Here is a 43,625-nt window from a genome sequence, read left to right as displayed (position 1 = left end):
CCGGCCGCGGCCCTGCCCGCTAGCGACCGCCCCCCCGACGCTTTCCCGCCCTCGGCCGCCCCCCCCCCCCGCCCCCAACGGCGCGGGCGGTCGTCGTTCCGAGCCGGTTCTCTCGTACCGCCCGGACGGTGCGGGCCCTAAGCCGTCCCGGCTCCGGGGTCGAAGGAGCCGAACTCGAAGTAGACCGCCGCCTGGTCGTCGCCGCTCGTCATCTCCGCGAGCGCCGCGTCCAGGCCGTACAGCGTCCCGCGCAGGTACTGCAGGTTCCGCCACATCGCCGCGTGGAACTCCAGGTACCGCCCCATCGCGTTCTCGGCCGCGCCGGGCGCGGTCCCGAACGCCGGGGCCCGGCTCAGCGTCCCGGTCGCCATCACCGGCAGCAGCTCGCTCTCCAGTTCCTCGATCAGCTCCACCAGGAACTGCCGGTACTCGCCGATCGCCTCAGGGTCGAACACCCGATCCGCCATGGTCGTGCCTCCCAATCGCCTAGTTGTAGGGGTCCTCGTTCGGCTTGATGTAGCCCCACACGTTCCCGGTCTCGCGCCGCGCCAGGTGCTGCGGCCCCTCGTCTTCCTTCTCGCCGTCCTGCTTCTTGTCCGAATCCGAACGCCCCGAAGGCTTCCCGCCCCGGCCCCCCGAAGCCTGGCCCTGGCTCTGCTGGAACAGCCCGCCGCCCCTCGGACCGCTCGCCGAAGCCGTGGTCGACGCGGTCGTCGGCACGGTCACCGCCGGGCCGAACAGCCCCTGCGGCACCGCATTGGCCGGACCGGGCAGCACCGTCCCGCGCCCGCCGCCGCCGAAAGGACCGCCGCCGGTCCCGCCCCCGAGGCCGCCGCCTCCGCCGCTCGCGAGACCGCCCGCGACCTCCTCGTCGTCCGCTTCCTCGGCCTCCCAAGGGGTCTTCTCGGCCAGAACCGTGCCGTCCCCGCCCGGCGGGACCGGGCTCGGGTCCTGCGTCGTCCGCGGCGCGACCGGCGCCGCGGGCTGCTCCGCCTCCGGCACCGCCAAATCCATACGGGAACCATCAGCGCTGCTCGGGTACGGCCGCTCCTCGCCCGTGGTCCGCAGCGCCTCCAGCTCTGCGCTCTGCCCTTCCCGCTTCTGCGCGATCGCCTCGTCGATCGCCGCCTGCCGCTCCACATACGCCGCCATCTCGGCCGCCACCCGCTCGGCGAAGACCTCCTTCGCCTCCTCGCCAACCACCGCCCGCACGTCCGCCACCAGCGCCCCGAGGCCCGAAAGCTGCTGCCCCACGCGCTCTTCGACGAACTCCCGCACCTCCGTCGCCAACCCCGCGTCGGCCCCCGCCAGCTCCAGTGCCTTCTCGGCCTCCTCGCAGGTCATCGTGATGCAGTCGCCGTGCCACCAGGCCGGCCGCACATGCAGCGCCACCAGGCTCGACCACTCGCCCTCGGTGCCGCACAGCGGTGCGGGATAAGGGATCTCGCCCGAGTCGCCGCCCTGCAGCGTGTAGATCGCCGTCTCGCGGCTCGCCAGCTCCGCCACGGTGGCCTCGATGTCGTCGAGCGCGCCCTCCACCAGGGCCCGCGCCTCGCCCGCCTGCGCCGCGAACGCGTCGAAGTCCTCCCCGGCCCAGCCCTCGGCGAGCTGGGCCAGCTTCGACTTGAACCGGCCCGGCCACGTCCCCAACCGCGTCCCGATCTCCTCGGTCCAGCCCGTCCGCAAGCGCTGCAGCGAGAACGCGTCCGCGTCCTCCGGCCGCACGGCCGTCACCGCCGCCCGGAAGTCCTCCTCGGTCGGATACGCCATGCCCTCGCACCGCGGCTTGAACCGGTCCCGCTGCCCCTCCACCGGCACGGCCGAAGCGAGCTGCACCCAGGCCTCCTCCGCCGGGTGCGCCACCGGGTGCGGACACTGCGCTGCCGAGCAACCGGCGCGGTCCCCCGAGGACAGCGCCGACGTGTCGCCGAAAGCGATCGTGAACTCGAACGACGGCAGCTCGACCGAACCGCCCGCCCAGTCCTCACTGCCGGTGAAAAGCTCATCGGTCACGGCGCGCCTCCTCACGTGGCGGCCCGGAGCCCGGGCCTCGATTGCGTGTGCCGCCCATGGAAAGCGGCGTCGTCACGGATCCGTCATGGGTTGATCAAGCGCGAGCCGGGACCGACCCGTGACGAGCCGCGCGACAGTACTTCCGACGCCGCCGGGCGTCCGCCCGAGAGGGCGTCGACACCTCGCAGAAGGAGGAGCCCATGACCGTGCACATGGACGTTGACGATGTGCGAACGGGCGGCACCGGCCTGCGCGGCCTGGCCCCGAACAGCCAGGCCGCGTCCCGGCGGGTGGAGCGCCCGGCGGCGACCGCGGCCGAGAAGAACACCGGCTTCGCCACCGGCGAGGCGGGCCGCCGCTGGCAGACCGCGCTCGCCGCCGTCGCCACCGGTGTCGAGCGCCGTCTCACTTGGCAAGGCGACCAGGTCATCGGCAGCGCCGACGACCTCGCCGCCGCCGACCAGGAGACGAGCTCCCGCTTCGGCGGCATCCAGAGCCAGCTCCCCACCACGCCGAAGCCTTAGGAGGACCCATGCCCAGCTACCAGGACGCGCTCTCGGCGCAGCCCTCGGAATTTCTCACCTACGCCTCCGAGATGACCGCCGCCGCAACCGATCTCGCCACCCAGCAGACCGACTACGGCTCCAAGGTCGCCGAGATCAACAGCCACTGGCGCGACAGCGCGAACGACGCCTTCAACGGCGAGGTCGGCAACGTCAACGCCCACCTCACCCAAGTCATCGGCGAGGTCGCCGCCACCGCGGGCGGCCTCGCGGCGACGGCCGCGCAGATGCTGCTCGAATGCACCGGCCTCAAGGCCGCGGACGCCGCGCTCAAGGCGATCGGCTTCAACATCCAGCCCGCGCCGATGGTGACGTTGGGTCCGGCCCAGCGCACCGCGATCGCCATGGCGGGACCGTTCGGCGGCATCCTCGAAGCGGCCCTCCAGGCCCAGGCGATGGCGGGGACGCTCGGCCTCCAGACCCTCACCTCCCTCATCAACGCCGCCGACGCGAGCGCCGGAGCGGCCCTCACGCAGGCGGCGGAGCTCCTGAAGCCCTTGGACGACAAGTCGAACGCGGCCAAGGACATGAACTCCCACAAGGCCGCCGACGACCACTCCGCCACCGGCACCGAGGGCGCGAACGAGGCGTCCGCCGAGGAGGAGGAAGCGAAGAAGGAGGATGAGCAGCGAGAAGAAGAGCAGCAGCAAGAGGACCAGGCCCAGGACCACCAGCAGGACCCGAGCCAGTCGCAGAACCAGCAGCCGACGATGCCCCAGAACCCCTCCGGCATGGAGGACATGGCGCAGCCCGAGATGCCCGAGCTCGAGAACCCCTGGGACGCTTCCGAACTCGAAGACCCCGAGATCCCCTCCGGCGGTCTCGCCTCAGGCGGCGGCCTGGGTGGCGGCGTCGGCGGCGGTGCGGGCGGCCTGGGAGGAGGCCTCCCCGGCGGCGGAGCGCCTTCCAGCGGCGGCATGGGCACGGCGACGATGCTCGGCACTCCCGCCGGAGCCTCGCCGACCGGCGCGGCCCCCAAAGCCGGCGCGGGCGGCATGATGGGCGCCGGCGGCGGACGCGGCGCCGGAGGCAAGCAGGACGACGAGATCGAGCGCGAGTCCTTCCTTGTCGAGGACCCGGACGAGGACGTCTGGGGCATCGGCGAAGACGACGACAACCCGTACTCGTAGCGAAGGCCGCGGCCGCATATCGCGCGGCCGCGGCCTCTCATCGCTCACTCATTCCACGCCAGGGCAGCTGAGGCCGTCCTCCGGGACCTTGCGATCGATGAAGTACCCCGTCATTGCAGCAGGCCCCACCAGACTCCTTGGTGCCCAAGGCAAGACGCCAGTAAGAGGCGAAATTCTACGGCCCGCCGATGGCGTGTTGCCGTCCGTAGACTTCGGTTGGTGGACATCGAATTCCGGACCACCCGCGCCGACGAGGCGCCGTTCATCTCCGACCTGGCGATGCGGTCGAAAGCGCATTGGGGCTACAGCGCCGAGTTCCTCGAAGCGATCCGCGACGAGTTGACCTACTCGCCGCAGGTGTGCGCTTCCGGGACGCTCGTCGTGGCCGAGCGGTCGAATCGGATCCTGGGTTTCTACCGTTTGATCGAAAGCGTCCCGGAGAGTCGCCTCGAATCCCTCTTCATCGACCCGCCCGCCATCGGAACCGGCGTCGGCCGGGCACTCCTCCAGCGTGCGCTGCTCGCGGCCGAGGCGCTCGGCGCGCGGACGGTCGCGCTCGAAGCCGACCCGAACGCCGAGTCGTTCTACGCCAGGTTCGGCGCGGTCCGCGTTGGCGAGATCCCGAGCGCATCCATCCCGGGAAGGATGCTGCCGCACATGCGGTTCGACCTGCCCGCCGCGTGACAGTGGTCCGCGAGCTTCAGCCCGGGTGCACGAACAGCGTCGTATGCGCGGGCCGGACGGCCGCCCACGCCCGCAGTTCGGCCGTCAGGTCCTCGCCGTCTCGGAGTAGGAAGATGCCTTGGCGCACTGCGGTGTCGGGGATCCGCTCGACGGCCTGCGCGAAGGCGGTCCTATCGGCGCTGCCCTTGAGCCGCTCGAATGCGGAGCGCATCGCGGCGAACTTCGCGGCGGCGTCCTGCTCGATGCGCGCGACCGCGTCCTGATACTGCCGGTAGTACTGGCGGGGGACCTGGTCGCGCACCGCCCGGCTCGGCGCCTCGAAGTCGTCGGCGAGGGCGGTGATGTCCTCCCAAGGGCACCCGAGGGTCCGCGCCAGGAATTTGACCGGGAAATGGGGGCCGAAGCGGGCGAGTGCGGTCCAGCGCCACGCTTCGGTGATGCCGACCTCGCTGACGATCGAGGCGCGCGGGCCGTACGTGACCCCGACGCGGACTGGAGGCAGACGGACCATCTCATCCATGCTGACTCATTGCGCACCGACCGAATCCGAGGTTCCCGTCGCGAGTAGGGGACCCGCGACCCGCAGGGTCTCGGTGCGCGACAGGTGGATCCGGGCCTCGGGTGCGATGGGCCCGCCCGCTGCGATCGCCGTTCCGGCGGCGGTCAGGTCCGCGAAGGTCGCGCCTGCCGCGATCAGCGCTCCGGCTTCGAGCGGCATCCAGACCAGGGCCGCGATGTCGGGGTCGTCGGGGGTGAAGACGGTCGGTTCCTCGGCGAACTCGGCGAGGAACATGCAGAAGTAGGTGAACGGCCCGGCCGGAAGGTCCGGCCGGAACGGCGTGATCGGGTCCTCGTTCCGGAAGCGCTGCACGATGAACGGCGCCGGGGCGTCGTCCGTGCGCGCTTCCCGCAGTTCGTCGGTGTCGATGTCGTGCAGGTAGGTCCGCTCGGACGGCACGAGCCGCACCGGTACGCCGAGTTCCTCGCGGGCCTCGCGCAGCGCGCAGTCCCAGATGTCCTCGCCGGGTTCCATGCCGCCGCCGACACCGCCGACGTGCCAGTCGGTGCCGCTCGCGTCGACGGCGTCGACCCCGTCGGCGTTCAAGGTGGCGAGCACCTTGCCGTCCCGCACGAGCAGCACTCCGGAGCAGAACGGCCGCCCGCCGGTGAGCCGGCGGGTCTCCGCGGTTCCCGAATCGGCCTCGCGCCAGAGCCGTTCATCGATCGAGTCGGTGTGTTCCCGCGTCATCGCATCGCCTCCCTTGCCGGACCTCGACCGTACGCGAAATCCGCCCTCAAGGCTGCCCGCACCGGCCGACGGGCGGAGCGAGTCCCTCCACGCGAGGATTCGTTTCGCCACGCCGCTCGGATCGGTGTCGTCGGTGCGGACGACCGTGTCGAACAGCGGCCGGTACGCGCGGGCGTCCCGCAGCGCCGAGTCGACCTGCGCCGCGTCCCAGCCCCTGGCGCGCAGGCGATCCGCGCGCACCGCGTCGTCGCAGTCGAGCAGCAGGTAGCCGGTGGCGCCTCGCAGCTCGCTCGGGACGTTCGGGCTCAGGAACAGCACCGGGTGCCCCGACCGGCGCGTCATGTCGATGATCCGGCGCCACATCCGCCCGTACGCGGGCCAGATCGGCACGGCCTCGGGGACCGCGATCGGCACCCCGATGAGGGCGCTGTCCTCAAGCAGCTCATCGATGTCCATCACGACCAGGCCGTCCGCGGCCGCGAGCAGCTCCGACTGAACGCTCGTCTTCCCGGCGCCGGGAGCGCCGCTGACGGCGTAGAGCGGTGCGTATTCCGTTCCCGTCGGCACAGTCTCGCGGGAATGCCGCCGTACCGCACCTGGATTGCGGCGCTTCAAGCTTCGAGTCGCTCCGACCACGGGTGCTCGCCGTACGCCACGCCGATGGCTTCGCGCAGCCATGCGCGCTGCTCCGGGCTCAGCTTCGGCAGCATCGCCGCGAAGTCCTGCTCGTCCTTCGGCCGCAGGCCTTTGGCCTTGTACAGCAGTTGGATCTCGGCGGCCAGGTACGGGACGCCGTCGGCGCTCACGGATCCGATCCCGTCGATCGGGCGGCGGATCCGCGGGTCGCGGCGCGACACCCAGTCGTCGCCCTCGGCCTCGTCGAGCATGAACTGGAACCGCCACGGTCCTCCCGGTACCTCGCGGCACCAGATGTCGTGGATCTCGGGCGACAGGACCTCCCCGGCCTCCCAGGGCCGCAGCTCGCCCGGCGGGTCGGCTGCCCACAGCTCCCATCCCGGGAGCGCGTCCTGCGCCGCGAGCTGGTCGCGCCGCAGCAGCTGGACATCCACGTCCCCGTGCTCGCGGAACGGCTCGCCGACCGCGAATTCGATCGCGTACCCGCCCGCGATCCACCACGGCGAGTCGACCGCCGCGAGCAGATCCCGGACCTCGTTCGGCGTCAATGGCTCCCAGCGGCCCAGATGATGTGCGCTCATCCCCGCATCCTCCCGCCCCGCCGCCCGCACCGCCACCGAATTGCGGTGCCGCGCCGATGGACCGCGCCCGGGTCCCCGAGGCGCAGGCACCCCGGCATCATGGTCTCCATGACCGACACCCCTATTGAACTCTGCTGCCTCCTCCGGGCCGTCCCCGGCGCCGAGCAGGCCATGACCGCATACGAGGACAAGGTGACCGCGCTCGTCCCCGAGCACGGCGGCGAGCTGCGCTCCCGCGCGATCGGCGACGGCGCGGACGGCAACCCCCACGAAGTCCACGTCTACCGCTTCCCGAACCAGGCCGCCATCGACGCGTACATGGCCGACCCGCGCCGCCTCGCCCTCGCCGACGAGCGCGACCGCACCGTCGCGAGCACGATCCTCTTCCCCGTCCGAATCGCCTGAACCGCGGCGCTACGCCAGGATCTCGGCCAGGCGCTCGACCGCTTTCGCCTGGGCGGCCTGGATGGTCGCAGTCGCCTGCATGGACAGGTCCTCGCACTCGGTGTCGAGGGTGGCGTTGGGGACGAGGAACTTGAACTCGGTGAGGCGTCCCTCGACGTCCACCTCGGCCGAGCAGAGGTCGTCCTCGGTGGTGTGGGCGAAGCGCTCGTTCGAGCAGCGGGCGATGCGGTCGCGGAGCTCGTCGCCGCCCCTGTCGGGGACGCGGGCGGCGAGGAGGTCGGCGTGGGCGCGTTCGAGACGGAGGACGTACTCCGAGCGGGCCGCCTCGGCGGCGATCCAGGCCGCCTGGATCGCGTCGGCCACCGCCGGGTTGCTCAGCCGGTCGATGGTCGGGCTCAACGCCAGGGACTGCAAGCGCCCCAGGTAGTCGAGGCGCAGCCACGCCACCCGATCGGCGTCGGTGCCGTCGAAGCCCCGCTGCGCCAGCTCCCCGGTGAGGGCCTCGGCCCGATCGGCGAGGTCCGCCGCCTGCTCGTACCGCTCCCGGCTCGGCGCCGCCTCCAGAGCGCGGTCGACGTCCTCGCGCACCGCCCCAGCGGGGAGCCGCGCGGCGGCGTGGCGCCCGGCGGCCAAGCGGTCCTCGTAGTCCTCGGGGATCTCGATCCGGTTCATCGGCTTTGCCTCCTCAAACGCTGTTCAACCGCATCGTTCCCGGTGCGCTCACGGATCGGTCACCGATCGGTCATGCCCGCCGCCGCGGTTTCGAGGAACGTGTCGCTTATGGGGTTGTGGGACACTGGATGTCCCTTGTCCCGGTCCGGAACGAAGGCGGAACCCATGCCCCACCTCGACGTGCGCCTGCTCGGGCCCCTGGAACTCCGCGTCGACGGAACACCGGTCGCGATCCCGCGCGGGAACACCGCGACCGTGCTCGCGATCCTCCTCGACGAGGCGAACAGCGTGGTCCCGCTCGAGAACATCGTGCGCGCCGTCTACGGCCTCGACATCCCGCAGGACCCCGAAACGCAAGTGCAGAACACCATCGGCGTCCTGCGCCGCAAACTCGACGCCGCCCGCGACCGGGTCGAGACCGTCGGCCGCGCCTACCGGTTCCGCATCGACGCCGCCGAACTCGACACCCTGCGCTGCAAGGCGAACGAGGACCGCGCCAGGTCCCTGCGCGCCGAAGGCCGCTTCGACGAGGCCGTCGCCGCCCTCCGCGAAGCCCTCGGCGAATGGCGCGGACCCGCGCTCGCCAACCTCTCCGGCACCACGATCGACGCGATCCGCCGCCGCTACGACGAGCACCGCCTCGCCCTCCTCGAACGCCGCATCGACCTCGACCTCGAACTCGGCCGCGCCGCCGAGGTCGTCGACGAACTGCGCCAGATCGTCGCCGTCCACGGCACCCGCCAGCGCTTCACCGCCCTCCTCATGCGCGCCCTCCACACCGGCGGCCGCACCGCCGAAGCCCTCGAAGCCTATGCGGCCCTGAGCGAACGCCTCGCCGACGAACTCGGTGCCGACCCCGACCAGGCCCTGCGAGACCTCCACACCGCGATCCTCCGCGACGGCCCGCCGTCCACCGCGCTGGACGCGCCTTCCGCATCCGACCCGCTGTCCCGCCGCCGCGTCCCCGCGATGCTCCCCCGCGCCAACACCCGCTTCACCGGCCGCACCGGCCCGACGCGCCTCCTCGACGGCTTCCTCGAAGCGGGCGCGGGCACCGCAGGGCTCGCCGTCGTCACCGGCATGGGCGGCGTCGGCAAGACCGCCCTCGCCGTCTCCTGGGCCCACCGCGTCGCCCACCGCTTCCCCGACGGCCAGCTCTACTTCAACCTCCGCGGCTTCGACCCGCTCGCACCCGGCACCGACGCCGCCACCGTCCTCGGCGAGGCCCTCGTCGCTCTCGGCGTCGAGGCCCACCAGGTCCCGGCCGGGCTCGACGAGCGGATCGGCCTGTACCGCACCGCCCTCGCCGGCCGCAGCGTCCTCCTCGTCCTCGACAACGCCAGGGACGCCGCCCAAGTGCGCCCCCTCCTGCCCGTCGCCCCCGGCTCCTTCACCCTCGTCACCAGCCGCGACCGCCTCGCCGGCCTCGACGTCACCGAAGGCGCCGACATCGTGCCGCTCGACCTGCTCTCCGACGCCGACGCCTGGGCGCTCCTGGTGCGCCGCATCGGCATGGACCGGGCCCTCGCCGAAGAGCGGCCGGTCCTGCGAATCATCGCCGCCTGCGGCCACCTGCCGCTCGCGCTGACGCTCATCGGCGCCTGGGCCGCCGCCAACCCGCACTTCTCCCTCGCGTCGCTCGCCGACCGACTGGAGAGCACCACGAACGTCTTCCGGGTGCTCAGCTCGACCGACCTCGCCTCCGACCCGCGCTCGGTCTTCGCCTGCTCCTACCAGGCCCTCGGCAGCCGCGCCGCCCGCGCGTTCCGCCTCTTCGGACTCCACCCCGGACCCGACCTCACCGTGCCCGCCATGGCCAGCCTCATGGGCCTGCCGCCCGCCGACGCCGAAGCGGCCCTGCACGAGCTCGCCGAGGTCCACCTGGTCGACCAGCACCGCGAAGGCCGCTACACGATGCACGACCTGCTCCGCGCGTACGCGCAGGACCGCGTCGGCGAAGAGGTCGACGACGAGCAGCGCGCGGCGGCGACCCGCCGGCTGATCGAGCACTACCTCTTCACCGCCCGCGTCGCGGAGGAGTTCGTCTCCGAGCGCCGCGAACGCCGCGAACTGTTCGACCTCGGCGAGCCCGCCCCCGGCGTGCTCCTCGAACCGATCAAGGACGCCGACGCGGCCACCGCCTGGCTCGACGCCGAGGACGCGGTGCTCCGCGGCGTCATCGAGCTCGAACCCGAACGCGGCGACGTGTACGCGCGGGTCTGGCAGCTCCGCTGGGCGCTGACGGAGTCCATGGTGTACCGATTCTCCTCGCGAGGCCGGCCCGGAGCCGGTTCGGCGGGGCTGGCCGCCACCGACCGCGCCGGAGACGCCCTGGGACGGCTGGTCTCCGGCGGCCCGTCGGGCCCGATGCTCCTCGTCAGCACCGAGTCCTCACTGCACGAGCAGCTCGCAGGCGTCTTCGAAGAGGCGGCCCGCGGCCACAGCCCCGGGGCGAAGGCGCTGGTGAGTTACACGTTGACCGTGGGCGCCGGCGTGGAGGAATGCGACGCCGAGGCCCTCGGCTACGCGAGACAGGGCTACCAGTACTTCGTCGAGCACGGCAACCCGTTCTGGGCGAACCGGCTGCAGTACGCGATCGGCTGGCACAGCGCCCGGCTCGGCCGGTTCGACGAGGCGCGACGGTGCTTCGAACACGTCGTCCGCGACGCCGTGCCGGAACGCCGGGAGCTCGCCAAGGCCAACACCGGCATCGGCTTCGGCTATGTCGCGCACGCAGAAGGGCGCTACAGCGAGGCGATCGGCCACTTTACGGAGGCGCTGGCCTGGTACGAGGCGAACGAGCTCGAGGTGAGCGCCGCCTTCACCCGCGAGAACCTGGGCGACTCGCTCGCGGCGCTGGGCGAGTCGATGACGGCGCGGAGCGAATGGGCCGCGGTGGCGGCCGTCTACGAGGCGTTCGGCCTCGACACGGAGGCCGCGCGCATCCGGGCCAAGGCGGCGGCGCTCCCGGTGTGACCAGGCTGGCCCTCGGCGTCACGCCCGGCCCGAAAACGGAAACGGGGCCGCGCCCGAAGGCGCGGCCCCGTGCAAGTCCTTGCGGCTCAGGCGGACTCGGCGCCGAAATCCGTCGCCAGCAGCGCTTCGATCGCCGGGTCGCGCAGTGCCGCGCCCGACTCCGACACGCTCGCCACGCCGATGAACCCGTTCACGCCGTCCACGTCGACGACCAGCAGCGCCGTGTCCTCGTAGAGGTCCGTCGTGTCCGGCGAGGCCGTCCACGAGTTGCGCCACTCCGCGAGCACGCCGGGCCGACCGTCGACTTCGACAGCGGTGTACGTGATCGCGCTCTGCTGGTAGCCCTCGACGGTCGTGAACCCGTCGCCCAGCCAGACCTTCGAGGCGCTGAGCGCGCTGGCTTCGAGGTCGGCGGGGTCGAATACGGCCTCGGCTCCGGAGAAGAGGCCGACGGCGAGGACGGAGACCCACGTCTCGGTGTGGTTGACCTGGTAGATCTCGGCATCCGCGAGCGGTTCGCTGGGAGCGCCGGGCCCGGCCGCGTACTGCCATTCGGGGCCGGGGAGGGGCGTGACCGAGTCGAGCGAGGACACCGCGAGGTGCGTCCCGGAGGGCGCGACCGGAGCATCGGTCTCCTCGCCGCCCTCGTCCTCGCCTTCGCCGCCGCCGGGCGTGTTCTCGACGGTCGCGTCGTCGTCTCCCGCGGTCAGGCTGCCTTCGTCGTCGTTGCCGAGCAGGAAGTACCCGCCGACCGCGCCGAGGACCATGAGCACGACGACGCCGATGACGAGGAGCGCGGTGCTCCCGCCGCCCTTGGTGTTGGGCTGCACCGGCGGCGGGTACTGGCCGTAGGGGACCTGGTAGCCGGCGGCCGGGTCGTACTGCACGGGCTGGCCCGGGTACTGCGACTGGCCGGGAAGCTGCATGGTCGGATAAGGCTCGGGCGGGTAGGCCTCGCCGCCGACCTGCCCGGGGGCGTAGCCTCCCGCGGGCGGCTGCGCGCCGGGCTGGGACGGCCCGTACTGGCCGCCGGGCTGCCCGGCGGGGTCTTGCGGGGGGTACGTCATGGACCGATCGTATCCGGCACCCGCAGCGCCTGTCGCCCTCAGGTTTGCTCAGAAAACGTTAAACCGGGACGGGTGCCGCGCCCGCCCCGGTTTCAGGGATCTTGAACTAATCCCCAGTATTCCCGCCCTGTCAAGAGCGGTTTCGTTAGCGAACCATTACCTTTCTCAGCTCGTGAAGACCGCCACGGTGCGGCCGGGGACGTGGAACGTCCCGGTCGCATCGTCGAAGGAGGCACCGGCCATCGCCGGGTCGGCGGAGTCCTGGAGCACCGGGTGGAGCGCCGAGCCCGAACCGGCGGCCTCGGCCACGGTCTGCGTGACCGCGTCCGGGCTCGCGTTGAACACCACGGTCACCGACGCGAACGCGTCGTCGAGGCCGTCGAGGTCGATCCGCATGGTGATGACCCCGGGCGTCTCGGAACCGGTGCCGGAGAGCGGGAAAGCGACCCGCTCGGCCACGGCTTCGGCATCCCCGAGGTTGAACGCGCAGGTCGAGGACGAGATCTCGAGCAGTTCCAGGTACCGCTGGTTCGCCAGTTCGATGTCCTCGCAGCTGGGTTGGTCCACCGCGGCGATCGCGTCCTCGGCATAGGGCCACTTGGCCTCCGAGGTCCACTGCGGGGGCAGACCGGCGCCGAAGCCGTTGCTGGAGGTGCCGAAGCCTTCCGTGCCTTCGCAGTTCCAGCGGATGGCGTTGAACCAGTCGCCGGAGTCGTACGAGTCGCGGTCGAGGGACTTCGACCTGAGCATTTCCGAACCGGCCGTGGAGAACCCGGTGCCCTGGCTGAGCACCGCGGTCGCCATCGAGAGCACCTGCATCTGCGCGCGCTCGGTGCCGCTCACGTCGGCGAGCTTGTAAGCGAGGGCGTCGAACAGGATCTCGTTGTCGTGGGCGTCCACATAGTTCACGGCCTCGCCGGGGTCGGCGGTGTATCCGGCCCCGGTCCCGTTGTAGTCGAGTTCGGCGCCGGTGGCGGCGGTGCCGTCCGTAGCGGTGAACTCGTAGTCGGCGAGGTTGCCGACCAGCCCGAGTTTGGTGAGGTCCTGGGCGTGCAGCAGCGCGGCCAGCTCCTCGTCAGTGGCTTCGCCGTCGTTGTCGTCGGTCCATGCGCCGGAGCCGAAGCCCTGCGTGGTCGGGTCCCCGTCGAACGGGCCGCCGCCGCGCACGGCGTCTCGCATCCGGTCGTTGAACGTCCCGATCCCGGTGCCCGCCATGTTGACCTGCGTGGCCTGCTCGAACAGGGCGTCGTTCGCGACCTCGCCGAAGTTCCAGCCCTCGCCGTACAGCATGATGTCGTCCTCCAGTGCGGCTTGCACCGCGAGGAGGTTCGACTTCGGGTGGTGGCCCATGAGGTCGAAGCGGAAGCCGTCCACGTGGTAGGCGTCCTGCCACAGCACTGCGGACTCGACGATGAACTTGTCGAACATCGGCCGCTCAGTGGCGGTGTTCGCGCAGCACGTCGAGGTCTGGACCTCGCCGTCCGCGTCGAGCCGGTGGTAGTAGCCGGGCACGATACGGTCGAGCACGGACTTGTCGGCGGTGCCCGAGGCGGCAGTGTGGTTGTAGACCACGTCGTTGACGACGCGCAGGCCCAGTTCGTGCATGGCCTGGACCATCTGCCGGTACTCCAGGATGCGCTGCGTCCCATCGGCTTCGGTCGCGTACGAGCCTTCGGGCGTGTTGAAGTGCAGCGGGTCGTAGCCCCAGTTGAAGGCGTCGTCGGCGCGCACGGCGCCGACGCAGGCCTGCTGCTCGCTCGAGTTCGCCGCCATCAGGTCGAGGTCGCAGTCCACCGAGGCCTGGTCGGTCTCGGGGATCGAGGCGATGTCGAACGTCGGCAGCAGGTGCACGTGGGTGAGCCCGGCCTCGGCCAGCTCCGCCAAGTGCCGCACCGAGGTCGAGTCCTCCTGCGTGAACGCCGCATAGGTGCCGCGCAGCTCCTCGTCCATCGACTCGTCGGCGATCGAGAAGTCCCTGACGTGCAGCTCCCACACCTGCGCGGCGGCCGGATCGACCTCGGCGGGTGCGTCCTCGCCGTCCCAGCCTTCGGGTTCGAGGTCGGCGGCGTCGAGGTTCACGATCTGGCTGTGCGTCGAGTCCGCCGCGAGCGACAGCGAGTACGGGTCGGTGACCGAGTACGACTCGACGGCCTGCGTCGCCGGATGCCAGACCTCGAGCGCGAACCGGTAGTACTTGCGGTCCCAGTCCTTGGCGCCCTTGACGGCCCAGACGCCGGTGCGCTCCGAGAAGTCCATCTCGTGCACGCTCGGCTCGGTGTCGTCGGGCGAGTCGAACAGCTCGAGCGTCACCGACTGCGCGGTGGGCGCCCAGAGCGCGACGGTCGGCTTCCCGCCCTTCCAGGTCACGCCCAGGTCGGCGTTCAGCGCCTCGTCGTAGACCGCGTCGAGCACTCCTGCGGTCTGCACTCCCGTCGCGTACCAGGCCATGCCGGTGTGGTCGCGTTCGACCGCGACGAGCTGCCCGCGCAGGGCCTCCCGGATCGCGTCGCCGTCTGAGTCCACTTTGAACGCCCGGTAGTCCCAGTACTGCGGCCACGCCCGGCGCTGCGCCTCGGTGAGGCCGCCGGCCGCCGTCAACCCGATGGTGTCGAAGTTCCCGGTGAGGGCCCCGTCCTGGACACTGATCGACCCGTCGGCGCTCGCCAGGAGCTCGAACACCTTCCCGTCGGTCGATGCCACGTCGAGGGCGACGGTCTCGTCGTCGAGCCAGATCGCCTGCTCCGCAGCGAGATCGAGCTCCGGCGAGCGGCCGGTGGAGGCCCCGGCCGGGTGCACGTAGCCCGGGGTCGCGGCGGTGAGCCACACTTCCTGGCCGTACTCGGCGAAGTCGAGCCGCTGGTCGTTCGGGAGGTCTTTCTCGTCGCCGCGGTGGAGGATGTAGGAGAGCGCTTCGGCGCCCTCGGCGAGGTCCACTTCGTACACCGGGCCGTAGGCGTCGGTGCGCACGGGCTGCAGCCCGGCGCTCCAGTCGGTCGGGTCGGCCGCGCCCTCCCAGGTGTGCAGGGTCCAGCCGTCGTAGTCGCCGTCGGGGCGCTGGTAGTGGATCACGGCCTTGCCGTCGGCGGCGGCCTGAGAGGCGTGCGCGCCAGTGGAAGTCACCCAGGTCTCGCCGAGCGAGGAGGGCTTCAGGACGATGTCGGAGCCGTAGAGCTTCGTGTCACCGGAGTGGACGATCATGCCCAGGTCGGCGTCGACCTCGTCGACGGGCACGTGCCAGTACCGGCCCCAGGCGTCGGTCCCGTCGGGCTCGCGGGGCGAGTCCCATTCGGTCGAGACGCCGTCGGCGAGCGCGTCGCCCCAGATGTGCAGTCCCCAGTCGGTCCCGGGGTCCGGCGAAGGCGCAGCAGGTGCGTGGACGGTGACGTACCCGTTGGCCTCGGCCAGCGAGTAGGCGACGTCCCCGGAGCCCTCGCTCAACCAGATCTCGGGCGTGGCACCGGGATCGAAGGTCCGGTCGGAGGCGTGGTCCTTGTTCCCGTCCGCGTCGATCACCAAGTAGCCCACCGAACTCGCGTCCTCGGCGAGTCTGAGCGAGGCGAAGGAGCCGTACGAGTCCTCGCCCGCGAACGCGTTCGACTCGGGCCAATCGGTCTGCGAGGACTCGGCGATGTCGCCCCACGCGTACAGGCCCCATCTCGAGGCGTCCCCGTCGTAGTGCACGGTGGCCCAGTCGAGGGACGAGCCGGCCTGGTCGGGTGTCGCGACCGTGGTGGCCGCGAGCGCGGAGGCGGTGCGGCCCTCGCGGTCGACGACCACGGCCTTGAACTCGACGGACGTGTCGCCCGGGAGGCCGGCGAGGTCGTAGGCGATGCGGTGGTCCGGGCCGGGCGACGTGCCGACGTAGGTCCAGTCGCCGCCGTCCACGGAGGCGGCGAACGCCACGCGCGCCAGCGGATCGCCGGACACGTCGGCCGAGGCATAGGCGGTGGTCGCGGACTCCTCGTCCACGGTGAGGCTCACCGAGGGCGCGTCGGCGGCCTCGATCGGGTTGTCGGCCTTGAAGACCACGGCCGAGAGCGGCGGCACGGTGATCGAGGCGGCGCCGTCGGCGGCTTCGATCGTGCCGTCCCCGTACACCGGCGTGAACGCGTCGGAGTAGGTCTCCACCGAGACGGTCTGCGCCTCGGTCGAGTTCGACACGGCGACAAGGTATTCGACGCCCGCCGAGGACTCGACGCGCGAGAACGCGAAGACGCCGTCCTCGGACGCGCGCGTCACCTGGATCCCGTCCGCGAGGGCCGGGTGCTCTTGGCGCAGCTGCGAGAGCTCGGCGATGGCCTGGTAGATCGGGTGGGAGGTGTCGTAGTTGTCGACGGCGTGGGTCGCGTCAGTCCCGATCAGCTCGTCGTCGAGGTAGTCGCCGACCTGGGAGGCGAACATGGTCTGGCGCGCGTGGTCGTCGCCGCCCGCGCCGGTGAAGCCCTGCTCGTCGCCGTAGTAGACGACCGGCTGGCCGCGGGTGAGGAACATGAGCTGCTGGGCGAGGATCGCCCGGTCGGTCCAGGTCGATTCGTCGGTCGTCTCCGCGATGGTGCGGCCGACGCGGCCGATGTCGTGGTTCGAGACGAACGTGGGCATCGCGAGCGCGTCGGTCCCGTCCGCGGTGAACAGCGGGTCGGAGGCGTAGAGGTTCGCGAGACCGTCGGCCCCGGCCGAACCGGTCGCGAAGCCGGTGGCGGCGCCGTGGAAGCCGAAGTCGAGCACGGCGTCCAGGTCGCCCTGGCGCACATACGGGCTCGTCACGTTCGGGTCGCCGGAGTAGACCTCGCCGAACGCGAAGAAGTCGATGCCCTTCGCGTCGGAGGCCTCGCGGATGCCTGCAAGAAATTGCGGCCAGAATTCCAGGTTCACGTGCTTCACGGTGTCCAGGCGGAAGCCGTCGACGCCCGACTCGGCGATCCAGTCCGAGTAGACGTCGATCCAGCCGTCCACGACCTCCGGACGTTCGGTCCACAGGTCGTCCAGGCCCGAGAAGTCGCCGTACGTCGAGGACTCGCCGGTGTAGGTCGAGTCGCCGCGGTTGTGATACATCGTGGGGTCGTTGAGCCACGCGGGCGATTTCAGCTCGGCCTGATCCGCTTCGAGCACCGGCGTGTAGGCCGACGAATCGGCGTTGACCTCGGGGAACTCCTCGGAGGCGGCGTAGTTCGCGTCCTCGAACGGGCGCCCCTCGGCGTCCGTGTAGGGCGAATCCGCTTTCTCCACATAGGATTTCGAGTCCTCGGCGTACTCCACCGCGTCGGCGGTGTGGTTCACGACGATGTCGAGGTAGATCTCGATTCCGCGCTCGTGCGCGGCGTCGATCAGGCTCTGGAGCTGCGCGTCGTCGCCGAGGTGCGGGTCGACGGCGGTGAAGTCGGTGCCCCAGTAGCCGTGGTAGCCGGCGCCGGTCCAGTTCTCGGTGACCTGCACGGGCTGGTTGACGACGACCGGGGTCAGCCAGATCGCGGTCGTGCCGAGGCCTTCGATGTAGTCGAGCCGCTGCTCGACCCCGGCGAGGTCGCCGCCCTGGTAGAACATGCGCTGCGTCGGGTCATACCCGGTGGCGAGCGCATCTCCTTGCAGGCCACCGGTGTTATTCGACGCGTCGCCGTCGGCGAAGCGGTCGGTCATGACGAAGTAGAACTGCTCGGCTTCATCGGCAGCATCCTGGGCGAGGGCGGCCAGTTGGGAGTCCGACGGCACGTCGCTCCAGGATCCGTCCTCGCCGGGCGGCTGATCGGGGGTGGTGCAGGCGGTCAGTACCAGGGCGGAGCCCAGCACTCCCGCCGCGATGCGGGCGGTACGCGGCATTGCGCTTCTTCCTCCGGGGGTTGAACGGGGGGACGGGGCGCGCGCCGCGACGTGACGGATGCACGACGAGACGCACACCCCGTGTGCGCAAGAACATACCACCTATGAAATTTTCTTACAACGTCTTGGTAATCCGTTGCGGACGTCGCTCAGTGGCGCTCGTCCTCCAGGATGCGCGTCGCCACCGGCCCGGTGTGCTCGAAGTAAATGCTGGCCGTAGGCAGCGGGAAGGAGGAGGTGCCGAACGGCGAAGAGGCGCCGATGTGGCCGGAGGTGAACTCACCGACCTCCAGGTGCCCGGGCTTGACGGCCCGGCTGCGGATCTTCGCCTCGGTGTCGGACGGGCGGCTGGCGATGTTCGAGTCACTCATGCGCTGGATTTTATCGGTCGCCCCGCGGACCGGGCACTCGATCACGCGTGCCGGGCGTCACCCCCGGCCGGCACCGCAGCACCCGCCCGAGCGCCAGCCGCCCGCCCGTCCACAGTCCGTACCGTGACACCGCCCGGTAGCCGAAGCCCGAGCAGCTCGGCACGAACCGGCACGCCACCTGCACCCGCGGCGAAAGCCACCGCCGATACCCCGCGATGAGCCGCAGCCCGAACCGCCGGGGACCGGGCCGATGCCGCTCCCGCGCGGCTGCCAGCCGCTCCGGCGTGAGCCGACCGAACCCGAAGAGCCCCGGCACCATTGCATGGAACGGGCCCGGATCGCTCGCGCCCCCGCAGGCGGCCGCGCAGGCATTGCACGGACCACCGGGACCGCAGGACGCGCCCAGGGGCTCGCCGCACCCGGCCGAGCACCCCGGCTGATAGGCGCTGGCGCAGCCCGAAACCTCCACAGGACCGTTCTACACGCCGAGTCGCCGCGGACTCCGGCGGCCGAGGGGAGCGTGTCGCGGCGGGGCCTGTCGCGGACCGCCTCGAGCGAGTGTCGATTAGGGATGGTTAGCCGGGCTGCGACCGGAAAGAGCGGACACCGCATGTTATGAGGCGAACACCCCTATATCAGGGAATTGCCAGGAGCGGTTCAGGGCGCGCTCAGTCTCATGTCCCACGGTGAGGGCCTCGGGGAATGAGGGGTTCCCGAGGGGTTATGGACCCGGTGAGGCGGATCTTCGGACTCATCCTCCACTGACGATCGCCGCTGGCCCGTCTCACCGGGTACTCAGTTCCCTCCGCCGCCGGCGCTTCGCCTCAGCGGTACCGCTCGGGGTTCGGCAGCAGCTCGTTCATCGCACCCGACCGGAATCCCTGCTCGTCCAAGCGCACCTCGGTGAAGCCCTCGACGACCGCGAGCACCTCCGGCCGTCCGGCCACCGCCGCCACCAGTTCGGCGTCGATCTCGACCTTCGCGATGTCGCCGCCCATGTCCCGCACCCGCAGGTTCCGCACCGGGATCGCGGCCTCGGCGAGCGCGAGCCGCAGCGCATGCTCGGCCTCGGCGACGCGTTCGAGCCCGCCCGCGGTCACCTCCACCCCGTAGGCGATGCGGCTCGCCAGGCAGGCCGCGGCCGGCTTGTCCCAAGTGGGCAGACCCCACGCCTGCGAGGCGGCGCGGATCTCGGACTTGCTGAGCCCGGCGTCGGCCAGCGGCGTGAGCGCCCCCGCGTTCGCGGCGGCGCGGATCCCGGGACGGAACCCGGCGCGGACGTCGTCGGCGTTGGTGCCGGTCGCGACCGCGGCGATGCCGCGCTCCGCCGCGAGCGGCGCGACGACGCTCATCAGCTCGGTCTTGCAGAAGAAGCAGCGGTCCCCGGCGTTGGCGCGGTAGCCCTCGCGCGAGAGCTCGTCGGTGGACGGGGCGTGGTGGGCGACCCCGAGCCCGGCCGCGAACTCGCGGGCGCGCTCGAGTTCGATGCGAGGCAGCGAAGGCGAGACGGCGGTCGCGGCCTCGACCCGATCCGGGCCGAGCGCCCGGACGGCGGCCGCGAGCAGGAACGCCGAGTCGGCGCCGCCGGAGAACGCCACCATGAGCGACGGCAGCGAGGAGAGCCTGTCGAGGAGGGCGTCGACCCGGTCGACGGGAGCGCCATCGGCGGTGGTGGACGCGCCGGCGTGCACGGCGCCGGTCGCCTGGGGAGTCGCCTGAGCCTGGGAGGTCACCTCACAGAGACTATCCCGGCGCATGCGGCCGGGCTCGCTACTCGAGGTCGCCCGCGACGGCCCGGAGCAGCTCGGCGATCTTCGCGCCGGTCTTGCGGTCGGGACGCCGACCTCGGGAGAGCGGCGGCATGACCTGCTGTTCGAGTACCCCGATGAGGTCCTGCAGCAGACTGTTGAGCTCCTCGGGCGAGCGCTTCGCCGTCTCGGCCGCCGGGGCCGCGCCGACCTGCGGGGCGGCCACGACGTGCAGGCCCATCGCCTGGACCCCGCGGCGCGTGTCGATGATGCTGTACTCGACCTTCGTGCCCTTGGCGAGTTCTTCGACGCCTTCGGGCAGCGCGTCGCGGTGCACGAACACGTCCTTGCCGCCGTCATCGCGGGAGACGAATCCGAATCCCTTCTCGGCGTCGAACCATTTCACTCGACCACTGGGCACCGCTGAACCTCGAACTTCTCGTCTGCAGGGAACTGATTGAGTCCGTCAAGCCTAGCGTGGCATGAACCGGACGGAATGGACCGCTCGGGTGACGGCCCGGCTACGCCGAGCGCCCTACGGGATCGCCAACGTGAGTTTCGGGACGAGCCCCAGGTCGGCCGCGCCGCCCAGCAGACGCTCGACGGCCATGCGGCCCTCGGTGCCGAGGTCCCGCGAGAACTCGTTCACGTACAGGTCGATGTGCATGCGGCACACGTCGTCCGACATCTCCTGCGCGTGCTCGGCCACGTACGCGCGGCTCGCCTCAGGGTGCGCCCGCGCGTAGTCGAGCGACGCGCGGATCGCGGTAGTGACCGCATCGGTGTCGAGATGGGATTTGGCGACGATCGCGCCGAGCGGGATCGGGCAGCCGGTGCTCCCCTCCCACCACTCGCCGAGGTCGACAAGGGATCGAAGCCCGTACTCGCCGTAGGTGAACCGGGCCTCGTGGATCACGAGCCCGGCGTCGAAGCGGCCGTCGCGCACCGCGGGCATGATCTGGTCGAACGGCACGACCTCCCACGTCACCTCGGGCGAACCGAGATCGCGCAGCCACAGGTTGAACAGCATGAACGCGGTGCTGCGGTCCGAAGGCACGGCCACGCGCTTCCCGGCGAGATCGCCGGTGCCGGTCCCGCCGGCGGTGAGGACGAGCGGTCCGCACCCGCGGCCGAGCGCGCCGCCCGCGGGCAGCAGCCGCCATTCGTCGCCGAGGTACGGCAGCGCCGCGTACGAGACCTTGGCGACGTCGAATTCGCCTCGTGCGCAAGCGGTGTTGGTGACGTCGATGTCCGCGAACGTCAGGCGGGTCGCCGGGGCGCCGTCGATGAGGCCCGAGGTCCACGCGTGGTAGATGAACGTGTCGTTGGGGCAGGGCGAGTGCGCCAGGTGCAGCGCGCCGGCCGGATCGTCGTCGAGAGGGAGGTCGAACGGTGTCCCGAGTGCCGCCATCCCTACAGCTCCCTGATGCCGGTCGTCAGCGTCTTCAAAGCGGCGCTCCAGTCCCAGTTCTCGACGTCGCGGTCGCCGATGTAGTTGGAGACGGCGCGGATCTCGGCGAACGGCAGCCCGGCCTGCTGCGCGGCCGTGGCGACGCCGAAGCCCTCCATCGCCTCCCCGATCGCGTCGGGGTAGCGGTGGGCGAGGTTGGCGGCGAGCCCGTCTGAGCCGGTGATCGAGGCGAGGGTGAGGATCTCGCCGCGCACGCCTTCGACCGCGACCGTGAGGACCGTGTTGCAGCCGATCCGGTTGGTGCCGAAGCCGATCTCGTCGATCGGCTGGAACCGCCAGGGGAGCGCGACGCCGAGTTCGGCGGCGACCGAGTCAGTGGCGATGAGGAGGTCGCCGATCCGGGCCTTGCCGGGGAACGCGCCGCAGATGCCGGCGTTCACGACGACGTCGTAGGCGCGGCCCATGTGGCTGTTCTCGGCAATGGTCCGCGCGGTGGCGGCAGCGGCGGCGGCCGGTCCGACGCCGCAGACCAGGACGTCCAGCTCGTGGCGGAGTGAGCGCCCGGCCTCCACGGCCTGGGCTTCCTCGGGGACCGCGCACACGACGAGTATTCGCATGGCCTCAACGCTACCGGGCGCCCGGAGGCGGCGGCCGCTGCCGGAGCCGTGGCGAACGCACGCCGGGCAGTGCAAAGCAGGCATTCTGGGCGGGTCGTGCGTGGGAAGCGTGGACCCGGCCTGGGCGACGCCTGCGAGCCGAACATTGGTCCAGCCGAAACCCTGACGCGGGGGGACGACATGTGCCAGCCCTCCGATCGCGGAATGTGGCGTATTCCGCTTCCCACCAGACGCACCGTCCGCCAGGTGGGGCCGCGAGCTGGCCTATGCTTGAAAGCGTGCCTGACACCTCTACCGCCGCCGCCAAGACCCGCAGCCGCAAACCGCGCCTGGACCGGGTCCTCGCCGACGCCCTCGACCTGGCCCGCGAGGCCGCCGAAGAGGCCGGCGACGGGGTCGGTGAGCACCTCGGCGTCGAAGCCGAGACCGAGCGGGTCGTCACCCACTACTTCGATTGCACGCTGGCCGGCTACCGCGGCTGGCGCTGGGCCGTCGTGCTCACGCGCGCGCCCCGCGCCCGCGTCGCCACCGTCTCCGAGTCCGCGCTCCTGCCCGGCCCGGAGGCGCTCCGCTCTCCCGCCTGGGTCCCGTGGGCCGACCGGCTCCAGGGCGGCGAGGTCGGCACCGGTGAAGTCCTCCCGACCGAGGACGACGACGACCGTCTCATGCCCGCCTACCAGCTCTCCGACGACGAGGCAGTCGAGGACATCGCCTACGAGCTCGGCCTCGGCCGCGAACGCGTGATGAACCGCGAAGGCCGCGCCGAAGCCGCGCAGCGCTGGTACGACGGCGACCGCGGCCCGACCGCGCCGATCTCCGAGGCCGCTCCGGCCGCCGCCCGATGCGGGACCTGCGGCTTCTTCCTGCCGCTGGCCGGCTCGATGCGCCAGGCCTTCGGGGCCTGCGCGAACCTGTACTCGTCCGAGGACGCCCGCGTCGTCTCAGCCGACCACGGCTGCGGTGCCCACTCCCAGATCAGCGAGTTCGTCGACACGACCCCGCAGGGCGTCGAGAAGTCCGAGGTCATCTACGACGACGAGGGCTCCGAGATCCTCTAACGGACGAGGCGCGCCCAGTCGGAACGACGGCTGCGCCTCAGCTTCGGCTCCGCTTCGTCCCACCACTGCGCCTTAGCTTCGGCTCCGCTTCGCTTTACCACTGTGCCCCAGCTTCGGCTCCACTTCGCTTTGCCACTGCGCCCTAGCTTCGGCTCCGCTTCGCTTTACTGCTGTGCCCTAGCTTCGGCTCCGCTTCGCTTTACCGCTGTGCTCTAGCTTCGGCTCCGCTTCGCTTTACCACTGCGCCCTAGCTTCGGCTCCGCTTCGCTTTACCGAAGTGCTTCCTGTCGGCCAGCGCCATGCCCGCGGTGCCGAGGATGCCGATGACCACGCCGGTGAGGGCGCAGGCGGCCCACCATTCACGGCCCGCGTCGGCGAGCTCTTCGCGGAAGATCTGCGTCAGCAGCAGCGCGACCGCCCACAGTAGAGTCCCGATCGCGGCGATCGGGGCCATCCGCATCTTCACCGCTTTCGGGGCGGGCAGCTCCGGGGTGCGCTTGACGCGCTGGTAGGCCTCGCGGGGGGACGCCGACGAGCCGGACGAGGCCGGTGGCTTGGAAGTTCCGTCGGTGGACACGCTGCCAATGTACGCTGCGACAGTGCCTGCGACAATCGGTCACGCTGACATGAAACGACGTCGCGTCGACGCGAGCGGGCCAGTGGGCGCCGCGGGTCTCCTTGGAGGTAAGGCGATCCGTTATCGGCACCCCGCCGGTTGTGGTCCGCCGGTAGGGTTGGGCGTACGCTCGGATGAGCTGGCGATGCGGCGCTGACAGACGACACGCGAGGGGTGGAAGGCATGAGGCCGGTACGGTTCGTAGCCCTCTCAGAGGACGGTCATGCGCTGGTGCTCGCCGACGAACTCGGGAGGCTGCTCGCGCTGCCGATCGACGAGCGTGTCGCGGCCGTAGTCGATGTCCCCGAGGGCGGAAGCGCGCTTCGGGCCAAAGTAGAGGGTGCGCCCAGTCGGCCTGAAGCCCCGCGCCGCCCTGTGCCGCAGCGCCCCGCCGCTGTCAGTCTTTCTCCTCGCGACATCCAGACCCGCATCCGCGCCGGTGAGAGCGCCGAGGACATCGCCGCGTCCGCGCAGGTCGCAGTCGACCGGGTCCTGCGCTATGCCGGGCCGGTGCTCCAGGAGCGCGCGATGCTCGCCCAGGCGGCCCGCCGTTCGCGGCTGGCGACTTCGGAGCGCGGCGAGCGCATGTCCAATGTGGTCGATGTGAAGCTCGGGACGCACGGGGTGGACCCCGAGGCGGTCTCGTGGGACGCCTGGCGCACCGAGGACGGCTCGTGGCTCGTGCAGGCTTCGTGGTCGTCGGGCAAGACGACCGCGAGGGCGCGCTGGAAGCTCGACCGGGCCCGCCAGACGGTGACGCCGGACGACGAGATGGCGCAGTTCCTCTCGACGCCGCTGCCGCAGCAGATGCCCGGCCACCAGGAGTCGGTCTCGGAGCTCGGAGTGCGCCCGGGTGATCCGGTGCGGCCTTCGCGCGACCCGATGCACGGGCTGCGCGACCGCGACGACGACGGTTCGCACCCGGACCCGCTGCGGCGCGACCGCCTGCGGGAGGTGCTGGAGCGTCCGCTCGACGACATGGCGGGCCGCGGGAAGCGGACTTCGCAGCTGGGCCTGCCGGGCACCTCCGCGCCGGAGCAGCGCGAGACGCCGGAGGTGCCTTCGCTCGCGGTGCTGCGCCCGGGCAAGCGCTCGGTCGCCGAGGACGACATGAACACGCCGCCCCTTGCCGCGGCCGGCTCGAAGCCCCGCAACCAGCTCCCGGGCTGGGACGATGTGCTGTTCGGCTCTGCCGACAAGAAGTAGAGCGGCTCTGCGGACAAGAAGCAGAGCGGCTCTGCTGACAAGAAATTAGGACGCGCAAGAACCTGAGGAAGGCCCGCGATCTGTTCGATCGCGGGCCTTTGTCGTACCCGTATGCGATGGTGTCCTTTTCACTGGTAGTGGTGAAGGTGGGAACGGGCGGGTACCCGGGGCCACCCGTATGGCGCGGCGGCGGGACTTCGGACCCGCCTTTTTTGCGCCCTCCGGAGTACTCGCGGGATTGCGAGAAGTCGATCACGCTTACTGGCTAGCCGACCGGTAAGTAGTTATCCTTGCATCAATGTCTCCGGTCATTCTCAGCCAGCTGCATCGCACGTTCCGTGCGCTGTCCTACCCCGGCTTCCGCATCTACGCCGTCGGGCAGCTGCTGGGCACCCTCGGCTTCTGGCTCCAGACCACCGCCATCAGCTGGCTCGTGCTCGAACTCTCCGGGAACTCCGGCACCGCCCTCGGCTGGACCCTCGCCCTCCAGTTCGGCCCCTACCTCCTCTTCGGCCTCCAAGGCGGCAAGATCGCCGACAGCTTCGACAAGCGCCGCGTCCTCCTCCTGTGCTCCCTCGGCTCCGCGTCCGTCACCGCCGGGCTCGCCGCGGTCGTGCTCACCGGGCACATCCAACTGTGGATGGTCTACGTCGGCATGGCCGCCTTCGGCTCCGTCGCCGTCGTCGAAGGCCCCGCCCGCCAGGCCTTCTACTCCGAACTCGTCGACCGCGAGGCGCTCCCGAACGCCGTCGGCCTCGGCAGCGCCATCTTCAACATGAGCCGCATCGCCGGCCCCGCACTCGCCGGGGTCCTCATCGCGCTCACCTCCACCGGCACCGTCATCGTCATGTGCGCGTTCATCTTCCTCGGCCCCGCCCTGTCCTGCGCGGTCCTGCTGCGCCGCAGCCTCTCCAACCCGGTCCGGCGCGACGCCGCCGCCGGCGGCATCCGCGACGCCCTGCGCTACGCGGCCGCCCGCCCCGACATCATCGCCGTCCTCATCGTCTCGCTGCTCGTCTCGGGCTTCACGTTCAACTTCGCGCTCACCCTCTCGATGCTCGCCCGCACCGAGTTCGAGACCGGCGCCGACTCGTACGGGCTGCTGCTCACCGCGCTCGCGGTCGGCGCGCTCGCCGGATCACTCGCCTCCGGGCGGCGCTCGACCCGCCCGAGCCTGAACACGATGCTCGCGTCCTCGGCCCTGCTCGGCGTCGGCACCCTGCTCGTGGGCTTCGCACCCACGCTGTGGTCGGCGATGGCGCTCCTCGCGCCTACCGGCTTCGCCATGGTCTACTACGCGCAAGCCGCCAACCAGCGCGTCCAAATGGGCGTGCGCGCCGACTTCCGCGGCCGCGTCCTGAGCCTGTACATGCTGGTCTTCCTCGGCTCGACCGCGGTGTTCGCGCCCATCGTCGGCGTGTTCATGGAGGTCTACGGGGCCCGCGCGGGCCTGTGGCTCGGCGGCATCGTCGGGATCGCGACGCCCGCCGCGCTGGCCCTCGCGAAGCGGGCGCAGCTCAAGCGCCGCGCGGCCCTGGGCGACACCGCCGAGGCGCCGGTCCCGGCACTCGCGGGCGAGACCGCGTCGGCGTGAGGTGACCGCAGCCGATCGGGTCATCCGACATTTCATTCACTGTTATCCGGCGATTCCCACTTCCTGAACGATGCGCATCGCCTCGTTTTCGTGAGTTGTCCGAGTGCTCCCGCGTTACCCGGAACCTCCTGCGCCTCCACCGCCTCAGCCGTGCACAGGAGTGTTACTTCGTCGAAATTACTGTCCCGTCCCGTGGGATTTCACTGAATTAACGACTCGTGTTGCTGCGAGGATAGGTCACATCGTGACAGCCCCGACCGCGCCGCGACGACACACCTCTCGCCGCAGCGCGTGTCACTGACCCCGAGTTGAGCCCCTGGAGGGAATCCAGTGAGTGCCTCCGCCACCGCGGTCCCGCAGGCCGCGACCCAAGTGCGCACCGAGCGCCTTTTCGCCGCGCTCCCGCTGCCGGACAACGCCGTCGCCGACCTGACCGAAGTCGTCGCCGACCTCAACATCGCCCGCCGCGGCGCCCCCAGCCGCCCCGGCGCGACCGGCCGCCGCACGCCCTCCTCGCGGCTCGTCCGCTCGGAGAACTGGCACCTGACCCTCTCCTTCCTCGGCGAGGTCCCCGCCGACCGCTGCGCGGAGACCGCCGAGGTCATCGCAGCCGCGGCGCGCGAGTCCGAGCCGATGCGGCTCTGCGTCTCCGGCGGCGGCCGGTTCGGCCGCGGCCGCTACTCGGTCGTCTACGCCGGGCTCGACGGCGACGTCGCCGCGCTCGTCGACCTCGTGCACCGCATCCGCGCCGGACTCATCGCCGGCGGCCTGCCCGTCGACCAGAAGCAGTACCGCCCGCACGTGACCCTCGCCCGCCCGGGCGACCGCGTCACCAACCAGCAGGCCGCCCAAGACCTGCTGACCCTCCGCCGCTACTACGGTCCGAGCTGGACCGCGAACGAGGTCGTGCTCTACCGCTCCGACTTCGGCAAGGGGCCCGTAGGCGCGCAACCGCTCTACACCCCGATCGCCGCCGCGCCCCTCGGCTGAGCCCGAGCCCGACGCGGCACCCCGAGGCGCACGGCCGCCGCCCGGTGACACCGCCGGCCGGCCGACCGGCCCCAAGAGAGAAACCGCCTCGCGATCTGCGCGAAAGCACTGCTCCGAGCAACGGTGACCGGTAGAAAGAGGGCATGTCCCACAGCGCCACCGGCACCGGCCGTTCCAGCACCGCCGCGCACCGCACGGCCGACAGCGGCAGCACCTCTCGGTCCGGGCGCCCGCTCGCCCGCGTGGCCCTGCGCGCCGCCGGGATCACCGCCCTCCTCTGCTGGGCCGCGCTCCTCGTCTGGGCCTCCTTCGGCACCGGCGTGAGCTCCGGCTCCTCCGGCGTCTACATGATCATCGGCACCGTCGGATCCGTCCTGCTCGTCGCCGTCGTCATCGCCACCGCAGCCACCCACGCCGGGCTGCGCACCATCATCACCGCGCTCCTCACCGCCGTCCTCGCCGCCGCCGCCGGGTGGACCGTCTACTCCTCGATGCCCGAAGCCGGTCCCGGCCAGTTCATCACCCACCGCGCCGGCGTCGCCGCCCTCGCGTACGTCTTCGGCGTCGTCGGCGGCGGCCTCCTGGCCCTCTCCGAATTCGTCGTCGAAGGCTACTCGGGAGGCCGCGCCCCCGCCCCGAAACAGCTGCGCCGAAAGGTCGCCGTGCTCGCCAGCGCGATCATCGTCATACTCGCCGCCGCCCTCGCGCCCGCGATGCAGCTCTGGGCCGAACTCGCCAACCAGGACGTGCTCGTCGGCGACGCCGCCGCCACCGGCAGCACCACCGACCCCGACCTCGACGGCCTCGCCGACCTCGCGGGCGTCGAGCGCTTCACCGACACCCCGTACGGTCTCCTGCGCACCGACCACCCCGCCGACCCGACCCCGCAGGCCGTCACCATGCTCGACCCCGCCACCGGCGCCGCCATCTGGTACCACCGCCGCTGGAACTGGCTCGCCTCCCAGCCGCCCGTGCTCTCCCAGTCCCAGGACCTCGTCGCCCTCACCGGCCCCCGTGCCGACAACAACGGCGACTTCCAGACCCGCGTCCTCAATACCCGCGACGGCAGCGAAGCCGCCACCGCCGACTTCGACGGCTCGCCCGGCGCCCTCCTCGCCCTCGCCGACGACCGGCTCCTGTTCACCAAGGACCGCAGCCAGACGTTCACCGTCTACGACTTCGGCGGGAACCTGGTGTGGGAGGCCGAGATGCCCGACGGCTGCGAAGGCACCGCCGCCCAGGCCGCCGGGTCCCGCGCGCTCCTGCTCGCCGACTGCATGCCCGCCCCCGACCGGTCGATCGCCCGCGACCTCGTACTCGCCTTCGACCTCGACGACGGCGCCGCCGCCTGGCACCAGGAGATCGACCGCAGCGCCGTGGTCGTCCCCGACTCGTTCCTCGTCACCGAGGACACGATCGTGATCGACAGCCGCATCGAGCACCGCGTCACCGACGGCCCGTTCTCCGCGCGCCGCTTCGAGCACCAGCTGATCGCCTATGCGATCGCGGACGGCACCGAGCGCTGGCGGGTGGGCGACCAGACCTTCGGCTCCACGAACTCCTCGGCCTGCGCCGGGACGCTGCACCTGTCGCAGCCGACCGCGGCGCCCGCGCCGGGCGCGGCCGCGGGCGGGGAGGCGAAGGCGCGGGCCGCGACGGCCGACCGCCGCACCGTGCAGATCATCGAGTGCTTCACCGCGAAGGAGGGGTCGTGGCTCGGGGTCATGGCATACGACGTGGAATCGGGTGAGCGCCTGTACCGCAGGGCGGTGCGGCTGGGATTCACGCCGCTGGACCCGGAGGTCGCGCGCGGCTGGGCGACGGTGCTGCCCGACAACCGGGCGATGCTCGCGGCCGACCTCTCGCTCGACCCGAACCGCCCGGACTGCCACTTGTACGCGATCGAGGACGGGCGGTCGAGCGAGGTCGAGTTCGCGGCCGAGCAGGACGACGGCGAGCCGATCCCGGCGAACTGGTGCCACGACGCGCAGCTCAGCCCGGTCGGCACCGGCGCGGCGGTCAGCTACGTGGACGAGGACGGAACCCGCGGGATCGCCGTCGTCGAATGAGTGCCGTCGAATGAGCGCCGCCGAGTGAGCGTCGTCGAATGAGCGGCCGACTGGGTGCCGTGGTGGGAAGCGCCCGCTCAGGAGCTCGGGAAACGCGTGATGTCCTGGCGGTGAACGGGTCTCGAACGACTTGAATGATCAAACGGTGTGATCAGTTCTCGGCCATCCGAGCATGAGTGATGCGCGAAACTGCTGTAGGGTTTTCCGCATGTGTGGAATCGTTGGATACGTCGGGGCGCGCAGCGTCGTCGACGTCGTGATCGACGGCCTTCGCCGTCTCGAATACCGCGGCTACGACTCGGCGGGCGTGGCGCTCGTCTACGACCCCGACGCGGCCGCCTCGTACCTGGAGTTCGACAAGAAGGCCGGGAAGCTCGCCAATCTCGAGGCGGTCCTCGCCGAGCAGGACCGCCCCCTCGATGCCGCGTGCGGCATCGGGCACACCCGCTGGGCCACCCACGGCGTCCCCTCCGACCGCAACGCCCACCCCCACCTCTCCGCCGACGGGCGCATCGCGCTCATCCACAACGGCATCATCGAGAACTTCGGCCAGCTCCGCGTCGAGCTCGAAGCCGCCGGCATCGAGTTCCTCTCCGACACCGACACCGAGGTCGCCGCCCACCTCCTCGGCCGCGAGTACGCCGTCGACGGAGACCTCACCGAGGCCATGACCCGCGTCTGCGCGCGCCTCGAAGGAGCCTTCACGCTCCTGGCCGTCGCCGCCGACGACCCCGACACGGTGGTCGGCGCCCGCCGCAACTCCCCGCTCGTGGTCGGCCTCGGCGACGGCGAGTACTTCCTCGCCTCCGACGTCGCGGCGTTCATCGCCTATACGACCGAGGCCATCGAGCTCGGCCAGGACCAGATCGTCACCATCAACCGCGAGCGCGGCATCACCGTGCGCGGCTTCGACGGGCAGCCGTCCGAGGGCAAGCCGTTCTCCGTGGACTGGGACATCGCCGCCGCCGAGAAGGGCGGCTTCGAGACCTTCATGGCCAAGGAGATCCACGAGCAGCCCCAGGCCGTCGCCGACACCCTGCGCGGGCGCATCGACGAGACCGGCCAGATCGTCCTCGACGAGGTCCGCATGTCCGACCAGGACTTCCGCGACATCGACAAGGTCTTCATCGTCGCGTGCGGCACCTCGTACCACGCCGGGCTCGTCACCAAGTACGCCATCGAGCACTGGACGCGCATCCCCTGCGAGGTCGAGCTCGCCAGCGAGTTCCGCTACCGCGACCCGGTGCTCGACCGGTCCACGCTCGTCGTCGTCATCTCCCAGTCCGGCGAGACCATGGACACGCTCATGGCCCTGCGCCACGCCAAGGACCAGAAGGCCCGCGTCCTCGCCATCTCCAACACCGTCGGGTCGACGATCCCGCGCGAATCCGACGCCGTGCTCTACACCCGCGCCGGGATCGAGGTCGCGGTCGCGTCCACGAAGGCGTTCCTCACCCAGCTCGCCGCCTGCTACCTGGTGGGCCTGCACCTCGCGCAGGTGCGCGGCATCAAGTACGCCGACGAGGTCTCGGCGATCCTCGACGAGCTCGTGGCCGCGCCCGGCAAGATCGCCAAGGTCATCGAGAACCTGGAGCCGATCCGCCAGATGGCCCGCGACCTCGCCGAGTCGAAGGACGGCGCCGCGCGCGTCCTGTTCATCGGCCGCCACGTCGGCTACCCGGTGGCCCTCGAAGGCGCCTTGAAGCTCAAGGAACTCGCCTACCTGCACGCGGAGGGCTTCGCCGCGGGCGAGCTCAAGCACGGCCCGATCTCCCTGATCGAGGACGGGACCCCCGTGGTCGCGATCGTGCCGAGCCCGCGCGGCCGCTCGCTGCTGCACGACAAGATCATCTCCAACATCCAGGAGGTCAAGGCCCGCGGGGCGAAGGTCATCGCGATCTGCGAGGAGGGCGACGCGATCACCGCCTCCCACGCGGACTTCGTGGTCGAGACGCCCGCGTCGCCGACCCTGCTGGCCCCGCTGCTGACCACGGTGCCGCTGCAGGAGTTCGCGATCGAGCTCGCCACGGCCCTGGGCCGCGACATCGACCAGCCGCGCAACCTCGCCAAATCGGTGACCGTGGAGTAAGAGCGGCCGTTCCCGTATGGCGTGCGCGGACCCCGTGCACGCCATACGTGTACTCGAGCCGCTTCGGTTGTACTGCGCCCCTGCAATATCGAGCACTTCCCGCCCGTATCGGGATTGGTTACACAATCGGCGTGCCTATGCTCGCTTCGTGAGAAAACGCACCCTGATCTCGAGCGCCGTGGCGGTCACCGCCGTCGGCGCCATCGCCATCGCCGGGACGATGGTCGCCCAAGCCCAGGAGACCGGCGACGAGGCGCTCGCCGCCGCGATCGACGCGATCCTGACCGACAAGCGCCTCACCGACTCGCAGATCGGCGTCACTGTCGCCGACGCGAACACGGGCGAGGTCCTGTACGAGCACAACGGCGCCAAGCGCGCCATCCCCGGCTCGAACGACAAGCTCACCACCACCGCCGCGGCCCTCGAGAACCTCGGCGGCGACTTCACCTACACGACCGAGGTCGCGGGCGACCGCCCCACTGACGGCGTCGTCGCCGGCGACCTCTACCTGCGCGGCTTCGGCGACCCGACGATCCTCGAAGCCGACTACGACAAGCTGGCCGAGGACCTCGCCGCCCGCGGCGTGTCCACGATCGACGGCGACCTCGTCGCCGACGACACCGCGTTCGACACGGTCCGCTCCGGCACCGAATGGGGCTGGTCCGACCTCCAGTTCACCTACGCCGCAGAGGTCTCCGCGCTCACCGTCGCCTCCGGCGACGACTACAACGCCGGCTCCGTGCGCATCTTCGTCAAGCCCGGCGCGGCCGAAGGCGACCCCGCCCAGCTCAGCATGAGCCCCGCCAACGACTACGTGGAGATCGTCAACACCGCCACCACCGGCACCACCACCAGCGTCTCCGTCAACCGCGACCCGCACGACAACGTGATCCGCGTGAGCGGCACCGTGAAGGCCGGGACCAGCGGCACCTACGCCACCCGCTCCGTCATCGAGCCGACCCGCCTCGCCGCCGACGTCTTCGCCGACTCCCTCGAAGATGCCGGCATCACCGTCAACGGCGACCTGCGCTACGGCGAATCCACGCCGCAGGGCCTCGAGACCCTCGCGTCCCACCAGTCGATGACCCTCACCGAGCTGACCGGGGAGATCCTCAAGCCCTCCAACGCCTCCGTCGCCGAAGCCCTGTTCAAGACCCTCGGCTACGCGGCGACCGGCAAGGGCACCTTCTCCAGCGGCAAGGCCGCCACCTACGCCGGGATCGAGACCTACGGCGTCGACACCGGACCCATCCGCCAGGTCGACGGCTCCGGCATCTCCCGCCACAACCTGATGACCTCCAACATGCTCACCGACCTCCTCGTGGGCGCCAAGAAGGCCGACTGGTTCGGCACCTGGTACGACGCGCTCCCGATCGCCTGCGAGGACGGCACCCTCGGGAGCCGCATGTGCGGCACCCCCGCCGCGGGCAACGTGCGCGCCAAGACCGGCTCGATGACCAGCGTCTCGGCCCTCTCCGGCTACGTCACCGACGCCGACGGCCGCGAACTCGTCTTCTCCGTCCTCACCAACGACTACCTGTACTCCACGGTCAAGGACATCGAGGACAAGATCGCCGCCGCCATCGCCGCGCACACCACCACCGCCACCCAGGCCGAGACGCTCCGCTCCGCGAACGTCGAGGACATCGAGATGCCAGCCGAGGACCCGAACCACAACCTCGAATGCACCTGGGTCGAACCGGCCGTCTGCTAAGCGCTTGAGGCGCAACTGAACACGAATCGAGGGCCCGGTCGCCGCAAGCGGCCGGGCCCTCGCCGGGATCGGAAGCTCCTTTGAACGGATGATCTCGGCTTGTCCGAACGGCCGATACGGCCGGCACTCCGCCTTCGCGTCTGGATGCGCGTGTACGCCGTGCCGGCCGTTTTCCGTTGCCTCCGAAGCGAGTTGCGTTCCGCACTTTCACGGATCATTCGCCGAAACCGGGAGGAGGCCGTACATACGCTCCGATCGTGAAGACTCGTACCATCATCTCGGGCACCGTGGCGGTCACCGCCGCGGGAGCCCTCGCCCTTGCCGGAACGGTCGTCGCCCAAGCGCAGGAGACCGGTTCGGCGGCCCTCGCCCAGGCCATCGACGCCATCCTCGCCGATCCCGCCCTGACCGACTCGCAGTCGGGTGTCATCGTCAAGGACGCGGCCACCGGCGAAGTCCTCTACGACCACAACGGCAACCAGCGGGGCCTGCCCGGCTCCAACCAGAAGCTCACCACCGTCGCGGGCGCCCTCGAAACCCTCGGGGAGGACTTCACGTTCACCACCGAGCTGCTCGGCGACCGCCCGGTCGACGGCGTGGTCGACGGCGACCTGTACCTGCGCGGCTCGGGCGACCCGACCATGCTCGAAGAGGACTACCAGCAGCTCGCGGCGGACCTGGCCGCGCACGGCATCAGCCGGATCGACGGCGACCTGGTCGCCGACGACACCGCCTTCGACGCGGCCCGCCACGGCGACGAATGGGCCTGGGGCGACCTCCAGTACGCCCCTGCGGCGGAGATCTCCGCGCTCACCATCGGCTCGGGTCCCGACCACTGGGCCGGGACCGTCCGCCTGTTCATGACCGGAGGCGCCGCGAGCGGCGACCCGGTGCAGATCAAGATGGTGCCCGAGAACGACTATGTGACCGTCGTGAACGAGGCGACGACCGGCGCGGAGACGGACCTCTCGGTCAACCGCGACGAGCACGCGAACACCATCCGCGTCACCGGGACCGTCGAAGCCGGCGTCACGCCCGACTACTACTCCCGCTCGGTCATCGACCCGACCGCCCTTGTCGCCAACGTCTTCGCTGACGCCCTGGCCGACAACGGGATCGATCTGACCGGCGACCTTCGCGTCAGCGAACCGACCCCGCAGGACGCCGGCCAGACGCTGGCGAGCCACGAGTCGATCCCGCTGTCGCAGCTGGCCGTCGACCTGCTCAAGCCCTCGAACAACTCCTATTCCGAGGCGCTGTTCAAAGCGGTCGCCCTCCACAACACCGGCGAGGGCACCTTCGCGGCCGGCCGGGACGGGGTCCACGCGGCGATCGAGCGGTACGGAGTGGACACCGATGTCCTCCTCCAGGTCGACGGCTCGGGCATGTCCCGATTCGACCAGATGACCCCGGACATGATCACCGATCTCTTCATCGGCGCGAAGGACGCGCCCTGGTTCGACACGTTCTACGCCGGACTCCCGATCGCCTGCGTCGACGGCACGCTCGTCAGCCGCATGTGCGACACCCCGGCTGCGGGCAACGTGCACGCCAAATCCGGCTCGCAGAGCTCGATCTCGGCCCTCTCGGGCTTCGTGACGGACGCGGACGGACGCGAACTGGTCTTCAGCATCATCCTCAACGACTACATCGTGAGCTCCGTGAAGTCCATCGAGAACCAGATCGCCGTCGCGATCGCCAGCCACAGCGAGGACGCCACGGAGGCGGAGATCTCGACCTTCGCTCAGGCCGAAGGGGTCGCCGAGCCCGCCGTGGAGATCCCCGGTGAGCGCGAATGCACCTACTTTGAGCCGGTCGCCTGCTAAGCGCTTGAACCGCAATTGCAACGAGGGCCCGGCCGCGATGCGGCCGGGCCCTCGTTCTGGATCCCGGAGGCGGCGGCCACGACCGTCGTTCTCAGAACACCTTCCACTCGTCCGGACTCACCGCATCCCACGAGAGCTCCGCCCAATCGCGATTGCCGGCAACGGGCGGGTCAGCACGACATCACGGGCACGTTGGACCCTGATGACGACGCCGGAGTCGGCATCCAGTGGTGAGGAATGAGCGCCGGGTGTCGAATATGTTGTACTGCAACGGACCTGTACGCAGGCGGCCCAGGCGGTAGAGCGGGTTCAGCTGCGGCCGTAGGTGAGTCGCCGCAGCAGGACCTCGAACGGGCCGCGCATCCCCGCCTTCGCCATCCAGGCCGCCAATGCGACCGTGACGAGCCAGATGAGGACCGCGATGCCGGAGGCCGCGGCGTCGCCCAAGTGCGCTCCGAGGTTGCCCGCCATCGGCGTGAAGATCGCGGTGAAGGCGATCGACTGGAGGAGATAGCAGGTGAGGGAGCGCTGGCCGCATGCGGCGAGCGCGTTCGCGACCGGGCCGCCGCCGCGTCCGGGTCGAGTGGCGGACGGGCCGGTCTCGGCGAGCCTGGTGCAGATGACGGCGATGAGGGCGGCGTAGCCGAATCCGGACGCGAGGCCGGTGACGCTGTGGACGGCGTACATCGTCACGGCTGCGACGGAATCTGGATGCCATAGCTGCGTGTCCACGAGCATGAGCGGGAGGCCTCCGGCGGCGCCGATCGCGATGCCCCACAAGGCGGTTCGGCGAAGTAGCGGGAGGTGGCGCGAGGGCTCGCCGAGGAGGTCGCGGCGAGCCGCCCAGATCCCGAGTGCGAAGGCGGGCAGGACGCTCACGACATAGAACGTGGTGGTCAGGGCCGACCAGACGGCGAGACGCATCGCGGCGGCTTCGAAGGGGTCGGCGACGAGCGTCGGGGAGGCGTTGGCGTGCCCGGCCGCTTCGGCGGAGGCACCGAGGGCCGCGACGACGAGGACGTGGGCGGCGGCGGTGATCCAGGCGGTGTGGATCAGGGTGCGGTCGCGGCTCCACAGCAGGCCGGTGAAGACGAGGCCGATGAGGCCGTAGGCGGCGAGGATGTCGCCGAAGAACAGCAGCAGCGCGTGGGCGAACCCGAATGCGAGGAGCCAGGCGCTGCGGCGGCGCACGAACCGTTTCGCTTGGGGCGCTTCTACACCGGCGCGCATACGGCGTTCGGCGAGGCGGGCCAGGCCGTAGCCGAAGAGGGCGGCGAACATCGGCAGGGCCCGGCCGTCGACGAACACCACCTGGAGTCCGGCCACGATGCGGTCGAGAGCACTGCCGTCGACGGCGTAGCCGCGGAAGCCGGTGGTGTGGTGGGCGAGGAACATGTGCGCGTGGGCGAGTGCGATGAGGAGGAGCATGAGGCCCCTGGCCAGGTCGGGTGCGAGGGATCGTTCGCGCAGCGGGGTGCTCATAATGGCGGGCGGGGAGAGCGTCATCTCGACTCCGGATTTTTAGGTACACGACTGTATCTAAAAAAGTAAGATACATGAATGTAGCTAACATTGGAGGGCGGCCCGTGGCCGACACCGGAGCCCGCACCCGCCGACGCGGCAAAGCGCTGCTCGACGCCATCTACGCCGCCGCCGTCGAAGAAGCCGCCGCCGCCGGGCCGGGCCGACTCACGATGGACGCCATCGCCAAACGCGCCGCCACCGCCCGCACCACCCTCTACCGCCGCTGGTCCGACCCCCTTGACCTCCTGCTTGAAGCCCTCGCCGAACTTCACCCGGTCGAACAACCCGACCCCGGCGCCCACGACCTCCGCGGCGACCTCATCGCCTCCCTGCGCCTCATGACCGACTGGAGCTCCAGCGCCGCCGGACGAGCCGTCATGGCCATCGTCGCCGACCCCGCCCGCGACCCCGCCGTCGTCGAAGCCCTGTTCGAACGCGTCTTCGCAAGGCGCGGCGGCACCTTCACCCAGACCGTGCTGCGCCACTACGCCGAACACGGCCGCCTCGACCCCGACCGCCTCACCCCGGTCGTGCTCGACATCGGCGAAGCCCTCGTCACCAAGCGCATGATCGACACCGGCACGGCCCCCGACGACGCCTATCTCGCCGCCATCGTCGACCAGGCGATCCTCCCCGCCGTCGGACCCGAAACCGAGACCCGCTGACACGAACGGACACCGAGGCGCGCGGGGCAAACCGTCACTCGCGGCGGTGAACCCACCTGAAAGGGGGCGGGCCGCCCGATCCCGTGGCACTCTTGGTGGGTGATCGTCGCCGTGGGCATAGACGTAGTGGCAGTGGACCGGTTCGAGAGGGTGCTCGAACGGACCCCGCACGTCGCCGACAAGCTCTTCACCGAAGCCGAACGCCGCACCCCCGACGGCCACGAGCGCCGCACCGAATCCCTCGCCGCCCGCTTCGCCGCCAAAGAAGCCGTGGCCAAAGCCCTCGGCGCCCCCGGCGGCATGCACTGGGCCGACTGCCAAGTGCTCTCCCTCCCCGACGGGCGCCCCACATTGACCATCACCGGAACGGTGGCGGCGGCGGCACAGCAGCGTGGCGTCTCACGCTGGCACGTGTCGCTGTCGCATGATGGCGGTATCGCTACAGCGGTGGTGATCGCCGAAACGGCATGACGGCCGAGCAGGCCTGAAAGGGAACACCATGGACGGTGCCTGGTCAGCAGCGGCAGTCCGCCGCGCCGAAGCCCAGCTGATGGCCCAGCTCCCGCCGGGCACCCTCATGCAGCGCGCCGCCGCAGGGCTCGCCACCGAATGCGCGCGGATCCTGAAGCAGCGCAGCCTGGAACGGCGCAGCGTCAACCCGCACAGCCTGGAGCGGCACAGCCGCGCCCGCCGCCGCAAAGGCGTCTACGGCTCCACCGTGATCGTCCTCGCCGGACCCGGCGACAACGGCGGCGACGCCCTCTTCGCCGCCGCACGGCTCGCCCGCCGCGGCGCGCGCGTCTTCGCCGTCCCGGTCATGGGCGAACGCGTCCACCCCGTCGCCGCCGCCGCACTCACCAAGGCCGGAGGACGACTCGTCGCCCAGCCGCCTCGCCACTGCGACCTCCTCCTCGACGGCATCCTCGGCATCGGCGGCCGCCCCGGCCTGCCCGGCCGCGCCATCGACCAGCTCGCCGCCATCGACGCCGACACGATCGTCGCCGTCGACGTCCCGTCCGGGGTCGACGTCGACACCGGCGCCGTCCCCGGCAGCGCCGTCACCGCCGATGTCACCGTCGCCTTCGGATCGCGCAAACCCTGCCACGTGCTCGGCCGCGCCGCGCTCCTCGTCGGCCGCCTCGTCCTCGTCGACATCGGACTCGGCCCGCACCTCGACCCGCACCCGGCGGTGCGCGTCGCCGACGAAGGCGACCTCGCCGCGTGGTGGCACGAACCCGGCCCCGACGACGACAAGTACACGAGAGGCGTCGTCGGCGTCGCCGCCGGCTCCGAGGGCTACCCGGGCGCGGCCGTCCTCGCCGCCTCCGGCGCGCTCGCCGGACCCGCGGGGTACGTGCGCTACGCCGGGACCGCCGCCGAGCACGTGCGCCGCCGCCACCCGGAAGTCGTGTGCACGCAGGAGGTGAAGGAGGCCGGGCGCGTCCAGGCCTGGCTCGCCGGGCCCGGCTTCGGCACCGACGAGGCGGCGCTCGCCGAACTGCGGCACGTGCTCGAATCGCCCGCGCCCGTGGTGCTCGACGCCGACGCGCTGACCCTCATCGGCGAGTACCCGTCGGTGCTCTCGCAGCGGGAGGCGCCGGTGATCCTCACCCCCCACGACCGCGAGTACGAGCGGCTCTACGGCTCACCGCCCTCCGAGGACCGGGGCGCGGCGGCAGCGGCGCTGGCGAAGCGGTTGAACTGCACGGTGCTGCTGAAAGGGCATCACACGGTGGTCGCCTCGAGCGACGGCGAAGTATGGGCGAACCCGACCGGGCGGCCCCAGTTGGCAACGGCCGGTTCGGGGGACGTGCTCGCGGGGTTCATGGCCTCGCTGCTCGCCTCCGGCATGGCGGGCGTGAAGGCGGCGGTCGCCGCCGCCTACATGCACGGCCGAGCGGGCGGCATCGCCGGAGCGGGCCACCGCACGGTGACCGCCTCCGACGTCGCGAGGGCCCTCCCTCAAGCGGTAGGGGAAACCTTGTCAGCGGCCGACACGCCCGGGCGCCGACGCTGACGGGAAACGATGTCGTACCCATGAGTCAGGGTTGATACCGGGGGCCCGCCCAAGTCCGATTTGCGGTAGACCCTCCGCTCACCTTTCACGTTCGAACCGCTTGCGGCCGTTGACGATCCGTCGCCGCCGCACAATGTCGTACCCGTCGGGCAGGGTTAAGACCGGGGGCCCATCGATGTCCGATTCGCCCCGGACGCTCCGCTCACGTTCGGCGCGTTACCAGTCCGCGCCCGCGCGCAGGATCTTCGACGGGGCCAGGCCGGTCTCGTCGAGCAGGTACGTCCGCATCGCCTCGAGGCCCGGCGAGTACACGTGGAGGCTCACCGCCGGGGCGTCCGAGAGGTTCCGCATCCCGTGGACCGTGCGGTCGTCGACCACCGAGACCTCACCCGCGCCGAGCCGCTGGCGTTGCAGCCCGGGGAAATCGCCCGGCCGCACCGTGAACTCCGTCAGTTCGCCCGACACCACCGCGACCGCCGCCGCGGCGGGGCGGTCGACGCCGCCGTGGTCGTGCAGGTCGGTGCCCTGCCCTGGCAGCCAGGCGAGCAGCCACGCCTCGTGGCCCGGCCCGGAGAGCACCCGGCGGGCCCACCGGCTGCCCTTCGTGAAGCGCGGGCGCAGTGTGAGATTGGCGGCGTAGAACGCGGCGAGCGCCTCGAGGCGTTCAGTGGTAAGGGAAGCGGGCGGCAGCAGCAGGCTGGAGCTCATCTGGGTGATTCGACCTTCGATGTGTCGGAACGGTTGTCAGCGGGGAAGCGCGGAGCCGCACGAGGAGGCTCAGCGCTGGTGACAGCGGCGACAGCGACACATCGGGAAGGTCATGCGGGCAATGGTACCAATTCCCAGGCAACTCACAGGAGCGACACACCATCGGTGGAATGCTCGTTACGCTGCGAATTTGTCACTCCCGGGGTCTACCAGCGCGGAAAGCCGCGCGCTACGCTCATGTTCGGCCTCCCGGCGGCGCCCAGTGCATCCCGCGGGCGGCCCTGTGCGTGTGTTGAATGCACCCCCGTCATTCCATCCCGAAGGAGCGCCCTCCTCGTGAAGCAGCCGTCTGTTCGACGCAAGTGGTTGTCCGCCGCCGTGGTAGGCGGCCTCCTGGTCACCGTCGGTTCGGCTCCCGCCTGGGCACAGGACTCGCCTGAGGACATCAACGACGAGATCGACGCGGTCGACGAAGACCTCGCGGCCGCCGTTGAGGAGTACAACCAGCTCGCCTCGGAGGTCGACGAGAACCGCGAGCTCATCGAGGAGACCGAGGCGAACCTCCAGACCGCCGAGGCCGAGCTCGACGTGCTCCGCGAGCAGCTCGCCGACTTCATCGGCGAGACCTATGTGGACCAGGGCATCGGGGACGCGGCGCTGCTGCTCGAATCGGGCACCCCGGACGCGTTCGTCGAGCGCATGGACCGCTTGAACTCGGCGAACCTCTACAACTTCGACCTCATGGGCGATCTGCGCGCCGCCTCGGAGGAGTACGCGGCCCAGTCCGAACTGCTCACCGACCTCCAGGCCGACCTCGAAGCCGAGCAGGCGGAGCTGCAGAAGGCCGCCGACGAGCTCACCGACCGGATGACCGACCTCGAAGAGGAGTGGAAGACCGCAGCGGGCGAAGAGGTGCTCGAGTACGACCTGCCCCACATGTCGAACGAGCAGTGGACCATCGTCGACTTCGCGCTCGACCAGATCGGCGAGCCCTACGTGTGGGGTTCGGACGGGCCCGACTCCTGGGACTGCTCGGGCCTCATGCTCGGCGCCTACGCGCAGGCCGGGATCTCCCTGCCGCACAACGCGGCCGCGCAGTGGGACATGGTCGCGCACATCAGCGAGGACGAGCTGCAGCCCGGCGACTTCGTGTTCTACAACGGCCTCGCGCACGTGGGCATGTACATCGGCAACGGCCTGATCGTGCACGCCCCCAACTCGACCACCGTCGTGAAGGTCGTCGAGGTGCACCACGGCAACAGCTACTACGGTGCGGGCACGCTCCTGCACTAGCGCCGCAATGGGAAAGGCCCCGCGAATTCGCGGGGCCTTTGTCATGCCCGCGTCAGCGGGGTTCGTTCATGGCTCGCGAGCCGCTATTTCGGATCGCAGCGGACCACGAGGATCGCGATGTCGTCCCGCGGCGACTCAGGGGAGAACGCCTCGACGGCCTCCAGCAGCGCCGTGGCGATCTGCCTGGCGCCCTTGCCCGCCGCGTCCCGCACCGCCCGCTCGATGCGCTCGTGGCCGAACATGGCGGCGCCGTCGCGGCGCTCGGTCACGCCGTCGGTGAAGAACACGAGGGCGTCCCCGGGGTCGAGCCGCACCTCCTCGGGGTTGACCTTGACGTCGGGGAAGAGCCCGACCGCGGTGCCCTCGCGGCCGACCCAGGCGGTCTCGCCGTCGGCGCGCAGCAGCAGCGGCTTCTCGTGGCCCGAGAGGCACAGCGTCGCATTGAGCGAGCCGTCCGGGTCGCGGTCGAGGAGCGCGGAGGCGATGGTCGCGTAGCGCATGTCGCCGGGCTGCTCGAGAAGCGTGGCGTTGAGCAGTTCGAGGGCCCGCGGCAGCGGGCGGCCGTCGCGGGCCATGACCCGCAGGACGTCGCGCACGACACCGGTGACCGCCGCGGCCTGCGCGCCCTTGCCGCACACGTCGCCGATCGCCACCCACAGGCGGTGGTCGGCCAGCTCGGTCGCATCGTAGAAGTCGCCGCCGACCTCGGTGCCGGACACCGGCCCCGGGCCCGACCCGGGAAGGCGCCGCGCGGTCGCGGGCAGGTACTCGGCGGCGAAGGACACGCCGGTGACGTCGGGGAGCGAACCCGGCATGAGCGCGGCTTGGAGCTCGTTGGCGACGGCCTGGCGCTCGGCGTGGATGCGCGCGTTGTCGAGGGCGAGGGCGCTGCGCTTGGCGAGGTCCGCGACGACCGCGCGCTCCTCCGAGGAGTGCTGGCGCTCGACGTGCTTGCCGACCGTGAGCACCCCGATGGTCGCGCCGCGCGCCGAGAGCGGCACGGCGATGCCGTCGAGGCCGCGCGGCACGGGCAGTTCCATGCCGGTCCAGCCGTCGGTGGCGAGCGCCGCGGCGAGGGCCGGGGCCGCGGTGTCGAGCTTGAGGCGCAGGTGCTCGAGTTCGGCTTCCTCAGCGTGCGTGAGGGACGCGAGGCGCAGGTCGACGCCGTCGCCGGTGAGGTGCACGGCGGCCCAGCGGCCCAGCTGCGGGACCACGAGCTGCGGGATGAGCGCCACGGTGAGGTGCTCTTCGAGCGAGTGCGCGAGGAGCTCCCCGGCCTCGGCGAGGTAGGTGAGCCAGCCGGAGCGGCGCTGCTCGTCGGTGCGCATCCGGTCGATCTGGACGGCGAGCGCGATGCGCTCGGCGACGAGCTCGGCGAGCGGCCGCCAGCTCGGCTCGGCCTCCCCGGCGAGCATGAGCTTGCCGCAGGCGGGGGCGGTGAGCGGGAGCGGGACGGCAACCGAGACGCTGCCGACGTCGCCGAACTTGGCGAGGATCTGCGCGCCGCCGCCGTCCCCGGCGTCGTATTCGATCGCGCCGCCCGCGGCGGCGGTCGCGTCGTGGCACCGGGCGAGCAGCTCGGTGACGATCTGGTCGACCGGCAGCCGGGACTGGATCGCGGGTGCGATGGTGAGCAGCGCGGCGAGCTGGCTCAGGTCGGGCAGGTGCGTCTCGGCGGCGGCGTCCGGGTCGGGCCGGGTAGCCGGGCGGGCGTCCGGGTCGCGGTCGATGCGGAACCAGATCGACTTGCCGGTCTGGTCGTGGGTGGTGCCCCATGAGGACGCGAAGCGGTCCACGAGCAGCAGGCCGCGCCCGCCTTCGGCGGTGACCTCGGGCATCGCGCTGTCATAGGAAGCGCGGTCGAGCGGGTCGATGCCGCCGGAGCGGTAGTCGGTGACGGTGACGCGCACGCCGATCGGGTCGGCCGCGACCGTGAGGTTGATGTCGGTGCCGGCGTGGACGACGCCGTTGGTCGCCAGCTCGGTGGTCAGCAGCAGGGTCTCGTCGAGCAGCTCGGTGAGGCCGGCCTCGGTGAGCACCGCGCGCACTGCGGCGCGGGCGGCTGCGGGGGAGCGGTCGTCGGCCGGGAGCCGGAGGCGCCGGGCGAACCTCTCGGGGTACGTCACGGGCCCCAGTCTATGCCCGGAGGGCCGCCTGCCGCGGTCCCGCGTCGCCGCTCCGCGCGCCCCGAGCGGCCGCGGCCGGGGCCGCTCGCAGTGTCGTTGGGCTGCTTGGGGAAAGCGAAGCGGGGGGGGCGCGCGGGGGGGGGCGCCCGGCCGGCGTGGGGGCGGGGGGGGGCGGTGGCGCCCGGGGGGGGGG

35 protein-coding genes are annotated in these 43,625 nt (G+C 71.2%); 17 read left to right on the top strand and 18 right to left on the bottom strand.

The genetic code is table 11. The features are described 5' to 3' along the window. Positions 1-137: 137 nt before the first annotated feature. Both O1R50_RS21780 and O1R50_RS21775 read right to left on the bottom strand, forming a co-directional pair. The gene (locus O1R50_RS21780; RefSeq protein ID WP_270112332.1) at positions 138-467 is read right to left on the bottom strand and encodes a hypothetical protein; all 330 of its coding nucleotides are present in this window, start codon (positions 465-467) and stop codon (positions 138-140) included. Between the two features lie 19 nt (positions 468-486). Then, positions 487-2,013, bottom strand: a complete 1,527-nt coding sequence (locus tag O1R50_RS21775; RefSeq protein WP_270112331.1) for a hypothetical protein — start codon at positions 2,011-2,013, stop codon at positions 487-489. 200 nt (positions 2,014-2,213) lie between these two features. On the opposite strand from O1R50_RS21775, the gene O1R50_RS21770 reads away from it, so the two are divergent. The 3 genes from O1R50_RS21770 (at position 2,214) to O1R50_RS21760 (ending at position 4,390) form a co-directional block, all read left to right on the top strand. Continuing rightward, positions 2,214-2,537 carry a hypothetical protein gene (locus O1R50_RS21770; protein WP_270112330.1) on the top strand — a complete coding sequence of 108 codons (324 nt, stop codon included), beginning with the start codon at positions 2,214-2,216 and terminating at the stop codon, positions 2,535-2,537. A gap of 8 nt (positions 2,538-2,545) precedes the next feature. Continuing rightward, positions 2,546-3,706, top strand: coding sequence for a hypothetical protein (locus O1R50_RS21765; RefSeq protein WP_270112329.1), 1,161 nt, complete (start codon positions 2,546-2,548; stop codon positions 3,704-3,706). A gap of 219 nt (positions 3,707-3,925) precedes the next feature. Continuing rightward, positions 3,926-4,390: a GNAT family N-acetyltransferase gene (locus O1R50_RS21760; protein ID WP_270112328.1), complete on the top strand. Its 465-nt coding sequence runs from the start codon at positions 3,926-3,928 to the stop codon at positions 4,388-4,390. A 16-nt stretch (positions 4,391-4,406) separates the two neighbouring features. Here the strand turns inward: O1R50_RS21760 and O1R50_RS21755 are convergent, their stop codons facing one another. The 3 genes from O1R50_RS21755 to O1R50_RS21745 are packed head-to-tail and all read right to left on the bottom strand — an operon-like array spanning position 4,407 to position 6,856. Next, positions 4,407-4,910, bottom strand: coding sequence for a hypothetical protein (locus tag O1R50_RS21755; RefSeq protein WP_270112327.1), 504 nt, complete (start codon positions 4,908-4,910; stop codon positions 4,407-4,409). Between the two features lie 6 nt (positions 4,911-4,916). Next, positions 4,917-6,206, bottom strand: coding sequence for an NUDIX domain-containing protein (locus O1R50_RS21750; protein ID WP_270112326.1), 1,290 nt, complete (start codon positions 6,204-6,206; stop codon positions 4,917-4,919). Between the two features lie 44 nt (positions 6,207-6,250). After that, positions 6,251-6,856 (bottom strand): nucleotidyltransferase domain-containing protein, encoded by a 606-nt coding sequence (locus O1R50_RS21745; RefSeq protein WP_270112325.1) that lies wholly within the window; start codon positions 6,854-6,856, stop codon positions 6,251-6,253. A gap of 108 nt (positions 6,857-6,964) precedes the next feature. Here O1R50_RS21745 and O1R50_RS21740 point away from each other — a divergent pair, with 108 nt between their 5' ends. Then, the gene (locus O1R50_RS21740; protein ID WP_270112324.1) at positions 6,965-7,261 is read left to right on the top strand and encodes a hypothetical protein; all 297 of its coding nucleotides are present in this window, start codon (positions 6,965-6,967) and stop codon (positions 7,259-7,261) included. Between the two features lie 9 nt (positions 7,262-7,270). On the opposite strand, the gene O1R50_RS21735 is transcribed toward O1R50_RS21740, so the two are convergent. Further along, entirely contained in the window at positions 7,271-7,933 is a 663-nt protein-coding gene (locus O1R50_RS21735; protein ID WP_270112323.1) for a hypothetical protein, read from the bottom strand. A gap of 165 nt (positions 7,934-8,098) precedes the next feature. Between O1R50_RS21735 and O1R50_RS21730 the strand changes: the two genes are divergently transcribed. Beyond that, positions 8,099-10,909, top strand: coding sequence for an AfsR/SARP family transcriptional regulator (locus O1R50_RS21730; protein ID WP_270112322.1), 2,811 nt, complete (start codon positions 8,099-8,101; stop codon positions 10,907-10,909). Positions 10,910-10,995: 86 nt separating this feature from the next. Here O1R50_RS21730 and O1R50_RS21725 read toward each other — a convergent pair whose 3' ends face one another. From O1R50_RS21725 to mqnB, 8 genes are all read right to left on the bottom strand, one after another. Further along, positions 10,996-11,976, bottom strand: a complete 981-nt coding sequence (locus O1R50_RS21725) for a hypothetical protein (protein ID WP_270112321.1) — start codon at positions 11,974-11,976, stop codon at positions 10,996-10,998. Positions 11,977-12,141: 165 nt separating this feature from the next. Then, positions 12,142-17,790 carry a pullulanase-type alpha-1,6-glucosidase gene (gene pulA / locus O1R50_RS21720; protein ID WP_270112320.1) on the bottom strand — a complete coding sequence of 1,883 codons (5,649 nt, stop codon included), beginning with the start codon at positions 17,788-17,790 and terminating at the stop codon, positions 12,142-12,144. Positions 17,791-17,939: 149 nt separating this feature from the next. Next, positions 17,940-18,161 (bottom strand): hypothetical protein, encoded by a 222-nt coding sequence (locus tag O1R50_RS21715; RefSeq protein WP_270112319.1) that lies wholly within the window; start codon positions 18,159-18,161, stop codon positions 17,940-17,942. Positions 18,162-18,171: 10 nt separating this feature from the next. After that, positions 18,172-18,480: a membrane protein insertion efficiency factor YidD gene (gene yidD / locus O1R50_RS26510; protein ID WP_408612782.1), complete on the bottom strand. Its 309-nt coding sequence runs from the start codon at positions 18,478-18,480 to the stop codon at positions 18,172-18,174. A gap of 505 nt (positions 18,481-18,985) precedes the next feature. After that, positions 18,986-19,894, bottom strand: a complete 909-nt coding sequence (gene larE / locus O1R50_RS21710) for an ATP-dependent sacrificial sulfur transferase LarE (protein ID WP_270112318.1) — start codon at positions 19,892-19,894, stop codon at positions 18,986-18,988. A 37-nt stretch (positions 19,895-19,931) separates the two neighbouring features. Continuing rightward, positions 19,932-20,330 carry a cold-shock protein gene (locus O1R50_RS26505; protein WP_270112317.1) on the bottom strand — a complete coding sequence of 133 codons (399 nt, stop codon included), beginning with the start codon at positions 20,328-20,330 and terminating at the stop codon, positions 19,932-19,934. Positions 20,331-20,444: 114 nt separating this feature from the next. Then, positions 20,445-21,263 (bottom strand): 1,4-dihydroxy-6-naphthoate synthase, encoded by an 819-nt coding sequence (locus O1R50_RS21700; RefSeq protein ID WP_408612784.1) that lies wholly within the window; start codon positions 21,261-21,263, stop codon positions 20,445-20,447. A 59-nt stretch (positions 21,264-21,322) separates the two neighbouring features. Then, positions 21,323-21,937, bottom strand: a complete 615-nt coding sequence (gene mqnB, locus O1R50_RS21695) for a futalosine hydrolase (protein WP_270112315.1) — start codon at positions 21,935-21,937, stop codon at positions 21,323-21,325. A 278-nt stretch (positions 21,938-22,215) separates the two neighbouring features. Here mqnB and O1R50_RS21690 point away from each other — a divergent pair, with 278 nt between their 5' ends. Then, positions 22,216-22,995 carry a DUF3027 domain-containing protein gene (locus tag O1R50_RS21690; protein ID WP_270112314.1) on the top strand — a complete coding sequence of 260 codons (780 nt, stop codon included), beginning with the start codon at positions 22,216-22,218 and terminating at the stop codon, positions 22,993-22,995. A 247-nt stretch (positions 22,996-23,242) separates the two neighbouring features. Here O1R50_RS21690 and O1R50_RS21685 read toward each other — a convergent pair whose 3' ends face one another. Beyond that, on the bottom strand, positions 23,243-23,572 hold the full coding sequence (locus O1R50_RS21685) for a DUF2530 domain-containing protein (RefSeq protein ID WP_270112313.1): 330 nt from the start codon (positions 23,570-23,572) through the stop codon (positions 23,243-23,245). Between the two features lie 222 nt (positions 23,573-23,794). Here O1R50_RS21685 and sepH point away from each other — a divergent pair, with 222 nt between their 5' ends. From sepH to dacB (O1R50_RS21650), 7 genes are all read left to right on the top strand, one after another. Further along, positions 23,795-24,817, top strand: coding sequence for a septation protein SepH (gene sepH / locus O1R50_RS21680; RefSeq protein WP_270112312.1), 1,023 nt, complete (start codon positions 23,795-23,797; stop codon positions 24,815-24,817). Between the two features lie 298 nt (positions 24,818-25,115). Continuing rightward, entirely contained in the window at positions 25,116-26,411 is a 1,296-nt protein-coding gene (locus O1R50_RS21675; protein WP_270112311.1) for an MFS transporter, read from the top strand. Between the two features lie 330 nt (positions 26,412-26,741). Then, positions 26,742-27,401 carry an RNA 2',3'-cyclic phosphodiesterase gene (gene thpR, locus O1R50_RS21670; RefSeq protein WP_270112310.1) on the top strand — a complete coding sequence of 220 codons (660 nt, stop codon included), beginning with the start codon at positions 26,742-26,744 and terminating at the stop codon, positions 27,399-27,401. Between the two features lie 143 nt (positions 27,402-27,544). Continuing rightward, positions 27,545-29,470, top strand: a complete 1,926-nt coding sequence (locus O1R50_RS21665) for an outer membrane protein assembly factor BamB family protein (RefSeq protein WP_270112309.1) — start codon at positions 27,545-27,547, stop codon at positions 29,468-29,470. A gap of 208 nt (positions 29,471-29,678) precedes the next feature. Then, positions 29,679-31,559 carry a glutamine--fructose-6-phosphate transaminase (isomerizing) gene (gene glmS, locus O1R50_RS21660; protein WP_270112308.1) on the top strand — a complete coding sequence of 627 codons (1,881 nt, stop codon included), beginning with the start codon at positions 29,679-29,681 and terminating at the stop codon, positions 31,557-31,559. Positions 31,560-31,707: 148 nt separating this feature from the next. Further along, positions 31,708-33,273 (top strand): D-alanyl-D-alanine carboxypeptidase/D-alanyl-D-alanine endopeptidase, encoded by a 1,566-nt coding sequence (dacB, locus tag O1R50_RS21655; protein WP_270112307.1) that lies wholly within the window; start codon positions 31,708-31,710, stop codon positions 33,271-33,273. Positions 33,274-33,530: 257 nt separating this feature from the next. Beyond that, a complete protein-coding gene (dacB, locus tag O1R50_RS21650) occupies positions 33,531-35,099 on the top strand; it encodes a D-alanyl-D-alanine carboxypeptidase/D-alanyl-D-alanine endopeptidase (RefSeq protein WP_270112306.1) in 1,569 nt (522 codons plus the stop codon). A gap of 309 nt (positions 35,100-35,408) precedes the next feature. Here the strand turns inward: dacB (O1R50_RS21650) and O1R50_RS21645 are convergent, their stop codons facing one another. Continuing rightward, positions 35,409-36,581 carry a DUF418 domain-containing protein gene (locus O1R50_RS21645; RefSeq protein WP_270112305.1) on the bottom strand — a complete coding sequence of 391 codons (1,173 nt, stop codon included), beginning with the start codon at positions 36,579-36,581 and terminating at the stop codon, positions 35,409-35,411. Between the two features lie 104 nt (positions 36,582-36,685). On the opposite strand from O1R50_RS21645, the gene O1R50_RS21640 reads away from it, so the two are divergent. From O1R50_RS21640 to O1R50_RS21630, 3 genes are all read left to right on the top strand, one after another. After that, positions 36,686-37,288 carry a TetR/AcrR family transcriptional regulator gene (locus O1R50_RS21640; protein WP_270112304.1) on the top strand — a complete coding sequence of 201 codons (603 nt, stop codon included), beginning with the start codon at positions 36,686-36,688 and terminating at the stop codon, positions 37,286-37,288. A gap of 99 nt (positions 37,289-37,387) precedes the next feature. Next, entirely contained in the window at positions 37,388-37,759 is a 372-nt protein-coding gene (locus O1R50_RS21635; RefSeq protein WP_270112303.1) for a holo-ACP synthase, read from the top strand. 28 nt (positions 37,760-37,787) lie between these two features. Further along, positions 37,788-39,305 (top strand): NAD(P)H-hydrate dehydratase, encoded by a 1,518-nt coding sequence (locus tag O1R50_RS21630; protein WP_270112302.1) that lies wholly within the window; start codon positions 37,788-37,790, stop codon positions 39,303-39,305. Positions 39,306-39,521: 216 nt separating this feature from the next. Here O1R50_RS21630 and O1R50_RS21625 read toward each other — a convergent pair whose 3' ends face one another. Continuing rightward, positions 39,522-40,013, bottom strand: coding sequence for a cysteine dioxygenase (locus O1R50_RS21625; RefSeq protein ID WP_270112301.1), 492 nt, complete (start codon positions 40,011-40,013; stop codon positions 39,522-39,524). Positions 40,014-40,349: 336 nt separating this feature from the next. Between O1R50_RS21625 and O1R50_RS21620 the strand changes: the two genes are divergently transcribed. Further along, positions 40,350-41,306 carry a C40 family peptidase gene (locus tag O1R50_RS21620; RefSeq protein ID WP_270112300.1) on the top strand — a complete coding sequence of 319 codons (957 nt, stop codon included), beginning with the start codon at positions 40,350-40,352 and terminating at the stop codon, positions 41,304-41,306. A gap of 83 nt (positions 41,307-41,389) precedes the next feature. On the opposite strand, the gene O1R50_RS21615 is transcribed toward O1R50_RS21620, so the two are convergent. Next, positions 41,390-43,432 (bottom strand): SpoIIE family protein phosphatase, encoded by a 2,043-nt coding sequence (locus O1R50_RS21615; protein WP_270112299.1) that lies wholly within the window; start codon positions 43,430-43,432, stop codon positions 41,390-41,392. Positions 43,433-43,625: the final 193 nt, after the last annotated feature.

It is taken from the genome of Glycomyces luteolus (assembly GCF_027622875.1).
In the GTDB taxonomy this organism is placed as follows: domain Bacteria; phylum Actinomycetota; class Actinomycetes; order Mycobacteriales; family Micromonosporaceae; genus Glycomyces; species Glycomyces luteolus.
This window is presented reverse-complemented; position numbering and strand designations above follow the sequence as displayed.

Bases quoted from the DNA above. Each gene is read 5' to 3' on its own strand.
- O1R50_RS21740 (WP_270112324.1), top strand. From the start codon at position 6,965: ATGACCGACACCCCTATTGAACTCTGCTGCCTCCTCCGGGCCGTCCCC.
- O1R50_RS21765 (WP_270112329.1), top strand. From the start codon at position 2,546: ATGCCCAGCTACCAGGACGCGCTCTCGGCGCAGCCCTCGGAATTTCTC.
- O1R50_RS21725 (WP_270112321.1), bottom strand. From the start codon at position 11,976: ATGACGTACCCCCCGCAAGACCCCGCCGGGCAGCCCGGCGGCCAGTAC.
- glmS (WP_270112308.1), top strand. From the start codon at position 29,679: ATGTGTGGAATCGTTGGATACGTCGGGGCGCGCAGCGTCGTCGACGTC.
- sepH (WP_270112312.1), top strand. From the start codon at position 23,795: ATGAGGCCGGTACGGTTCGTAGCCCTCTCAGAGGACGGTCATGCGCTG.
- O1R50_RS21665 (WP_270112309.1), top strand. From the start codon at position 27,545: ATGTCCCACAGCGCCACCGGCACCGGCCGTTCCAGCACCGCCGCGCAC.
- O1R50_RS21780 (WP_270112332.1), bottom strand. From the start codon at position 467: ATGGCGGATCGGGTGTTCGACCCTGAGGCGATCGGCGAGTACCGGCAG.
- O1R50_RS21735 (WP_270112323.1), bottom strand. From the start codon at position 7,933: ATGAACCGGATCGAGATCCCCGAGGACTACGAGGACCGCTTGGCCGCC.
- O1R50_RS21625 (WP_270112301.1), bottom strand. From the start codon at position 40,013: ATGAGCTCCAGCCTGCTGCTGCCGCCCGCTTCCCTTACCACTGAACGC.
- pulA (WP_270112320.1), bottom strand. From the start codon at position 17,790: ATGCCGCGTACCGCCCGCATCGCGGCGGGAGTGCTGGGCTCCGCCCTG.
- yidD (WP_408612782.1), bottom strand. From the start codon at position 18,480: ATGGTGCCGGGGCTCTTCGGGTTCGGTCGGCTCACGCCGGAGCGGCTG.
- O1R50_RS21715 (WP_270112319.1), bottom strand. From the start codon at position 18,161: ATGAGTGACTCGAACATCGCCAGCCGCCCGTCCGACACCGAGGCGAAG.
- mqnB (WP_270112315.1), bottom strand. From the start codon at position 21,937: ATGCGAATACTCGTCGTGTGCGCGGTCCCCGAGGAAGCCCAGGCCGTG.
- O1R50_RS21630 (WP_270112302.1), top strand. From the start codon at position 37,788: ATGGACGGTGCCTGGTCAGCAGCGGCAGTCCGCCGCGCCGAAGCCCAG.
- O1R50_RS21745 (WP_270112325.1), bottom strand. From the start codon at position 6,856: ATGAGCGCACATCATCTGGGCCGCTGGGAGCCATTGACGCCGAACGAG.
- O1R50_RS21755 (WP_270112327.1), bottom strand. From the start codon at position 4,910: ATGGATGAGATGGTCCGTCTGCCTCCAGTCCGCGTCGGGGTCACGTAC.
- O1R50_RS21770 (WP_270112330.1), top strand. From the start codon at position 2,214: ATGACCGTGCACATGGACGTTGACGATGTGCGAACGGGCGGCACCGGC.
- O1R50_RS21730 (WP_270112322.1), top strand. From the start codon at position 8,099: ATGCCCCACCTCGACGTGCGCCTGCTCGGGCCCCTGGAACTCCGCGTC.
- O1R50_RS21675 (WP_270112311.1), top strand. From the start codon at position 25,116: ATGTCTCCGGTCATTCTCAGCCAGCTGCATCGCACGTTCCGTGCGCTG.
- O1R50_RS21645 (WP_270112305.1), bottom strand. From the start codon at position 36,581: ATGAGCACCCCGCTGCGCGAACGATCCCTCGCACCCGACCTGGCCAGG.